This is a genomic window from Tritonibacter multivorans, from assembly GCF_001458415.1.
GTDB lineage: Bacteria > Pseudomonadota > Alphaproteobacteria > Rhodobacterales > Rhodobacteraceae > Epibacterium > Epibacterium multivorans.
Map to the genome: position 1 here is coordinate 1 of NZ_CYSD01000033.1, position 55,140 is coordinate 55,140.

The following is a 55,140-nucleotide window of genomic DNA, read 5'->3' on the forward strand; positions in this document are numbered from 1 at the left end:
CGTGCTTTCGGCACAGGTCTGCGCACTTCGCGCCTGCCTCATGCTCCGCCAGGATGCCAATAATCTGCTCGTCCGTGAATCTCGTTCGCTTCATTGTCCGTCCTCAGGTTGGGCCGGACTCTAATCGCAGGTGGAGGAAAAATCCCGTGGCAGGTCAGAAGGCGACCGGGCTTTTCCAGCCCAATGCTGAGTGTCGGCGGCGCGGATTGTAGAAGCCGTTGATGTACTTGAAGATGGCTACCTCGGCTTCTCTGCGCGTCTGCCATGACCGTCTCCAAATCAGCTCAGCTTTGATCGTTTTCAAGAACGTCTCAACGGCCGAGTTGTCATAGCAATTACCCTTGCCGCTCATCGATACGTGGAACCCGTGCTGGCGCAGGATCTTCTGATAGTCATGTGAACAGTATTGCGACCCGCGATCCGTGTGATGGATGCAGCCCTGAGGCGGTTGCCGTAATGCGATGGCCATCTTCAAAGCCCGGATCGCGAGATCACGCTTCATTCGGTTGCTCACCGCCCAACCAATGACACGCCGGGAGTGCAGATCAAGGATCACAGCAAGATAAAGCCATCCCTCACGCGTCCACACGTAGCTGATATCGCCCGCCCATTTCTGATTGGGCGCACTCGCATGGAAGTCCCGGTTCAGCAGATTAGGGGCAATGTTGAACGCATGGTTGCTGTCAGTGGTCACCTTGTATTTCTTGGAGCGTTCGACACGGATACCATTCTCGCGCATCAATCGACCGACGCGGCCCCTCTCGGCAGAATGCTTTGCATTCGCCTGCCGGGCAATGGATGGCCGATATTCAAACCGAGCTCTTTCAACTCCTCCGTCATTCTTAGCCTGCCATAGCTGCCCAAGCTGAGGCGAGATTGTTCCTTGATGTGTGCCAGAACACCCATGTCGGTTCGCTGCCGTTGGCTGGCCGGGCGGCTGCGATAGGAACGTAAGCCTCGCTCGCTGACATCCAGTACCTGGCAAAGCCGGTTGGTCGGGTAATCGCAGCCATGCTCTTCGATGAACCGAAACCTCATGGCTTTTGGCTCGCGAAGAAGGCTGTGGCCTTTTTTAGAATATCCCTCTCCTCCTTAAGAATGCGGTTCTCGCGTCGAAGCCGTTCATTCTCACGAGCAAGATCCAGATCTTTGTCGGACACCACATCGGTGTCCCGATGCGCGGTGACCCATTTGTTCAATGTCGATAAGCCAACACCCAAATCTGAGGCCACTTGTTTGCGTGTCAGCCCACTCGTGAGCGCGATCCGCACCGCGTCAGCCCGGAACTCATCCGTCCGTTTCAATCCCATAGTTCGTCTCCTTTGTTGCAATAAATGCTATCAAAGGAGCGGCATCAAACCGTGACAGGTCCATTTGTCATCTTTTCTAAGACCGCCACTGTAACACCTCGCTGGTACAGGCTTGTTCAGAACGCCCTTGTTTTAAAGGGTTTTCTGCGAAATCAACATGTTATGGAGATTTGGTGGAGCCTAGGGGAGTCGAACCCCTGACCTCTTGCATGCCATGCAAGCGCTCTCCCAACTGAGCTAAGGCCCCTTCCAGGTCCGCGTGGCTGTAAAGCCTTGCGGTGTGAGGAGCGATTTAAGGCAGGGGCGCGCGGGCTGCAAGCGGAAAATGCAGGAAGCTGCGTTTTTTTACCTGGTGCTCTGCCACTTGGGCCGGAAGGGGGCAGCGCGCTGTGGAGGGGCGAAAAATGGCAAACAGCCACGCAAGTGAGGTTGCACACGGCAGGCTGGGTCAAAGGAGATCCGGCGGGGCGTTTGAGCAGGGTAAGTTCCAGCAGGGGGCGTTCCAGCAAAAGAAAAGGGGGCCAGCGCAAGGCGGCCCCCTCATTCCGGTCGGAACCCGGTCCGGATCGCTCCGGAAACGCGGGCACGACGATTAGGACTCGTCGTCCTCGGATGCCACATCGGCAATCTCGTCCAGCGAGACATTGTCCTCGTCGTCATCGTCATCCAGGACATCATCGCCCAGATCCATGTCAACGGCATCATCATCATCGTCCAGAACCACGTCTTCGCCGTCGAGGTTCTGTTTGGCTTTCAGGTTCGCTGCATCTTCGGCATCTGCCTCGATCATGCGAGTCTTGGTGGTGTCAACTTCGACGATCTCGCCCGTGTAGGGGCTAACGATCGGATCTTTGTTCAGGTCATAAAAGCGTTTGCCGGTGGTCGGGCAGACGCGTTTCATACCCCATTCTTCCTTGGGCATGGTGGTCCCCTTGAATATAGCTTTGTATAGCGTGAGTCGTATCGACGATTCAGGTGCCTTGCCATATGAAGAAACCACTGTCAAAGCCTTATGCGCAAGGGGCTGCCCATGTCTGACTATCACTTGCCCGGAGAGCCACCGGTGCCGCTGATTCTGCGGCGCTCTGCCCGGGCGCGGCGAATTTCGCTGCGGATTTCCTCGCTCGACGGTCGGGTGACCCTGACATTGCCCGGTCGCGTGCCGGAAGCCGAAGCCCTGGCCTTTGCCGAAGAGAAGGCGGACTGGATCCGGTCGCATCTTGCCAATCACGCGGGGCTTGCGCCGGTGCGGATTGGGGGGGGCGTGCCGATCGAGGGGCAGGAGGTTGAAATCCTGCCTGGACAAGGCCGTGCCGTGCGCCGGGAAGAGGGGCGGGTGTGGGTGCCGCCAAACGGCGCGCCCAAACGGCTGGAGCGGTATTTGCGCGAACTGGCGCGCGATCGGCTGGTTGCAGCGTCGGATTTTTATGCTGAACGGTTGGGGCGCTCGTACAGTCGGATCTCGCTGCGGGACACGCGGTCGCGCTGGGGCTCCTGTTCGGCGCAGGGGGCGCTGATGTATTCGTGGCGGCTGATCCTGGCCCCGCCTGCGGTGCTGCGCTATGTGGCCGCGCATGAGGTCGCGCATCTGGCCGAAATGAACCACTCGCAGGCGTTCTGGGATCAGGTTACACGGATCCACGGCCCCTATGAGGACGCCCGTCGCTGGTTGCGTACAGAAGGAAATGCACTGCATCGCTATCGGTTTGACGTGGCGGACGACGCTTAGGGCGCGATTGCCCTGCGGGGGATTGATCTTTTGGCAATTTGTGATCACATGTCAGCCTATGGAAAAGATTGCCTCCCTGCCGCGGGCTCACGCCGAAACTTCTGCGTCTGCTCATGAACGTGTCTATCGAACGCTTCGCACGCGGATCATGCATGGAGAGCTGGCGCCGGGAGAGGCGCTGACCCTGCGCGGGATCGGTAAGGAATTTGGGGTTTCCATGACGCCTGCGCGCGAGGCCGTGCGCAGGCTGGTTGCGGAAGGGGCATTGTTTCTGTCCAGTTCGGGCCGCGTGTCCACGCCAGAGCTGACCAATGAGCGCATCGAAGAGCTGGCGGCCCTGCGGGCCCTGATCGAGGTCGAGCTGGCCTCTCGAGCGCTGCCACGGGCGCATATGGCGCTGATTGACCGGCTTCAGACCATCAACGGTGTCGTAGCGGAGATGATCTCCAAACGGGATGCCGTCGGATATATCCGCACCAATCTGGAATTTCACCGCACGCTGTATCTGCGGGCGCAGGCACCCGCGATGCTGGCCATGGCAGAAACGGTCTGGCTGCAGCTGGGGCCGACCATGCGGTCGCTCTATGGGCGTCTGGGCCGCACAGAGCCGCCGCATAATCACAAGCTGATCATTGCGGCGCTCAAGGCCGGGGACGAGCCGGGGCTGCGCCTTGCGCTGCGTTCAGATGTGACCCAGGGGCTGCGCCTGCTTGCGACCTAAAGCAGGGGCCCCTAATTCCGCAGATTAAGCGCTTCTTCTGAAACGGTCAGAATCGGTTGCAGCCAGCCGCTGTCTTCCATGCGTTTGCTGAACACCTTTGCGCCTTCCACGGTGTAGTGCCCGTAATCGGGAAAGTACTTTTCAAGCTGCCCGTTGGATGTAAAGCAACGCTGTTCAGCGCGCGAGCAGACGAAATCCATGCGGTCCAGGACCAGCACCTGCGGGTAGAGTGTCTGGATCCGTGCGATTTCGGCATTGGCCGCTGTCACCCGCTGGTCCTGTTTGCCGCTTTCGAACAGCGCGTAGTGGTCGCGGTCCGAACGTTCCGAAATCTCGGGGCCATTGGTGAGACCCTCGCTCATGGCTTCGTGTAGCAGTTTGTCGAAATGGGTCCATTTGCCGCCAAGATAGATTGGGAACTCAAAGACGTTCTTTAGCAAAATCACCGTTTTTCCATCAGACAGGATCTGTTCGACCAAGGGCTGGAGATTGTTGATGTCATTGCCACCCACAATTTTGTAGCGACTGGCGATCATCACCACTTCGGCCATCTGGTAGTTTGTATTGGCAAACAGACGGTGGTCCTTGGTGAGGTTGGAAATCTGCGCATTGAAGCGCCCGACTTGCAAATGGTGCGCGGCCGTGGGGCTGAGGTGGAGGAGGTTGAACACATCCTTGGAGTGGGAATTGCCAACCAGCAACAGGCGCAGTCTGCTGTCCTGTTCGTCAAACCATTTGCGGTCGTTGTTGCCCTTGCTGCAGTCGCCGACGCATTCCAGCCCCTTTGCATAAGACCGCAGCATGGCCCAGGATTGTTCTTGCAGGCGCTTGTTGTTGTTTTCAAAGCGCAGAAGATTGGCTTCTTTGTCGAGCAGATTGTAGCGCCCATTCCCATAGGGCAGGGCGGCATTGAAATTCACAAACAACCCAACCGCAAGAAAGGCCGCCAGCCCGCCACTGCTGAGGACAAACACACGGTTCTGAGACGCCGTGCTGTGGCGCAGGGGTGTTTCAATGAACTTCCATGACGCCCAGGCCAACAAAAGGGTCAGGGCGATCAGTGCGACCATCACCTGCCACGGGGGTTCGTGCAGGGCGTTGTGGCGCGCGAAGGAAAACAGCGGCTGATGCCAGAGATAGGCACTGTAGGAAATCAGACCAATACCGACCATGGCCCGCAGGCTCAGCAGCTTTTGGACAAATGTGCCGGGGCGGGCGAATAGGATGATCAGTGCCGTCCCAACAGTGGGCAGCAAGGTTGTGAGACCGGGGGTTGGCGTAAATTTGGAGAAGGTAAAAACCGAGTAGCCAATCATGCCAAGCCCCAACGCGCTGAGCGTGTTCTGAGCAAGCACAGGCAGGGCCAACACGTTTCCACGCAGATACAGCGCACAAAAGCTGCCGATGAGCAGCTCCCAAGCGCGGGTGGGCAGCAGGTAGAACGCACCCGAGGTGTCGCGCGGCAACAGCCAGAGCGCGCCGATCAGGCTGAGGGTGAACAAGACCCCCAAACTAAACACCACAAAACGTTGCCCTTTCGGAAACAGCAGCATCAGAAGGGGCGGGAAGAAAATGTAGAACTGCTCTTCGACGGCGAGGCTCCAGGTGTGGAGCAGAGGTTTCAGTTCGGCCGCGGTATCGAAGTAATCACTCTCGAGCCAGAAATAGATATTGGAGGAGAATGTGGCTGTGGCAACGATGCTGCGGGCAAAGTCTTTGAAGTCATGTTTCAAGAGAAACATCCACGCCATCACCAGCGACACAAGGCAAACCACAAACAGCGCAGGCAGAATACGCCGCGCGCGCCTCTCGTAGAACTTGAGGATCGAAAACTTTCCTTGCGCCAGCTCGTCTACAATGATCGTGGTGATCAGATAGCCACTGATAACAAAGAAAACATCCACGCCGACGAAGCCGCCGCCGAAGGCCGTAAAACCAGCATGGAAAAGAATCACGGGAAGTACAGCGACGGACCGCAGCCCATCGATTTCGGAACGATACTTCACAGAAAAAACCTCAACTCACTAAACAAACTCACAAAATCTGCACGATCGCAGGCGGTCCGCCGTCAGCCCAAAAACACAAGCCGACGCGCATCACAAACACAGCGTAACACAAAGTTGCGATTGAAACACCCAAGCGGCGCTTCTTGCGGCGGGCGGCGCACAAAAAAGGGAGGCAAAACTGCCTCCCCTTTGCATTCGCTTGGCGACTTGTGCCGCTTAGGCCGCCAGACCTTTGGAGCCAAGGTCGAGGAAACGCTGGCGGCGGTCCTTGATCAGGGCTTCGGCGTCTTTGCCTTTCATTTCGCTCAGCATCTCGGTGATGGCCGCGCGTACAACGCTGTAGGTTGCGGGGATGTCGCGGTGTGCGCCGCCCATCGGCTCGGGGATCACGCGGTCGGCGACGCCCAGCTGTTCCAGATCCTGCGCGGTCAGGCGCAGCGCTTCGGCCGCTTCGCGCATTTTCTCGGCGTCTTTCCACAGGATCGAGGCACAGCCCTCGGGAGAGATCACCGAATAGACGGAATGTTCCAGCATCGCCACACGGTTGGCGGTGGCAAAGGCCACAGCGCCACCAGAGCCACCTTCGCCGATGATCACGGAAATCAGCGGTACACCGATCTTCAGGCACATTTCAGTCGAACGGGCGATGGCCTCGGACTGGCCGCGCTCTTCTGCGCCTTTGCCCGGATAGGCACCGGCGGTGTCGACCAGGGTGATGACCGGCAGGCCAAAGCGGCCGGCCATTTCCATCAGGCGGATCGCCTTGCGGTAGCCTTCGGGGCGGGCCATGCCAAAGTTGTGGTCGATGCGCGATTTGGTGTCATGGCCTTTCTCGTGGCCAATCACCATCACGGGCTGGTCGCCAAAGCGGGCCAGACCGCCCATCACCGCGAGGTCATCGGCAAAGTTCCGGTCACCGGCCAGCGGCGTGTATTCGGTGAACAGTTCTTTGATGTAGTCGCGGCAATGTGGACGGTTGGGGTGACGCGCCACTTGGCATTTCCGCCAGGGCGTCAGGTCTTTGTAGAGATCCTGAAGAAGCTGAGCCGCCTTGGCGTCCAGCGCGCTGGCCTCGGCTTCGACATCCATTTCTTCGTTGGACCGGGCGAGGGCGCGCAGCTCTTCTGCTTTGCCTTCGATTTCGGCCAGGGGTTTCTCGAAATCCAGATACTGGGTCATGCTGTCCCTACTCGTCGCGTTTAACCGCTATATGACCTTAGGTCGCATCAGATGCAACAGTTGGCCGACCAGAGGCAGTTTTGCGCAGGTCTTCAGTTCCGCAAGATCTGGTAAGCGAGGGCATGTCAGAACGGTTTCAGGAACCGAAAGAGGGGAACATGGCACAGAGTTACGAGGCCCGGATGCTGCGGGTGATTGATCACATTCACCACGCGCCGGTGGACCAGTTGTCATTGGATGATCTGGCGGATGTCGCGGCGATGTCGCGGTTTCACTTTCACCGGGTGTTTGTCGCCCTGCGCGGCGAAACCGCAGCGCAGGCTGTGCGGCGGATCCGCCTGTTTCAGGCTGCGGCGCAACTGGTGCAGAGCGACAGCAGCATTGAGGCAATTTCGGCCCGGTCTGGCTATGCCAATGTGCCCGCCTTTGCCCGCGCCTTTCGGGCGCAATACGGGCTGCCCCCCGGTCGGTTTCGCGAACAGGGGCTTCTTCGCCCCATGCCTGCGACCCTGAAAAAAGGAGAGACCAAAATGTTTAACGTTGAAATCAAAGACCTGCCCAACCGCCGACTGGCGAGCCTGCCGCATAAAGGCGATTATAATTCCATCGGCCACGCGTTTGAACGCATTGCCATGATCTGCAGCACCCGCGGGCTCTGGCCGCAGGTCCAAGGGATGCTGGGCATCTACTACGATGACCCGGACGCGGTGGCGGCCGAGGACCTGCGCTCTGCGGCTGCGGTGATTGTCCAGCCCGACACGCCCGTCGAAGATCCGCTGACAGAAAGCGCGGTTCAGGGCGGCCGGTCCGCTGTGCTGACGTTCAAGGGCCCCTACGCCGGTCTGCGCGAGGCCTATCTGTATCTTTATGGCGATTGGTTGGCGCAGTCCGGCGCAGAGCCGCGGGACGAGCCCCCCTATGAGGTGTATCTGAATGACCCGTCTGACACCGCGCCCGAGGATCTGCTGACGGAGATCTGTGTGCCGCTGAAGTGACGCTTTACTTTAGCAAAATGGCGGCCAGAAGCGAGGCAACAAGCAGGGCCGCCATGGACCAGTTGAACAGGCGCAGCCGGGTGGGATTGGTCAGAAACTTGCGAATCTGCAAGCCAAGCACCGTCCATGTGGTGGTGGAGAGGCATCCCATCATCACATAGGTCCCACAGACCCAGAGGATCGCGCCAAGGCTGCGGTCGGTGGCATAAAGCGTGATCGCCCCCAGCGCCATCGCCCAGGCCTTTGGGTTGACCCATTGGAATGCGGTTGCCTGTAGAAACGTCAGAGGCGCGCCGCCGGTTTGGCCTTCGCCCGGTGCCGCGGCATTGGCCAGCTTCCACGCCAGCCACAGCATATAGGCCACGCTGGCCACAGTCATCACCACCGCCAGCTGCGGGATCAGATCAAACAGCTGCATCACGCCCAAGCCCACTGGCAGGATCATCAGCGGAAAGCCCAGGCCCACGCCCAGCATATGCGGGATCGTGCGGCGGAAGCCGAAGTTCGCACCAGAGGCCATGAGCATCAGATTGTTCGGGCCCGGTGAGATCACCGTGCCAAAGGCAAAGCCTGCAAGGGCGAGGAAAAGTTCGTAGGTCATGGCGGGATTTTTCCCCCAAAAGCGCCAAATGAAATTGTGTTTTTCACGGGTTTTGGTCTATTTTCACAACTTATGGCGAAGATGGATCAAATAAACCAACAGATATTGCAGGAACTGTCCCGCGATGGGCGGATCTCGAACCTTGAGCTGGCAGAGCGCGTGGGGCTGTCGCCTTCGGCCTGTCTGCGCCGGGTTCAGGAGCTGGAAAAATCGGGGGTGATCACCGGCTACCGCGCGGTGCTGGACCGGCAGGCTATGGGCGCGGGGTTTGTGGCCTATATCGGTGTTGGGCTTGGGGACCACAGCAAAGAAGCGCAAGAGGCGTTCGAGCGCGCCATGGCGGCGGCGCCCGAAGTGGTGGAATGCCACAATATTACCGGCACCATTGAATATCTGCTGCGCGTCGAAAGCGCTGATCTGCCCAGCTACAAACAGTTCCACACCAATGTTCTGGGCACCTCGCCGCATGTGACGGCGATCACCACCTATGTGGTGATGGGCTCGCCCAAGGATCAGCGCGCCTGAGGGACAATTTGGCAGTTACTGGGCGGCGGTGCGGGCAATGGTTGCAAAAATCTGGTCCAGCTCTTTGCAGATCACGTCCAGCTCCGGTCCGGCTTCGGCCAAATAGGGGGCAAAGACCGTCGATGGCAGCTTATAACTCAGATCGGCAGAGCCATCGGCGTTTTCGGTGACATAGAACCGGATCGGGGCTTCGATCATTGCAGGCGTCGACAGGTCGAGCACGCGCACGGCATAGACATTGTTGAACACGCCAATGACCCGGTTGCCGGGGATGCGGACACCGCGCCCACGGGCGACCTCGGTTGGGCCGGCCTCGGTCACGATGCCAAATTTATTGGCCTTCACTGCCGCCTTCAGATCGCCGATCAGCTGGGCGTAGGATTTGCTGGTTTTCCGATAAGACCAGCCGGGGCGCGAAGACATTTCGTCCACCTGGACCGACCCGTTTTCGGCAAAAACCGGGGGCGCAATGGCGGGCGAAAGGAAGAAAAGTGCAAGCGGTAGGGCAGTCAGCAGTCGCATGGGAACCTCCGTCATGAGCTTTTGCGATCATTTTACCGGAGGTTGAGGGCGCAGGGGTGCAAATTATTGTGATCACACCCCTGCTTTATTGGTAATTTGCCTATGGTTTAACCGTTCTGGGCAATCAGTTCGGCTTGGGCGACGATCACTTCGGCCTGTTTGATCGAAGCAATGTCGACCAGACGGCCTTTGTAGACGGTGGCGCCTTCGCCGTTTGCCTTGGCTTGTTCCATTGCCGCAAGAATCTCGCGTGCCTCGGTGACGGCGTCTTCAGAAGGGGTGAAGACCTCATTGGCCAGCGCGATCTGTTTCGGGTGGATCGCCCATTTGCCGACCATGCCCAGCGTGGCAGAGCGTTTCGCCTGCGCGATATAGCCGTCGTCATCAGAGAAGTCGCCAAAGGGCCCATCGACGGGCAGGATACCGTGGGTGCGGCAGGCGGCGACAATGGCGGCCTGCGCCCAGTGCCAGGGGTCGGACCAGTGTTTCGCGCCCTCGCGCAGCATATAGTAATTTTCCTGCGTGCCGCCGATGCCGGTGGTCTGCATCCCCATGGAGGCGGCGAAATCCGCAGCCCCCAGCGACATCGCCTGCAAGCGCGGGCTGCTGGCAGCAATGGCTTCCACATGGGCGATGCCCGCGGCCGATTCGATAATGACCTCGAAGGACACCGGTTTGGTGCGGCCCTTCGCGGCCTCGATCGCGGTGACCAGCGCGTCGACCGCATAGACGTCTTCGGCGCAGCCCACTTTGGGGATCATGATCTGGTCAATCCGGTCGCCAGCTTGCTCCAGCAGATCCACTACATCGCGGTACCAATAGGGGGTATCCAGCCCGTTGATGCGCACGGACATATATTTGTTGCCCCAATCCACAGTGTTCAGGGCCTCGATCACATTGGCGCGGGCGGTGTCCTTGTCGGAGGGGGCAACCGAATCCTCTAGGTCGAGGTTGATCACATCCGCAGCCGAGGCCGCCATCTTCGGGAACAGTTTGGTGTTGGAGCCCGGGCCAAACAGCTGGCAGCGGTTGGGGCGTGCAGGGGCGGCGGGCTGGATCCGAAAGCTCATGTGTCTTGTTCTCCGGGTTCATAAATTGCGTCAATCTTGCCCGAATGGTTATTTCCTTGCGTGCCGCTTCGCAAGGATCTTTTTGCAGTTGCAGCAAATGCACCGCAGCGTCGTTTCGGAGATTCGCATGCTGCGCTGCGTCATTACTTGCTTAAAACTTAATCGATGCGGGAGGAAATTCGATGAATTGTTCAAAATGGGGATGAAATCCCGAAAATTTCGCAATCGAGCTGGAGTTTGAGATCATCTTGCACCGCGTCACCTCCAAAGTCGTTGGGAAACTGCATCTTTTAGATAAAGACGAAAGGGCCAGGCCATGATCGAAACTCCTTACCTGCTGTTCTTGGGCGACGTGCCCGATATGCTGGCTGCCAAAGTGGCCATCGGCATCCGCGACTGGCGTCCGGAAAACGCCGTGGGGCAGATCTCTCTGCCGGGCTGCGGCGCGGATCTGGGCCTGACCGAAATGACCCTGGCCGAGGCACAGGAAGCAGGCGCCAAAACCCTGGTCATTGGTGTGGCCAACCGTGGCGGCATGATTTCCCAAGCGTGGAAAGAGCTGCTGGTTCAGGCGCTGGAGATGGGCTTTGACATTGCTTCTGGCCTGCACAACCTGCTGCGCGATGAAAACGATCTGGTGGCGGCTGCACAGACCCACGGTTGCACCCTGCATGATGTGCGCATCCCGACCGTGGCCTATCCGATTGCCAACGGCAAACCCCGCACCGGGAAACGCTGCCTTGCGGTCGGCACCGACTGTTCGGTGGGCAAGATGTACACCGCGATGGCAATGGATGCGGAAATGCAGAAGCGTGGGATGAAATCCACCTTCCGCGCCACCGGCCAGACCGGCATCCTGATCACCGGTGGCGGCGTGCCGCTGGATGCGGTGATTGCCGACTTTATGGCCGGCTCCATCGAATATCTGACCCCGGACAATGATCCGGATCACTGGGACCTGATCGAAGGTCAGGGGTCGCTGTTCCATGTGTCCTATTCTGGTGTGACCATGGCGCTGGTTCATGGCGGCGCGCCGGATGCGCTGATCCTGTGCCACGAGCCGACCCGCACCCATATGCGCGGCCTGCCGGACTATTCCGTGCCGTCGCTGCAGGAGCTTGCGGACACCGCGCTGCCGCTGGCGCTGCGCGCGAACCCGGCCTGTAAGATTGTTGGTATCTCGGTCAACACCCAGCACCTGAGCGAAGAGGAGGCGGTTGCCTACCTCGCCAAGGTTGAAGAAGACATGGGCCTGCCGGCCGTGGATCCCTACCGCCACAGCGCCGCGCGCCTGGTCGATGCGCTGGACGCAATCTGAGGTTTAACTTCGCCGGATGGCGCCTGTGGCGCGCTGCGGGAGCCTCCGGCGGGGATATTTTTAAAAAGATGAAGTCAGGGCGCTGATCTTTGGGCCGACCGTCAGGGTTGGGCCGGGGTCTTGTGCTTTGGCGGGCCTGCCGTCAGGGTTGGGCGTGAATAAACGAGCGGAGGGCTCTTTCATGAAGCTGAGCGTGCAAGGTGATGTCTTTAAACTGGCGCAGGTCTTCACCATTTCCCGCGGCTCGCGCACCGAAGCCAAAGTGCTGACGGTCAAGGTGGCGCAGGATGGGCATGTGGGCTGGGGCGAATGCGTGCCTTACGCGCGTTACAATGAAACGCTCGAGAGTGTGACGGCGGAAATCGAAGGTCTGCCCGAAAGCTTCACCCGCGCTGAACTGCAGGATCTGCTGCCTGCGGGTGCGGCGCGCAATGCCGTGGATTGTGCGCTCTGGGATTTGGAGGCGAAACAGGCGGGCAAACGCGCCTGGGATCTGGCCGGGCTGCCTGCGCCGGGGCCAGAAATCACCGCCTATACGCTGTCGCTGGACACGCCGGAAAACATGCAGGCGCAGGCCGCAAAGAATGCCTTCCGCCCGCTGTTGAAGATCAAGCTTGGCACCCCCGACGATATGCCCCGGCTGGAGGCTGTACGCGCCGGTGCGCCAGAGTCGAAAATCATTGTTGACGCCAATGAGGGATGGTCCGCTGAGGTCTATGCCGATCTGGCCCCGCATCTGGTGCGACTGGGCGTGGCGCTGGTTGAACAGCCGCTGCCCGCTGGCGATGATGATGCGTTGATCGGGATGGAGCGCCCGGTGCCGGTCTGCGCCGACGAGAGTTGCCATGACCGCGCCAGCCTAGCGGATCTCAAAGGCAAATATGACGTCATCAACATCAAACTGGACAAAACCGGTGGCCTGACTGAGGCCCTGAAGCTGCGCGATGCAGCGCTGGCCGAGGGCTTCGAGGTGATGGTGGGCTGTATGGTCGGATCGTCACTGGCGATGGCCCCTGCGACACTGGTGGCGCAGGGTGCGGTTGTGACAGACCTTGACGGGCCGCTGCTTCTGGCCGAAGACCGGGACCAACCGTTGACTTTTGACGCCGCAGGGGTGCACCCGCCCGTTGCCGCGCTGTGGGGCTGAGGAGAAGAACATGACCCGTACCGTTTACGTGAATGGCGAATACCTGCCAGAGACAGAGGCCAAGGTCTCGATCTTTGATCGTGGGTTTTTGTTTGCGGATGCTGTCTACGAGGTGACCTCGGTGCTGGATGGCAAGCTGATCGATTTTGAAGGCCACGCCGTGCGTCTGGAGCGTTCGCTGAACGAGCTGGAGATGAAATCCCCCTGCACCAAAGACGAACTGCTGGAGATCCACCGCAAGCTGGTTGAGCTGAACGGCATCGAAGAAGGTCTGGTTTACCTGCAGGTGTCCCGTGGGTCGGATGGCGACCGTGATTTTGTCTTCCCCGGCGAAGACACCGAACCGTCGCTGGTGCTGTTCACCCAGAACAAGCCCGGTCTGGCCAACAGCCCGGCGGCGCAAAAAGGCGCCAAGGTCATCTCGATCGAGGATATCCGCTGGGGGCGTCGTGACATCAAAACCGTGCAGCTGCTGTATCCGTCCATGGGCAAGATGATGGCCAAGAAAGCGGGGTGTGATGATGCCTGGATGATCCAGGATGGCTATGTGACCGAGGGCACCTCGAACAACGCCTATTACGTCAAGGATGGCAAGATCATCACCCGCCCGCTGTCCAATGACATCCTGCATGGCATCACCCGCAAGGCGGTTCTGCGTCTGGCGGAAGAAGCACAGATGCAGATCGAAGAACGCCTGTTCACCATTGATGAGGCCAAAGAGGCTGATGAGGCCTTCACCACCTCGGCCTCGGCCTTTGTGATGCCGGTTGTGGAAATCGATGGCGCAACTTTGGGCGATGGCACACCGGGGCCGATCGCCAAGCGTCTGCGCGAGATTTATCTGGAAGAGAGCCGCAACAGCGCGATCTGATCGCCGTGGGGCCCAGACAGTCAAAAGGCCGCCCTTGGGGCGGCCTTTCTTTATGTTCTCGTGAGTGAGCTTTTGCGCCGTTTGGCGAAGCGGGATGTAAAATGCACCTCCCGTGTGTCGGCGGCCGACGGAGCGTTTCGCAGGCTCTCTCGGGCTTCCATTAAGGCCTGACGTGCCTCGCGAAAGTTATTGTCACGAGCGCATTCTATGGCGTAATCCACCAATTTACTAAGCGCCCGGCGTTCCCGGTCTGAGCCCATGTCGTCCTCCCCTGCCACCTGCGTTTGAAGGTCACGCCGATCCCCCTTCCGGGCTTTCGGAATTCGGGTCTGATTTGCTATGCTGTTCGTATGTGCAGCGTTCGCCATTCGTGCCCTCCTAAACGTTGTGTTAATTTTGCGGACAGCTCGGTTCTTAAGCAATCGACGGAGAGAATTAACCTATGAACAAGATCGATATTTCAAACATTTCCGGGCAGAGCATGCGTGTGTTCCTGGCGGTTTATGACGAAATATCAGTAAGTAAGGCGGCTTTACGTTTGGGGCAGAGCCAGTCTTCGGTCAGCCATACATTAGAGAAACTGCGTGGAATAATGGGGGCAGAGTTATTCCAAAAATCCGGCAGAGGGATCGTGCCGACCGCTTTGGCGACACGGGTGGCTCCGGTCCTGCGCCAGATTGTGGCGGATCTGGAAAGTTTGGGGGAAAGCGACGATTATGATCCGGCCGAGGACAAGTCGCCAGTCATCATTGCCCTGAACGGCAGCGCCATGGCGGTGATGTCGTCACGGTTGCGCGAAACCCTGTGGGAGACGGTGCCGTTTCGGGAAATCTGCCTGCGCGAACTGGGGTCGCGCGATAATCTGGAGGATTGTCTGCAACGTCAGGAGGCGGATCTGGCCATTGTGCCACGCCTCAATACCTATCCGCAGACACTGCAGCATTCCGCGCTCTATAAGGATCGGTCGGTGATTTACTACGACCCAAGCCAACGTGGGCCGGTGACCACCATCGAGGACTATGGCAGCGCCCGCCATGCGGTGCTGGATTTTGGTGGCCGCACCAAAAGCAATGTTGAACAGCAACTGGCGCAATGGGCGATCAACCGCGAAGTTTGCCTGCGGGTGCAAAATGTCTGGCTGATGGCTGAAGCCCTGACAGGGTCGGATATGATCACCACATTGCCCGAAACCCTTAGCCGTGGGCCGCTGTCGCACCTGGAGACCTGCGAGCCGCCCTTTGTGAAGGCGCCTTTCACCTTCGATCTGACCTGGCATATCCGCCAGGAGAATTCGGCCCGCAATCTGTGGCTGCGCCGCATGGTGCAGCGCAGCGTCGAAGGGCTATTGGCCGCCGCTTCAAAGTGATCAGGGTTTGTCCGAGACGTTTTCTTTGAAAGCGGTCTCAAACGCGGCCTGCTGTTTGGGGCTGGCGTCGGTCTGATAGTTGGCCTTCCACTCTGCCATGGTCATCCCATAGAACAGCTCGCGGGCCTCATCCTTGCCCATCTCGATGCCTTTTTCATTGGCCGCTTCTTGATACCAGCGGCTCAGGCAGTTGCGGCAGAACCCGGCGAGGTTCATCATATCGATGTTCTGCACATCGGTGCGGTCCTGCATCAGGTGCTGTTGCAGACGGCGGAAGGCGGCGGCTTCGAGTTCGATGCGGGTTTGGTCGTCCATGGGATCCTCTTGTCGGCTCGTGGCTGTGTTGGTTTTCTGTGATGTAGGGCTGGGCCCGAGTTTTGTCAGCCCTCGGCTGTCTCGGTGGCCGCAAGTGCCTGCGGGAGCAGATCTGCGAGATGATGGGCCCATTGGACTTGTTGCGCGGCTGTGGTGATCAAGTCATTGCGCAGCTCCACCAGCGTGTTGGGGCGCCCCTGTTTGGTGCCATGGCGGTCGATGGCATCGCCGGGCAGGTAGCCTGTGTAGGGTTCATTGTCGCCCACGGTCAGGTCGCCCGGCGCGGCCAGCATATCAATCAGGGCAGGGGACAGGCGTTCGCCATCGGGATACAGAATGCCGATCTCCCAGGGACGGGGCGGGCGACCGCGCAGTTGCGGGGTGAAGGAATGGATGGCCACGATAATGGTGTCGTCGCGCCGCGCCGCCAGCTCTGCCACTGTATCGTGATAGGGGCGGTGGCAGCGGTTCAGGCGCATGTCCAGCTCTGCCTCGTCGGCGTGGCGGTTTGCCGGAATGATGGTGCCGTCGTATAGTTTCATCAGCAGCGTCGGGTCATCTTCGCCGCGATTGGGGTCAATCACCAGCCGCGAAAAGTTCGAGGCCACAACCGGCGCGCCCAACGCATCCCCCAGCGCCCGCGCCACGCCATAGGCGCCGGGATCATAGGCAATGTGGCGTTCCATGTCCTCGGCTGGAAGGCCAAGGTCACCGCCATTGACAAAGGGCGGGATGTAATTGGTGGCGTGATCGCAGGTAATAAGCCAGCGACTGTCCAATTCGGTTCCGTGTGTGAAAAAAGCTGTGTATGTCATTGCCGTGTCATCAATCATTGATCGACCTATAGGGGAGTTGCGGCGAATTTGGAATTGCGCCATAAGACCCCCGAAGAAATGTTTGCGTTAACATCCGTCATGTAGGATACCAGACGCGACCTAGCCGCACAGCCATTATTCTGATCCGTTCCGGAGGAAATCGAGCCCATGAAACGCACCCGTAGTGTCAAAATCGTCGCCACACTTGGCCCGGCCTCCGAAACATACGAGACCATTCGCGCCCTGCACGAAGCGGGCGCTGACGTGTTCCGCCTGAACATGTCGCATGGCTCTCATGAAGAGATCGCAAAAAAGCACGAGATCATCCGCAAGGTCGAAGAAGACCTCGACAGCCCGATCGGCATTCTGGCCGACCTTCAGGGCCCGAAGCTGCGCGTTGGTGTGTTCGCCAATGGGTCCGAGGAGCTGGTTGAAGGCGCGAAGTTCCGCCTTGATCTGGACAAAACCGAAGGCGACCTGAACCGCGTTTGCCTGCCGCACCCGGAAATCTTCCAGGCGCTGGAGCCGGGCGCATCGCTGCTGGTCAACGACGGCAAAATCCGCCTCAAGGTCGAAGATTGTTCTTCGGAGCACGCAAACTGCATTGTCACCACCGGTGGCACCATTTCCAACCGCAAGGGTGTGAACGTGCCCGACGTGATGCTGCCGCTGGCGGCGCTGTCGGAAAAAGACCGCGCGGATCTGGAATTTGTCTGCTCCCTCGGGGTGGACTGGCTGGCGCTGTCCTTTGTGCAGCGTGCCAAAGACGTGTTTGAAGCCCGCCAGCTGGCAGATGGCCGCGCTGCGGTTCTGTCCAAGATCGAAAAGCCGCAGGCGGTTGAGAACTTTGACGAGATCCTTGATGCCTCTGATGGCATTATGGTTGCCCGTGGGGATCTGGGTGTGGAACTGCCGGTGGCCGCTGTGCCGCCGATCCAGAAGCGCCTGATCCGCAAGTCCCGTGCAGCGGCGAAGCCGGTGATCGTGGCCACCCAGATGCTGGAGAGCATGATTGAGAGCCCGATGCCGACCCGCGCCGAAGTGTCGGACGTGGCAACCGCGATCTATGAGGGCACTGATGCGATCATGCTGTCTGCGGAATCTGCGGCCGGTCAGTACCCGATCGAAGCGGTCAACACGATGAACCGTGTGGCCATCGAAGTCGAAGGCGACCCGACCTACCGCGATGTGATTGTGGCGTCCCGTCAGGCGATGGGCGACAGCCTGGCCGACGGTATTGTGGCTGCAGCCCGCGAAATCGCGGAAAAGACCGACATCAAGGCCATCTGCTGCTTTACCCAGTCCGGCACCACCGCGCTCTTGACCTCGCGCGAGCGTCCGTTTGTGCCGATCCTGGCGCTGACCCCGCTGCGCGACACTGCACGCCGTCTGGCGCTGAGCTGGGGCTGCTACTGTGTTGAAACCGCCAAAGTGGACCGGTTCAAAGGCGCGGTTGTCTCGGCGGCGCGTGCAGCCCGTTCCGGTGGCTTTGCCTCGGAAACCGATCAGGTCGTTGTCACGGCAGGTGTGCCGTTCAACGTGCCGGGCACGACCAACATCCTGCGCATTGCGCCTTGTGATGAGCGTTTGATTTACAACACCGACCCGGAATAAGGTCGTTCCAACAACGACTCTTAGGGGCAGTCCTTGATCGAAAGTGACTATCTATTGGTGGCGGGGTTTGTTCTGGCTTGGCTGGGGCTCCCCGCACTTGTTGCGGCCTATGCCAACCGGCACAGGCCGCATTTTGCTGTGGTCTTGATGCTTGCGGGCGCGGGCTGTATTGCCTATGCCGCCCACAGCCGCGAAGGTGGCTATGATATGGCAGAGCTGCCGGTGGTATTTTTCCGGGTCTTGGGCCAGCTTTTCTAGACGAATCTCTTGCACATTTTGCTGTCCTTCGGTAAAGGGCTGCTCTGTTCGCGCGTCCGGCCGAAGTGGCATGCCGTGTCGCGTGCAATTGCGATCCTCAATAATCGCTGCAGCGAACACCAAAAAAAGGAGACCGAAATGCCCAAAATGAAGACAAAGTCGAGCGCCAAGAAGCGCTTCAAGGTGACTGCGACCGGTAAGGTCAAAGCTGCTCAGGCCGGCAAACAGCACGGTATGATCAAACGCACCAAGAAATTCATCCGCGACGCCCGCGGCACCACCACCCTGTCCGCACCGGACGCAAAGATCGTTAAGGGCTACATGCCCTACGCCCGCTAAGAGGAGATCTGAGATATGTCCCGCGTTAAAGGTGGTACCACAACTCACGCCCGTCACAAGAAGGTCATCAAGGCAGCCAAAGGTTACTACGGCCGCCGCAAGAACACCTTCAAAGTTGCCCGTCAGGCCGTCGACAAGGCGAACCAATATGCAACTCGCGACCGTAAGAACCGCAAGCGCAATTTCCGCGCACTGTGGATCCAGCGTATCAACGCTGCTGTGCGCGCACACGACGAAGCCCTGACCTACTCTCGCTTCATCAACGGCCTGAACCTGGCCGGTATCGAAGTGGACCGTAAGGTTCTGGCCGACCTGGCCGTGCACGAGCCCGAAGCATTCGGCGCGATCGTCCGTCAGGCACAGGACGCGCTGGCTGCCTAAGCCTCCGCTGACTGCGAAAAAAGAAAACCCGTCGAGCAATCGGCGGGTTTTTTTGTTGGTTAAAGGCGCATGGGTGCGAACGGTGCCGGGGGCATTGCGGTGGTCGAAAGGGCACGGAGGTCGCTCATGGTTAATTTTTCGTAAACAATTCCCTAAAATTGCCCCAATTGAGTCCTTTGCTACGACCTGAGCAAATCAGGTGAGCACAATGGCCCGCATAAGCGAACTGCACTATTCCAATGCCTACGCAAACTCCTCTGGCGTGTCAGAGTTCTTGGAGGTTGCATTGCGTCCACGCGACGATGCGGCGGATTTTGTGGTGTCGTTTTACAATCAGGACGGCTCGGTTGGTCTTGAGGTTCCGCTGACCCATCCAGACGTCATTGTCACGCCCGATCTCGACAATGATGAAATGGTCTATGTGATCTCGGCCGATCATTTCAACATGTTCCTGACCGACCCCGATGGCAGCGGTTCCAACAACTACGAAGCGTTTGCGCTGACCAATACCGAAACCGGTGAGGTGATCGATTTCTACGATATCGGCGGTGGCACCCAGGAAATCACGGCGCTGGATGGGGCGGCGGCGGGGGAAACCTCGGTCAATCTGCCGGTACTGACCGGCCCGCAAAGCACCACCACCACCCTGCAGTTCAACCAGCCCAATCCTGATGATCTGGTGCATGCGGCCGTGAACGCCGGTGATTCCGGTCTGGCCTGTTTTGTGGCGGGCACGCTGATGGATACGCCTGATGGCCCCCGCCGGGTCGAGGATCTGCGCCCCGGCGATCTGGTCCTGACCGAAGATGCGGGCGCACAGCCGATCATCTGGGCCGGGCAGCGCACCGTCGCAGGGCAGGGGAAGTTCGCCCCGATCACGATCTCCAAGGGCACCTTGGGGGCAGAACGGGACCTGCAGGTCTCTCCGCAGCACCGGCTATTGATCGCGGGCTGGATGGCAGAGCTGTACTTTGGCGAAGACGAGGTGCTTGCTCCGGCCAAGGCGCTGGTCAATGGCGACACGATCTATCGCGCGCCTTGCGACGCGGTCACCTATGTCCATGTGATGTTTGAACAGCACCAGCTGGTCACAACGGCGGGGCTGATTTCGGAAAGCTTCCTGCCGGGCCCGCAGGGGCTGAACGGCTGGCCCTGCGAGATGAGCGAAGAGCTGTTCGCGCTGTTCCCGGAGCTGCGCTATTCGCCGGATGCCTGTGGCATGGCGGCGCGGCGCATCTGTCGTGCATCAGAAGCGGCGGTTCTCGATATTTACTGAACGGCTTACTGCCGCAGGTCTGGCGTCTGATTCCCGGCTGTCTTGTCGCGGCGGCTGCCCCGCGCCAGCAGGCTGATGCCAAACATCGCGCCAATCGGGATCAGCGACCAGGGGCCGGACTGGCTCATCAGGTTGATGCACAGCAGGAAAATCGACAATACCCAGATTTGGATCGGCACGGATTTGAAGGTCTTGCGCCCCACCATCTCGGTGCCATGGCGCAGCCCATAGAGCATCCCAAACACAAGAACCGGCCAGGCGGGCCAGAAGCTGCCACCGCTGCCAATGTTCATGATCACCGCAACGCCAACGCCGCCCGCAACCCAGGGCAGGCGTTTGTCCATGACCCGTGCCGGTAGATCCGCTGCGGTCTGGGCCGAGGCAGAGGCGGAGTCAAAATCATCCTCCCAGACCTGTGACACCTTGCTGCGCGGACGCGGCACATCGACCTTTGGGCGCAGGCTGTCCATCCGCGCAGTGGCTTCCGCGCCATAAGTGATGCGAAAGACTTCAATTTCTTCGGGCAGGTTCTTGGCGCGGCGTTCACCGAGGTAGTCAAAGCCGATGTTGAACTTGTTCTTCACCTGATCATAGACCTGCCGCGAAATCAGAATGCCGCCGGGGTCTGCCATGGCCTGCAGCCGCGCAGCAAGGTTCACGCCTTCGCCGATCAGATCCGCGCCATCGCAGATCACATCGCCCAGATGCACGCCAATGCGGAAGCGCAGGCTGTTTTCAGCCTCGCCCAGTTCCTGCTGCACGTCCAGCGCGCAGCGCACGGCTTCGACCACTGAAGGGAAATCCGCAATCAGCCCGTCACCTGCGGTATTGGCCACCCGGCCGCCGCGCTGTTCGATCAGTTTGAAAAACACCTTCTGCGCGGCCTTGAGGGCGGCATAGGTGCCATCCTCATCCGCCTCCATCGCCGCCGAGAAACGTTCGGCGTCAGCGGCCAGAATGGTTGTCAGCTTGCGGGTAACGGCGGCATTCATGAAATCTGCTCCAGCGGCAGGAGGGCATATGGTTTGATGCCAATGTGGGCAGCGCTGGCGCGTCTTGCAAGTTCCCTTTTGCGCGAAATCGGGGATTTGCGGCAACCTGCGGGTCTTTGGTCGCAACGAAGGCCCGCCCGTCCCCTTGCTTTCGCGCGGTTCTGTGGTAGCAGGGCAGGAAAGCGAAACTTGAGGGGCCGTCATGGACGATCTTAAGGCAAAATACCTGGCGCAGATCGCCGACGCACAGGATGAAAACGCGCTGGAGGCCGTGCGCCTCGCGGCTGTGGGTAAAAAAGGCGAAGTGGCGCTGAAAATGCGCGAGCTGGGCAAGATGACACCCGAGGAACGCCAGGTGGCGGGCCCGGCGCTGAATGCCCTGAAGGACGAGATCAACACCGCGCTGGTCGCCAAGAAGGCCGCTCTGGCGGATGCCGCGCTGGACGAACGTCTGCGGTCGGAATGGCTGGATGTCACCCTGCCCACGCGTCCGCGTCGGGCGGGCACCCTGCACCCGATCGCGCAGGCCAGCGAAGAGCTGACCGCGATTTTCGCACAGCTGGGCTTTTCCGTGCAGGAAGGCCCGCGCGTGGACACCGACTGGTATAACTTTGACGCGCTGAACATCCCCGGCCACCACCCCGCGCGGGCCGAGATGGACACCTTCTACATGCACCGTGCGACAGGCGACGACCGTCCGCCGCATGTGCTGCGCACGCATACCAGCCCCGTTCAGATCCGCTCGATGGAGAAACTGGGCGCGCCGCTGCGTATTATCTGTCCCGGCGGCGTCTACCGCGCCGACTACGACCAGACTCACACGCCGATGTTCCACCAGGTCGAGGGCCTCGCGCTCGACAAGGACATCTCCATGGCGAACCTGAAATGGGTGCTGGAAGAGTTCGTGAAATCCTTCTTCGAGGTCGACAATGTGGAACTGCGCTTCCGCGCGTCGCACTTCCCCTTCACCGAACCCTCCGCCGAGGTCGACATTCGCTGCTCGTGGAAAGACGGCACGCTGAAGATCGGCGAGGGCGACGACTGGATGGAGATCCTCGGCTCTGGCATGGTGCACCCCAAGGTCATCGCCGCTGGTGGCATCGACCCGGAGGTCTATCAGGGCTTTGCCTTTGGCATCGGCATCGACCGTCTGGCGATGCTGAAATACGGCATCCCCGACCTGCGCGCCTTCTTCGAGTCGGACCTGCGCTGGCTGCGTCACTACGGCTTCCAATGCCTCGACGTGCCGACGCTGCATGGTGGTCTGAGCCGTTAATATGTATCTCTTCGGCTTCTACCTTGCACGCTACGTGGATTGGTGTGAGGCCGTTTCAAAAGCTGCGCCGCGCTGGAAAATCTTTCTGGCAGGCGCAGCTTTTTTTGTTTTTGCGATAGGGTTGATGTTCTTTGCCCCAGCCGTGATTGGCGGCCCTGTCCTTGTTTGTGGCGGCGTGCCTGTCAGCGTTTTTTTCGGCATTGATCAACGCATTCAGAGACAGCGCGTGTTGCGGCAACAAGAAACTCAAGCACAACTGAGGAAGACGAGGAAACTCCTCAAGGGGTTTCGAAAGTAATCGTCAGGCGGCTTGCGGCTTTGCGTACGTCGGCCCATCCATTGTTTTGCCTTCGGCGCTGGCGCGTTGTCGTTTCTGTTCAGTTATTCCCCGGTCGATAGACCGGGCAGCGCCCGACCCTCCCCCCGGGAGGGCGCTTTCGCACCCACCCAGGGTCGGGCGCTGCCCTCCGTTTTCGTCAGCATTTGTCGCGTCTTGACGGTTTCCCCTAGGGCGGCTTAGGGCATCCTTCGGCAAAAGACCGAAGGAGCCGCCCCCATGACCACCATTCTCATTGTCGAAGGCAACACCCCCGATCTGGTGGTCAAAGGCCATTCTGGCTCCTACGGCTTCCTGCGGGCCTTTGCGGATTTCGCGCCCGAGGTCGAGCTGCGGCTGGTGTCTCCTTACGCGGCGGATCTGTCGTCCGCGCAGCTCGGGGGCGTTGATGGGGTGATCTTTACCGGGGCCGGTACGCCCTTTGGGGTGGATGCGCCCGAAGCAGCGCCCCTACGCGCAGCGATGGAGCTGGTGTTCACCACAGGGCTGCCCGTCTGGGGGTCGTGCAATGGCATGCAGCTGGGCGCCTATGTGCTGGGCGGCACCGTCGGTGATTGCCCCAATGGCCGCGAGATTGGCGTGGCGCAGAACCTGCAGATCACTAAGGCCGGGCAGGGGCATCCGATGATGGAAGGGCGTGCAACCGGGTTCTCTGTGCCCTGCATTCACCGTCACGAGGTCACCTCGCTGGGGCCGGACACCGTGCTGATGGCCTTCAACGCGCACACGCAGATCCAGACCATCGCCTGCCAATCCGGCACGGTGGATTTCTGGGGCGCGCAGTATCACCCGGAACTGAGCCTTGCGGATATTGGTGTCTATGCTGCGGGCGATGCCTTTGGCGACAATGACACCTTGCTGCGCGATCTGCAGACCGGCGATTCTGATGCGGCGGCGGCCGCGCGTCTGGGGACTGACCCTGCGCAACTGGCTGCACGAACACTGGAACTGCAGAACTGGCTGGGGCATGTGCGCCGCAAAGCTGCGGTTTAAGCCTCGCGCCCCCGCGCCACCCTTGCGCCTGTGCGAAATCTTTGTCATTGCCTCTGGCAACCATTGATTTTGCCAAAGGGCGCTGAGACATGAAATTCACCCTCTCCTGGCTGAAGGACCACCTCGACACGAATGCATCGGTCGAGGAAATCACCGAAACCCTCACCGACCTCGGTCTCGAGGTGGAAGAGGTCGTGAACCCGGCCGACAAGCTCAAGACCTTTACCCTCGCCAAGATCGAAGAGGCCGAGCAGCACCCCGATGCCGACCGCCTGCGCGTCTGCAAGGTGAGCACGGATGAGGGCGAAAAGCAGATCGTCTGCGGTGCGCCCAATGCGCGTGCTGGCATCACCGTGGTGCTGGCAAAGCCTGGCGATTATGTGCCCGGTCTGGACTTCACCCTCTCTGTCGGCAAGATCCGCGGCGTGGAAAGCCACGGCATGATGGCGTCCTGGAAAGAGCTGGAGCTGGGCGAAGACCACGACGGTATTATCGAACTGCCCTCGGGCGCGGTGGGCGACAAGCTGGTGGATTGGCTGGCGGAAAACGACCCCGCCAAAGTTGACCCGATGATCGAGATCGCAATCACCCCAAACCGCCCCGATGCGCTGGGCGTCTATGGCATTGCCCGCGATCTGGCGGCGCGCGGTCTTGGCACGCTGAAAACCACCGACTACAAACCGGTCGAGGGTCAGTTTGCCTCCCCCATCAAAGTCACCATTGACGAAGACACGCTGGACGGCTGCCCGCTGTTCACCGGTCGTGTGATCCGTGGTGTGAAAAACGGCCCCAGCCCGAAATGGCTGCAGGACCGTCTGACTGCGATTGGCCTGCGTCCGATCTCGGCGCTGGTGGATATCACCAACTTCTTCACCTTTGACCAGAACCGCCCGCTGCACGTCTTTGACGTGGCCAAGGTCGCGGGCGACCTGCGTGTGCACCGCGCCGCCGGTGGCGAGACACTGCAGGGTCTGGACGAAAAAGAATACACATTCTCTGCCGGTCAGATCGTGATCTCGGATGACAACGGTGTGGAAAGCATCGCGGGCATTATGGGCGGCGAAGAAACCGGCTGCACCGACGAAACCGTGGATGTCTTCCTCGAAAGCGCCTTCTGGGATCACGTGCAGATCGCAACCACGGGCCGCGCGCTGAAGGTCAACACCGATGCCCGCTACCGGTTCGAACGCGGTGTGGATCCGGAATACACCTATGAGGGTCTGGAGCGTGCGACGCAAATGATCCTTGATCTCTGTGGTGGTGAAGCGTCCGAGGTCGTGGCCGCGGGTGACGTGCCCAGCCATGCCCGCGCCTACAAACTGAACCCAGAGCGCGTTCAGTCCCTCGTGGGTATGGAAATCCCCGAATCCGAACAGCGCCAGACCCTGACCCGTCTGGGCTTCCGTCTGGAAGGCAACCTGGCCCATGTGCCGTCCTGGCGTCCTGACGTGCAGGGCGAGGCCGATCTGGTCGAAGAGGTCGCGCGTATTGCGTCCCTGACCAAACTGCAGGGCAAACCGCTGCCGCGCCTGACCGATGGCATCCCCGCCGCCGTGATGAGCCCGATGCAGCGTCGCCTGCAGATGGCCCGCCGCACCACCGCTGCGCTGGGCTATAACGAGGTCATCAGCTACACCTTCATCGACCAGAAAGCCGCTGCGCTGTTTGGTGGCGGTGATGATGCGACCATGCTGGCCAACCCGATTTCCTCGGAAATGTCGCACCTGCGTCCCGACCTGCTGCCGGGTCTGCTGCAGGCCGCAGCCCGCAATCAGGCGCGCGGTCAGTCCGATCTGGCCTTGTTCGAGGTCGGACCGGCCTTCACCGGTGGGGAACCGGGCGAAGAACGCATCCAGATCTCGGGCCTTTTGGTCAACCGCAATGGCCCCAAGGACGTGCATGGCGCCTCGCGCGCGATGGATGTCTATGACGCGAAATCCGATGTAGAGGCTGTCCTCGCCGCGATTGGCGCGCCGGCCAAGGTGCAGATCCTGCGCGAAGGCGATGCTTGGTGGCACCCGGGCCGTCACGGCCGCATCTGTCTGGGTCCGAAAAAGACCCTTGGCGTCTTTGGCGAACTGCACCCCAAAGTTCTGAGCGAGCTGGGCATCAAAGGCACCGCCGTGGCCTTCACCATCTACCCCGAAGAAATCCCGCTGCCGCGCAAATCCGGCGCAAGCCGCGGCGCGCTGGCGATTTCTGACCTGCAAGCGGTGGAGCGTGACTTTGCCTTTGTTGTCGACGCAGGTGTAGAGGCGCTGACGCTGGTCAATGCCGCCGCCGGTGCCGACAAAGCGCTGATCGAAGACGTGCGCGTCTTTGACGAGTTCATCGGCGGCTCGCTGGGCGAGGACAAGAAATCGCTGGCAATCACCGTGCGTCTGCAGCCCAAGGACAAAACCCTGACGGAAAAAGACATCGAGGCGGTCAGCGACAAGATCGTGGCCAAGGTGACCAAAGCCACCGGTGGTGAGCTGCGCGGCTAACCTGATCTCACCTATGATAATTGAAGAAACGCGCCTCATCCGAGGTGCGTTTTTTTTGGTTTATCACGCCGCGATTTTCTGTGGAGAGCAGTCTTTGCAATCGTATGATACCACGGGAACGCCGCAAGGATACACATCGGTCAAACACAGCACTGATTCTAAAGATGCAGGGTAGATGCCGTTCTGTAAGCCGCTAATTCTGCGTGAGAAACCTATTTTTAATGGGTGTTTTGTTATCTCTGAGATGTTGTGAATCGTTCCGAATTTTCCACTTTTTTGACCGCCATCAGCCTAAAAGAAATTTGAAACCTCATGTCTCATACTCCTAGACAAGATCGCCGGGTGTCACGGTTCCATGTCACGCCCGAGAGCGAAGACGCCGGTCTGTTTAAGAATGGCATGACACAGGTAGATCTGGTTCTGGTTCCCATTTTTGGAAAGACAGCGCGCGGCGATATCACCGTTCGTGGCTATGTCGATGACACCAAAGAGGTGTCAGTCGTGTTTGCCGGGCGTCGCAAATCGGATTTCTCGGGGCTGAAACAAGAGCTGCGTCTGATGCTGACGCAGGCCAATTTCTCGGCTGCGCAACGGCGCGAAGACCCGCCACCGCTCAAGACCATTCGGCTGCCCGTCCAAATCGAAGGCAGCTGGCGGCAAAGGTTTGAACGGGATGCCTCCGGGGATGAGCGCCGGACGTTGCAGTTCCTTGCAGCCCGCTGGGCGTATCTGGATCGCACAGGCGCGAGCGTTACCGCCGGAAAACGGGCTGTTCAGCCCTCGGCTAAAAACTTGGCCAGCTTCTGACAGGTCGACTGCGACGGGGGGCACGGCGCATGGGCCGCTTGCTTGGCAGGCCTTGGGGGGGGGGCATGTGTCTGCAATGGCCTATGCCTGCCAATGGTTTCAGGTTAGGTCTGGCGCAGACATGGCAGAACACAGGAGGCCGCAATGACACTGAAAATCTATCTTTCCGGTGAAATCCACACCGACTGGCGGGAACAGATTACCGACGGCGCGGCGGGTCTTGATGTGACCTTTGACAGCCCGGTCACCGACCATGATGCCTCGGATGATTGTGGCGTGGCCATCATGGGGGCTGAAGACAAAAAATTCTGGCACGACCACAAAGGCGCCAAGCTGAACGCCATCCGCACCCGCCGTGGCATTGAGGGCGCGGATCTTGTCGTTGTCCGCTTTGGCGAGAAATACAAACAGTGGAACGCGGCGTTTGACGCAGGCTACGCGGCCGCACTGGGCAAATCGGTTATTGTCCTCAGCCCGCCCGAACATCAGCACGCCTTGAAAGAGGTGCACGCCGCCGCACTCGCTGTGACAGAGACACCGCAGCAGGTGGTCGAGATCCTGCGCTATGTGCTGAAGGGGCAATTGCCGGGCTAAGCGCGCGGTTGCCAAGACAGACAAAAACGCCCCGGTCCGAAAGGAGCCGGGGCGTTGTTTTTTGCGAAAGGGTGGCGATTAGCCAGCTTTCTGAATTTCCACGGAATGCGGGTAGGGGATCGAAATACCTTCGGCGTCAAAGGCTTCTTTTACGCCTTGGGTCATCGCGAACTTCAGTTCCCAGTAATCCGCCGCGTCGCACCAGATGCGGGTGGTCAGATCAACAGAGCTGTCACCAAGGTTGGTCACACGCACCCAGGGTTCCGGATCCTGTTTGACGCGCGCGTCGGCGTTGGCCAGCTTCAGGATGATGGCTTTGGCTTTCTCGATGTCGTCGCCGTAGTCGATGCCAAACACCATATCCACGCGACGGGTGTCATGGGCCGAGAAGTTGGTGATGATCGACCCCCAGGCCTGACCGTTGGGCACAATGATCTGAACATTGTCGGCGGTTGCCAGTTCGGTCACAAACAGGTTCACGTCCTTCACGGTGCCCGCAGTGCCGCCGATGTCGACAAACTGACCCAGTTTATAGGGGCGGAACAGGATCAGCATGAAACCGGCAGCAATGTCGCTCAGCGTGCCCTGCAGCGCCAGACCAATGGCCAGCGTGGCTGCGCCCAGCATTGCAACAAGGCTGGTGGCCTCAATGCCAAAAATACCCAGAACCGCAACCAGCACGATCGCCAGCAGCACCCAGCGCACAACCGATGCTGCAAAGTTGCCAATCGTATTGTCGATGTGTTCAGAGGCGTTTACGCGCTTGCGCACCACGCTGGAAATCCAACCTGCTGCGATCCAACCTACGACCAATACGGCCAGTGCCTTTGCGCCGTTCAATACCAGCGGCATATAGGCGTTTGCCTGTTCTACGACTTGTTCCATCTTTTTCCTGTCCAAAATAAGAGGGAAGGTGCAGAACGCGCCTTCCCCCACATGCCCAAATTTGCGGGCGGGTTATCGTTTCAGCGAATCGCGGATTTCCAGCAGGACATCCAGTTCGCTCGGGCCTGCGGGGTCTTCCGCGACCTCTTCCGCGGGGCTTTCCATCGCGGATTTCACCTTGTTCACATAGCGAACCAGCATGAACACCACGAAGGCAACGATCAGGAAGTTGATCACCGCCATAAAAAACGCCCCATAGGCAAAGACCGCAGCGCCGGCCTCGCGGGCGGCCTCTAGCGATCCGTAGGAGCCATCGCCCGACAGGACGACAAAATTGTTGGTGAAATCCAGACCGCCTGTGAACAGCCCGATGATCGGGTTCAGCAGGTCATCGACCATGGATTTCACAATTGCGGTGAACGCGGCCCCAATAATGATGCCCACCGCCATATCCATCACATTGCCCTTGGCAATGAATTCCTTGAACTCGTTAAACATGTAACTCTCCCACAACATAAGATGCCGGTGAGGGTACGTGTGCTCTGAGGTTCTGTAAATTTTTAAATAACCTCTTTCAACCAGCGCGTTAGGGGAAAAAACAAACGCCTCCCTCACCTTGCGGTGAGAGAGGCGCAAAGCCACCAAAAAGGATAGCGGCCTATTCTTTAGGTTATTGCACCAGAGCTTTGGCCGAAACAACCTCAATGCCAAGCGCCTTGCCGACCGCGTCATAGGTCAGCTGACCCGCGTGCACGTTCAGGCCGTTCAGCAGATGCGGATCGTCTGCGCAGGCCTGTTTCCAGCCCTTGTCGGCCAGCGCCAGCAGGAAGGGCAGGGTGGCATTGCCAAGCGCCTGTGTCGACGTGCGCGCAACCGCACCCGGCATGTTGGCCACACAGTAGTGCATGATGCCATCGACCTCATAGATCGGTTCTGCGTGGGTGGTGGCGCGAGAGGTTTCAAAGCAGCCGCCCTGGTCAATGGCGACGTCAACCAGCGCTGCGCCCGGCTTCATCTCTGCCAGATCTGCGCGGGACACCAGCTTCGGCGCTGCGGCACCCGGGATCAGAACCGCACCGATGACCATATCGGCTTCGCGGACCAGCTCTGCGGTGGCACCAGCGGTTGCATAGCGGTTTTTGAAGTCACGGCCGAAGACATCGTCGAGATACTTCAGGCGGGTCAGCGAACGGTCCAGAACGGTCACATCGGCGCCCATGCCTGCGGCGACTTTGGCGGCGTGGGTGCCCACAACACCGCCGCCGATCACAACAACCTTCGCCGGAGCCACGCCGGGAACGCCGCCCATCAGGACGCCACGGCCGCCATTGGCTTTCTGCAGGGTCCATGCGCCCATCTGCGGCGCCAGACGGCCAGCCACTTCGGACATCGGCGCCAGCAGGGGCAGGCCACCATTGTTGTCTGTCACGGTTTCATAGGCAATCGCGGTGCACCCGGACTCCAGCAGGTCCTTGGTCTGCTCGGGGTCGGGGGCAAGGTGCAGATAGGTGAACAGCAGCTGGCCTTCGCGCAGCATCTTGCGTTCAATCGCTTGGGGCTCTTTGACCTTTACGATCATGTCGGCGGTGGCAAAAATCTCTGCGGCGGTGTCCAGAATGGTGGCACCGGCGGCGCGGTAATCTTCGTCGGTGAAGCCCGCACCCAGGCCTGCGCCGGCTTGAATGACAACCTCGTGGCCGCGATTTACGGCTTCACGGGCGGCGTCCGGCATCATGCCGACGCGGAATTCTTGCGGTTTGATTTCTGTTGGGCATCCGATTTTCATGACTTGCTCCCCGAGCTTAAGTGTCTTTAGGTAAACTGTGACACGGTCTTCGCAAAATTTGCTGCTTTATTGGGCACATCGAAAAGATGGCTTTCGAAGAATTTCCTGCTATAAGCGCCCAAAGCGCAAGAAAGGGGCCGTCAAATGGAGCTGGACCAGTTAGATCGTCGCATCCTTGGGGTGTTGCAGAAGAAGGGCCGCATCTCGAACGCGGAGCTGAGCGAAACCGTCAACCTGTCCGCTTCGGCCTGCCATCGCCGGGTGCAGCGTCTGGAGGAGGAGGGCTTTATTCGCGACTATGTGGCCCTGCTGGATGCGCGGAAAATGAAGGTGCCAACGACCGTCTTCGTCGAAATCACCCTCTCGGGGCAAGCCGACGAGGTTCTGGATGCCTTTGAGAAAGCTGTGGCGCGTATTCCGGACGTTCTGGAATGTCATCTGATGGCGGGCACAGCGGACTATATTCTGAAGGTTGTGGCTGAAAACACCGAGGATTTCGCCCGGATCCACCGCCAGCACCTGTCCCGTCTGCCCGGCGTCGCCCAAATGCAGAGTTCCTTTGCCTTGCGGACCGTGTTTAAAACCACAGCACTGCCTATTCCCTGATCGCGGCGTCGAGGACGGGGGTAATTTATACCGAAGGGCTTGCGAAGCGGCAAAAAATCACGTTCCCTTTTGACTTGTCCCCATGATAGCGACTCTCCGTATCCGGGTGTCTGTATCGAAAGAACCCGGAATTGGTGCTGAAAAATGCCGCTTTCGCCGGGCGTTGACACCAAAGGATCACATCCTGACGTTATCTGGGCAGAAGCAGCGACTAGAAGGAGAACCGCCGTGAGTGACAGCGACATCGAAAATTATTCATTCGACTGGCTGGAGGCGGAGCTTCAGGACACGCTGGACGAGGATTTCGAGATCGAATTTGCCGAGCCCATGCTGTCGATGGAGCTTCGCAAGATCTACCGGGCGCAGCACCCCGAGATGCTGGACCGGAAGGTCTATTTTCAGAACCTGCTGCGTCTGCAGGCTGAATTGATCAAGGTTCAGGACTGGGTGCAGCACACCGGTGCCAAGGTCTGTATTCTGTTTGAGGGCCGCGACAGTGCGGGCAAAGGGGGCGTGATCAAACGCATCACCCAGCGCCTGAACCCCCGTGTGGCCCGCGTTGTGGCTCTGCCTGCGCCCTCGCGCCGGGAACAGAGCCAGTGGTATTTCCAACGCTACGTGCCGCATTTGCCGGCGGCGGGTGAAATCGTGCTGTTTGACCGGTCCTGGTACAACCGCGCCGGTGTTGAACGGGTGATGGATTTCGCCACACCGGATCAGGTCGAACAATTCTTTAAAGACGTTCCCGAATTTGAACGCATGCTGGTGCGCTCGGGTATTATTCTGCTGAAATACTGGTTCTCGATCACCGACGAAGAACAGCAGCTGCGATTCATGATGCGCATCCATGACCCGATGAAGCAGTGGAAACTGTCGCCGATGGATCTGGAGTCGCGCATCCGTTGGGAGCAGTACACCAAAGCCAAGGAAGAGATGTTCGAACGCACAAATATCCCCGAAGCGCCCTGGTTCATTGTGGAAGGCAATGACAAAAAGCGCGAGCGGTTGAACTGTATCGAACACCTGCTGACCAAGATCCCGTACGAAGACGTGCCCAGCGAAAAGGTCAGCCTGCCGGATCGGGAGTATAACCCGGATTATGAACGGCGGTACTTGCCGGACGAGCTCTACGTGCCAAAGATCTACTAACCAGAAAAGCCCGGCCAAGAGCCGGGCTTTTCTGTTCGGGGCGGGGGAAGTCAGACCCCGGTCGGGGCCGTGTTATGCAAATACGATATCGTCGGCCAAAGCTGACAGATTGTTTAGACCTTCCAGAAACAACACATCGCCGCCTCCGAAATTCAGTTCGAGCCCGTCAGATGTAACGAGACCGAAGGTGTCGATCACTTGGTCAGCATTGCCGCTTCCCGCCAGATCGCGGGTCAGCGACAGGATGTCTTCACCTAGGCGGAAATCCTCAATCACGTCGCTATCGAACCCTTCATCGAAGACAAAAGTATCCGCCAAGGTGCCGCCGCGGAGCGTATCATTGCCGGTTCCACCTTCCAGAACATCGACGCCCTGATTGCCCTGCAAAAGGTCATTGCCGGAACCGCCATTCAGTGTGTCATCTCCGGTGCCACCAAATAGTTGGTCATTGTTGCTGCCGCCGGACAGACGGTCCGAGCCAAAGTTGCCGTAGAGCGTATCGTTGCCGCCATTGCCGTCAATGGTGTCCCAGGCGGAACCGCCTGACAGCCAATCATGACCATTTCCGCCATTGATTTCGTCGTCGCCTTCAGAGCCATAGATGCTGTCATTCCCATCGCCTCCATTCAGGCTGTCCCAGCCCGAGCGACCATAGATCGTATCACTGCCAGAGCCGCCGTCGACGTAATCAGCGCCGTCACCGCCAGAGATAAAGTCATTGCCGCTTTCGCCAAACAGACGATCGCGTGCGGAGTTGCCAAATATCCGGTCATCGCCGGTGCCACCTCGCATGGTGTCATTGCCAGTGCCGCCGTTCATTTCGTCGTCGCCACCGCGACCTTTGACCGTGTCATGACCGTGCCCACCGGACAGTTCATCGGCGTCGCTGCTGCCGTTTAAGGTATCATTGCCGGCACCCGCGATAAGGCTACCGCGGCTGGTCAATTCCAGGTCATCATCGCCTGCGGTTCCGTTTGTTACAGGCACAGAAGATCCGCCCGAGCCCGGATCTAGAGTAACGTCCGCTGTGGTGCGGGCGAAATTCTGCGTCACCATCAGGGAATCATAGGTGAAGGCGCCATGGGTGAAATCCCCGTTTTCCAGACCAATGCCAATGTACTGGAAATCAGGGTTCAGAATATTCGCGCGATGGCCCGGGCTGTTCATCAGCGCATTGTGAAGGTCCACGACATCATCGCTCAGACCCGCTGCGCCACGGGTGCTTTGCCAGGCAACGTTTTCGGCGCTGGCCCAGCGGCCAGAAAACTCAAAACCTGCGTCTTCCATACGCTCATGGGGCGATGAGTCATCCTCTCCGGTGTGAGAGAAGATGTCTTCTTCCAGCATCCATTCGCTGTGCTCTTCGGCGGCTTTGTTCAGATCTTGTTCAAGCTGAAGGGCGTTGAGGCCCCGGCTGGTGCGTTCTGCGTTGATCAGCGACAGCATTTGCAGCTCAAGCTCATTGGCGATGCTCATGCGAGCGTACCTCCTTGTCAGTCATTCCTACGCCCGATGGGGTGCCCCAAAGGTGCAGATTGTGTCCCGCTAACACGGTGTTGCGAGAGAGAGCAGCCAAGGAAAAGCTAGGTGCGAAAAGTGACCAAATTTTGCTGATTTGACGAATTGCGCTCGGCAAAAAACCGCAGTTTACTTCGATTTTTATGAATTTAGGCCCCTCAAGCGCCTTTTTGCTTATGCCTGTTGCGGTTTTTTGGAAACCGCCTCCGTACAGGAAAGGCCGTCAGAGGGGGAGGGAATCATTCCGTCAAAAAGAAACCCCCGCGGCCGAAGCTGCGGGGGTTCTTTATTCTCAACAGTATCCAGAAGAAGCCGGACACGAGCGGGATCTTAGAGCAGACCCTCGCGCTGAGCCTTCTTACGCGCCAGTTTACGGGCACGGCGGATCGCTTCAGCTTTCTCGCGCGCTTTTTTCTCGGACGGCTTTTCGAAATGTTGCTTGAGCTTCATTTCGCGGAAGACGCCTTCGCGCTGCAGCTTTTTCTTCAGGGCACGGAGCGCCTGGTCGACGTTATTGTCGCGAACACTAACCTGCATGTGGTTGTCACCACCTTTCTAGATTTGAGTTGCATGGAAATTGCAGGAAGTGGCCGTATAGCAAGGCCGCTCTAAATTGTCTAGTACTGGCGTCAGAGCCAGAAGCAACCAGGCCCAAACAGGGCAGGAGAGGGTGAAAATGGGCGAACAGACACAGGAAATCCGCGATCAACTCTTGGATGCGGCGCTGCTGCATGTGGTTTTCGATGGCTGGAGCGAGACCAGCTTTAAGGCAGCCGTGGATGATTCGGGGATCGATCCGGCCTTGGCCATGGCGCTGTTTCCCCGCGGCGCGCTGGATCTGGCACTTGCCTATCACAAACGCGGCGATGAGGTCATGAAGACCCGTCTGGCAGCCACCGACCTGACCCAGATGCGGTTTCGGGACCGGGTGGCCTTGGCTGTGCGCTACCGGCTTGAGGCCGCCGAGGACAAAGAAGCCGTGCGCCGGGGCGCCACGCTTTTTGCGCTGCCGACACATGCGGCAGAGGGGGCAAAACTGGTCTGGGGCACGGCGGATGCCATTTGGAACGCGCTGGGCGATACCTCTGAGGACGCCAATTGGTACAGCAAACGTGCGACCCTTTCGGGCGTCTATTCCGCAACGGTTCTGTTCTGGCTTGGCGATGACAGCGCCGATCATCAGGCGACTTGGGATTTCCTTGACCGTCGCATCGACAATGTGATGCAGATTGAAACGCTCAAAGCCAGCGCCCAGAAGAACCCGCTTCTGAAACCCTTCCTTGCGGGGCCGAATTTTCTGGCCTCTCTGGTGCGCAAACCAACAAGCGTGGATGACTTGCCGGGCCGCTGGACACAAAGCGGTATGGGAACGGGCGGCATGGGAGCGGGCGGAATGGGGCCGGACTCCGCTGCGGAATAACCGTATTCCCTGCTTGGCGGGGTTGGGGGCTGGGTGCTAGGCCTGTGGGAAACCATCAGGAGGACCCAAGATGCCCCAGACCCTGCCCGACATTATGCAGGCCGTTGAGATTTCCGAATTCGGCGCACCCGAGGTCCTGAAGCCCGTGTCGCGTCCCGTGCCCTCTGCGGGGGCAGGGCAGGTTGTGATCCGGGTGGCCTATGCGGGTGTGAACCGCCCCGATGCCCTCCAGCGTGCTGGCGGTTATATGCCACCAAAGGGCGCAAGCGATCTGCCGGGGCTGGAGGCCTCGGGCGAGATTGCAGCGATCGGGGCCGGGGTTACGGGCCTTGAGGTCGGCGACAAGGTTTGCGCGCTGTTGCCCGGTGGCGGTTATGCGGAATATGTCATGACACCGGCGGCCCATTGCCTGCCGATCCCAGAAGGGGTCACCCTGAAAGAGGCCGCCTGCCTGCCCGAAACCTGCTTCACCGTCTGGTCCAATGTTGTGACCCGTGGCGGGCTGAAAGCGGGGGAGCGGTTCCTGGTCCACGGCGGGTCATCGGGTATTGGCACAACTGCGATCCAGCTGGCCAAGGCGCTGGGCGCGCGGGTCTTTGCCACCGCCGGATCCGAGGAAAAATGCGCCGCCTGTCGGGCGCTTGGCGCAGAAGTTGCGATCAATTACCGCGAGGATGACTTTGTCGAGGTGCTGCGCGCTGAAGGTGGGGCGGATCTGATCCTTGATATGGTCGGGGGCGATTACCTGCCGCGCAATGTGAAAGCCTTGGCGGACGATGGCCGTCTGGTACAGATTGCCTTTCTGCAGGGGCCCAAGGTCGCGCTGAACTTTGCCCATGTGATGATGCGGCGGCTGACGATTACGGGATCGACCCTGCGACCGCAGAGCGATCTGGCCAAGGCGGCGATTGCGCAAGATCTGTCAGAGGCCGTCTGGCCGCTGGTCGCAGCCGGTAAGCTGCGCCCGGTGATGGACAGCAGCTTCCCCTTGGCAAAAGCGGCAGAGGCCCATGCGCGTATGGAAAGCTCGGCTCATATTGGCAAGATTGTTCTGGAGGTGGCAGGCGAGCTCTGACCTCTGTGGCCGCAGGCCACACCGGCCAAGGTCGGTGGCGCCGCGCGCTTGGGGGCCGGGCAAACCTGCCCAGCCCCCAAGCGCGCGGCGCGCGCCCAGCCGCAACGGGTGCGGTGTTTCCTGCTGTCAGACAACGGCGCGCCGGTAGAGGTGCCAAGTGGCATGACCCAGCAGGGGCACCACGATGACAAGCCCCAGAAACATCGGGATTGACCCCACAACCAGCAGGCTGCCCACCATGGCGCCCCATGTCAGCGACAGGCGGCGGTTTTTGCGCAGCATCTCCATGGATGTGGACACTGCGATTGGCAGCCCAACCGGGCGATCCAGAAGCAGGGGGAACGACACGATGCTGACCGCCAATGCCGCCAGCGCAAAGCCTGCGCCCACAAGCGTGCCCGCAATCGTCATCACCCAGCCCATCGGCGTGGTGAGCGCGGCCGTAAACAGCGCCAGCGCGCTCTCTGGCATCTCTGGGCCCAGTGTCAGCACATAGATGAACTGCGCCGCCAGCATCCAGCCAACAAACAGCCCGCCCAGATAGAGGCCAAGCAGCAGAATCGGCCCAAAAGCCGGGGACCGCAGCACCGAAAACGCCGCCATCCAGCGCATCTCTTCCCCGGCTTCGCGACGGCGCGACATCTCGTAAAGGCCAATCGCGGCCACCGGTCCGATCAGGGCAAAGCCCATAATCATCGGAAACAGCAGCGGAATCATCTCGAGCCGAAAGCCAAGGCTGACCATCGCCACGCCAATCAGCGGGTAGATGAACACCAGAAACATGGCATCAGATCGGGCCGCGGTGAAATCCGACCATCCAGCGGTCAGCGCGGCGCGCAGGTCCTCCATGGTGATCTTGCGCACCTCGGGATGGGCTGCGCTGTCGCTGCGTATTTCCTCAACGGTTTCAGCAGCATGGCTGCCCGCGCGACCAAGGCTTTGCATGGCCCAGCTGACCGGGTTGCCAATGGTGCGGTCGCGGCCCTCTGCGTCCGGGTGCGGGGTGCCATTGGTGCCCCCTCCCGCTGTTCCAATGTCGGATGTGATGTCTGTCATGGCAGGCCTCCTCTCCTGAGCCGATGAACGGCGCCTGAGGGGCGGGGGAGAAAGGCTGCTAGTGTAAGATTTGGTTCAGTCGGCAGGACCTGTCCCGGCGCCTCACAAGTGCGCTTAGGATGAGCTTACCATAAAATGGCGCTCAATGCGGGTCACAACTGCCGGGCGCGGGCCTCACGTTTCAGCGAGGCCCGGCTGGCTCGGCTCAGCGCACGGGCGTGAACCGGGCGTCTTTCATGCGGCAGTCCTTGATCACATCACGGCCGCAGGGCACGGGCTCCAGATCACGGCTGAGGCAGACGCGCGCTTCCTGAATAAAGCCGTCGCGACAGGTGATGGTCAGGCTGTCTTTGGACCATGTGGGGTTTTCTTTCAAAAACGCTTCTTCCACCAGCGACGCAGGCAGACGCACCTCGCGGGGGATCTTGCGGAAGATCGCAGGCCGGTTCACCCGGGTGTAAGCCTCTCGCATCAGGGCATAATACTGCCCGCCTGTCAGGCCGGTGCAGGTGCCGTGTTTCTTCCACTGGTGCCAGGCCAGACCAGCGGTGCCCATAATGTCGGCCATCTCATTGCTCATCCGGCGCGTCGGTGGCCCGTGGGGCGTGCGACAATAGCTGGGCCAACCCTGATGGAACTGCGGCCACAGCCCGTGCAGCGTCCAGCCGTGGTCATGACGCGCATCGCATTGGTCCGACCCTTTGGCATCGCCTTCGATTTCGCACCAATTGGGCGACCAGCTGAGCGCCAGAACATAGTAATCAAATTCGCCCGCCCGTTCGCCGTCGGCCCGTGCGCTGGGCGCAAGGGTTGCGCCAATAAGGGCAAACAGCCCCAGAAATGTGAAGAAAAGCCCCCGCATTCGCCTCTTTCCTTATGAAAACAAGGCGACTATATAGAAACCAAGTTCCCCGACAACGGAAACCCGCCCGAGGATTGCCACGGGCCGCCTGTTTCAGGCGACAGGAGAGGTTTATCTGCCGCTCAGGATACGTCGGGGGCAGACGTGTTTATGAAGGAGAAGACACATGGCAAAACCGTTGATGGCCAAGGCGACCGCCGTGTGGCTGGTGGACAATACCACGATCAGCTTCAAGCAGATCGCAGATTTTGTTGGCATGCACGAACTGGAAATCCAGGGCATTGCTGACGGCGACGTTGCAGTTGGCGTGAAGGGCTTTGACCCGATTGCCAACAACCAGCTGACTCAGGATGAAATCGATTCGGCAGAGAACAACCCGCTTCACAAGCTGAAGCTGAAGTTCAACCCGGCCGCCGCAGGCGAAGAAAAACGCCGTGGCCCGCGCTACACCCCGCTGTCCAAGCGCCAGGACCGTCCGAACTCGATCCTGTGGCTGGTGAAGTTCCACCCGGAACTGGCCGATGCCCAGATCGCGAAACTGGTGGGCACCACCAAGCCGACCATTCAGTCGATCCGCGAGCGCACCCATTGGAACATCGCCAATATGGAACCGATCGACCCGGTTGCGCTGGGCCTGTGCCGCCAGTCCGAACTGGACTCTGCTGTGCAGAAAGCCGCTGCTGCCAAGGCTGCAGAAGGTGGCGTGATGAGCGACGACGAACGCCGCAAGCTGGTCTCCACCGAGCAGTCGCTGGAGATGGACGCAGAGCCGAAGATCCCCTCCGCCATTGAAGGTCTGGAGACCTTTACCCTCGGCGGCACCGATGAGCCCAAGGAAGAAGAGCCGCTGCCGGATGCCGACAGCTTCTTCAACCTCCCGAACTCGGACGAGGACGAAGATGAAGACGAGGGTGGCATCGACCCGCGCTTCTGATCCGTTTTCAAATTATCAAATTCCAAAGCCATGCCGCCTCGGCATGGCTTTTTTTATTGCACCCACGCGCCATTCTAAAAGCTTGCGCCATGGTTAACAGAAGGTTAACCCTTGCACGGTGCTGCCAATATTAGGTGGCGTATTTATTTGTTTTTATTGGAGATTACTATGACGGCTTTGGACGTTATTGGCGAAGGCTTTGACGAGGATCTTGAATTCTTTGATCTGGAAGGCGAGGTGCGCCCCCACGTCGTGTCTGTGACCCCCAGCAATGGCACCAGCGATGTTTCAAATGACGTTGTGCTCGAGTTTGTCTTTAGCGAAGAGGTGTTTGCAAACCGCACTGGCGTGATTCTTATGGTGAATCAAGACACATTCGAAGGGTTCTGGATCAAGGCCGACGACACGCATCTTGTACAGATCGAAGGCAATACCGTAACCATCACCCCGGCTGAGCACCTTCAACCGGGCGTGCAATATTCCATCGAGGGGTTTGAGCGTGCGTTTCTGACTGCCGACGGTGGGACGTTCCTTGATGTTGGTGGCGAAGAAGCTTCGCCGTTTTACTTTACGGTGTCCGAAGACGCGGCGGATTCGCAACCGCAATATCTCGGCAGCGCAGCGGCAGACCTGCTGCGGGGCGGCAGCGCCGATGACATCCTGCGTGGCAGCCGCGGAGATGATATTTTGTCCGGTGGCGAAGGCAATGACAGTCTCTATGGCTCCAGAGGGGACGACGAGCTGCTCGGCGGCGTTGGCGCGGACTACCTGCAGGGTGCGACCGGCGATGACTTCCTGTTGGGAGGTGAAGGCGATGATACGCTTGGTGGCGGCACCGATAACGACCTGCTGGATGGGGGCACAGGCGCGGACCGCCTGATCGGTGGCGACGGGTCTGATTTCCTGGTCGGCGGAGAAGGCAATGATTTCCTGAACGGCGGCACCGGCAATGACAACCTACTGGGCGGCGCGGATGATGATCGCCTGCAGGGCGGTGTTGGCTATGACGTTCTGGAGGGCGGCACTGGCAACGACACGCTGGTGGGCGGCGCCGACGGGGATCTGTTTGTTTTCCGCAGCGATTTCGGTCCGTATGATGGTCCCTACATTGACGATGTGGAAGAGTGTTTCATTTCTGGCGGCCACGATGTGATTGCGGACTTCAACAGCGAAGAAGGCGATCTCATTCAGATTCTGGTCGATGATGTGTACAACTTCGAAACCGTGATGGAGACCGCAGAGCAGCAGGGTCGCAATGTGCTGTTTGATTTGGGCGAAAGTGGCACCCTGATGGTGCAGAACATCCAGATCGAAGACCTCAGCAGCTCTGATTTCAATTTTGGTTATGCCACGTGATTACTGGTTACCAAAAAACCAGAAAGGGCCGCATTCTCGCGGCCCTTTTTTGTATCAGCCCTTGCCCTGTGGCGGTGCCAATAGTAGGCATTCCGGCAACCTGATGCGTGCAAGGAGGCTGTTTCCTATGGATGATCCGAAAACACTGGTGTCTACCGACTGGCTGGCGGCTCATCTGAAGGATCCTGACCTGCGCATTCTGGATGCGTCGTGGTATCTGCCCGCGATGGGGCGCGATGCGAAGGCCGAGTATAATGCCGCGCATATCCCTGGCGCGCGTTTCTTTGATATCGATGACATTTCTGACCACCGTTCCGATCTGCCGCATATGGCGCCGCCGGTTGAAAAATTCATGTCCCGCCTGCGGGCGATGGGTGTCGGCGACGGCCATCAGGTTGTGATCTATGATGGGGCCGGTATTTTCTCTGCAGCGCGTGTGTGGTGGTTGTTCCGCCTGATGGGCCAGATGAATGTGGCCGTGCTGGACGGTGGTCTGCCCAAATGGACCGCTGAGGCGCGCGAGGTGGAAGATTTGCCGCCTGTGATCCGCGACCGCCACATGACCGTGCGGGTGCAAAACCATATGGTCCGCGACGTGACACAGGTGTCTTCTGCGGCCAAGCTGGGCGACCATGAAATCATTGACGCCCGCGCCGGCGAACGCTTCCGTGGCGAGGCCCCCGAACCCCGCGAAGGCATGCGGGCCGGTCATATTCCGGGCTCCAAGAACGTGCCGTTTACATCGCTTTTGAACGGCGATGGCACCATGAAATCCCCCGAGGACACCCGCGCGATCTTTGAGGCCGCCGGCGTGGACCTTTCAAAACCGGCTATTACCAGCTGCGGCTCTGGCGTCACCGCCGCAGTGCTGAGCCTCGCCCTGGAGCGCATGGGCAAACATGACCATGCGCTTTATGACGGGTCTTGGTCCGAATGGGGCGCCTTTCCTACACTTCCCGTTGCGACCGGAGAGAGTTGAGCAATGTTCGAGAACCTGAAACCCCAGCCCGCCGACAAAATCCTGGCGTTGATGCAGATGTTCCGCGAAGACCCGCGCGAACAGAAGATCGACCTTGGCGTTGGTGTCTATAAAAATGCCGAGGGCGTGACCCCGGTGATGCGCGCTGTGAAGGCCGCAGAGAAACAGCTGTGGGAAGCGGAGACGACCAAGGCCTACACCGGTCTGGCCGGTGATCCGGCTTACGGCGACGCGATGATCAACCTGATCCTCGGATCTTCCGTGGCGCGCGATACGATCGCCGCTGTGGCCACCCCCGGCGGCACCGGTGCGGTGCGTCAGGCGTTTGAACTGATCAAAATGGCCAACCCCGGCGCACGTGTGTTCGTGTCTGACCCGACCTGGCCGAACCACCTGTCGATCCTGAAGTATGTCGGCATTGAAACCGTGACCTACCGCTACTTCGACCGCGAGACCCGTGGTGTGAACTTTGACGGCATGATGGAAGACCTGAAGGGCGCGCAGAAAGGCGATGTGGTCCTGCTGCACGGCTGCTGCCACAACCCGACCGGCGCCAACCTGAACCTGACCCAGTGGCAGGAGGTTGTGGATCTGCTGAACGCTCAGGGCCTGATCCCGATGATCGACATTGCCTATCAGGGCTTTGGTGATGGTCTGGAAGAAGACGCCGCTGGCGTGCGTCTGGTGGCGTCCAGCTGCCCCGAGACCCTGATTGCGGCGTCCTGCTCCAAGAACTTCGGCATCTACCGCGAACGCACCGGCCTGTTGATGGCGGTGGCGAACGATGCCTCTGGTCAGGCGCTGAACCAGAAGACGCTGGCGTTCCTGAACCGCCAGAACTACTCCTTCCCGCCGGATCACGGCGCGCGTCTGGTCACCATGATCCTGAACGACGACGCCCTGCGCGCCGACTGGGCCGCAGAGCTGGAAGAGGTCCGTCTGGGCATGCTGGGCCTGCGTCAGAGCCTTGCCGATGAGCTGCAGCGCCTGACCGGTTCTGACCGTTTCGGCTTTATCGCGCAGCACCGCGGTATGTTCTCGCTTCTGGGCACCACGCCCGAGCTGGTCGAGAAAATGCGTGTGGATGCAGGTATCTACATGGTAGGCGACAGCCGCTTGAACATCGCAGGCCTGAACGCTCAGACCGTGCCGATCCTCGCCAAAGCGATTGTTGACGCGGGCGTCTAAGCCATTGGCACCCAACAGATCAAGGGCCGCATCCATGGGGTGCGGCCCTTTTTTTGTCTTTAAAACCCAAAGTGGTCGGCAATGGCGTCGATCACCTGCGCATGCACCGCGGCACGATCGGTGCCCTCGGGGTCGGTGCAGACCGGGTCATCCTGTTCTTCGGCCAAAATCGCCTCGCCCATGGGCTTGCAGCGGGGCAGGGCGGTGAAGTGGCTGGCGGGGTCTATCACCACGCGCGCCGCCTCTGGCAGCTTGGCCCACAGATCACTGCCCCGCGCCGACAGATCGGTGGCCTGCAACCGGTCGGCCGCGTTGCCCAAGGTCAGCAGCAGCGCAGGCACCGCCAGATCATCCGCCATCTCTTGGGTGATGCCATAGGTGAGGCCGGGGTCAATCGCCGCGACGGATGTGACTTCGGGCAGCCGCCAGTCCGCCTGCCATTTCTCTTGATCCACATCCCGCAGGTCCACACCCGCGCGCACCAGATCATTGCAATGGGTCGATTTGCCCTCCGCCTGATCACAATAGAGCGCATAGGCCGCCCCATCCCCGCGCAGGCCGCCAAGGCTCAGTGCGGTCCAGCCACCATAGGAAAACCCCGTGGCATGAACACGGGTCAGGTCCATATGCGGGGCGAAGGTTGCGTCCCCTTGCAGCGCGTCCAGCGCGACGGCCATATCCTGCGCGCGGGTCCAGTGGTCCATGCCTTTGACCATGTCGAAATCACCAAAACTGGTGTTGGGGTGATCCACACCGACCACAATGGCACCCCGCGCCGCCAGCCCTTCGCCCAGCCAGGTTAGCGACCGGGTCAGCCCGCCCAGACCATGCGACATCAGCACAACCGGCTGCTGCCCCGCAGCAGGGGCGGCGTCCTGCCACATCTGATGGCCATAGAAGACGGCGTTTTCTGCCACTGTGCTCTGCTGGCCGCTGTCTTCCGCAGCCGGGTAAAACAGGGTGACGCGCATATCGCGGCTGTGATGCGGGGCCTCGACCATAAGGCTGCGGGTGCCGATCGGGTCTGCCTGCGCGGCGCAAAAGCCAAGGCTGGCCAGCGTGGCGGCGATGCCGGTGATACGGGAAAAAATATGCGGCGACATAGGGTGTGTTCCTTTCAGGGTCGTCTGCGTTGACCCCGTGGTGGCAAATTGGTCGCGCGCCCGCGTCCTCGAACCGGTTTAAGGTCGCCTGCGGCCGGATCTTGCACCAAATTGACCGGATATTGCACCTTTGCACGCCTGATAAAGAGCGAGAGCCCCTGAATGCCTGTCCTGCCGATCCCTTTGATCTTTTCCCTGATTCTGCTGGTGCTTTTGTCGCGCGCCCTGCTGCGGCGCACGCTGGGCCTCTGGTTGGGGCTGCTCTTGGCGGGATGTGCCCTGCAAAGCGCGCTGGTCGCTTTGGTCCACCACTATGGGTTTGGGGCTCTGCGCCCGGTCATGCCCGTCAGTGCAGCCTGTCTGCCGCCGCTGGCCTGGCTTGCCTTTGTGGTCACCACGCAGCGCCCCCCAAGGCGCGGGGATCTGTGGCATGGGGCCGGGCCGCTGGCGAGTGCGGGGCTGCTTGCCCTGTGGCCCTCTGCACTGGACCCTTCGCTGATCTTGTTGTTTCTCGCCTATGGGGGCGCGATCGGCCTGCGGCTTGCCAAGGGGCGCGACAGCCTGACCCGGCTGGGGCTGGCCAGTGGGGATCTGCCCTGGCAGCTCTGGGGGCTTGTGGCCACGGTTCTGATAGGGGCTGGGATCAGCGACATCTGGGTCTGGGTGGATTTCGTCCGCTGGCAGGGGGCGCATGTGCCTCTGATCGTGGGGGTGTTCAGTGCCCTGAACCTATTGGTGCTGGGCGCTGTGGCGCTGGCGCCTGTGGTCTCGGAAGGGGAGGCAGGCGTGGCGGGGGAGCAGCCCCTGCTGCCGACGTCAGAGGAGGCGGGAAAAGACATCGGTCCCGATGCGCTTCAGCTCTTTGCAACGCTCGAGGCGCGGATGCAGCAGGAAGAGCTGTATCTTGACCCGGATCTGTCGCTGCAGCGTCTGGCGCGCAGGCTGGCGGTGCCGGTGAAACGGCTCTCGGCGGCGGTGAACGCCAGCACCGACGAGAATGTGTCCCGCTATGTGAACGCCTATCGGGTGGCGCGTGCGGCAGAGCTTCTGTCACAGGGCAGCAATGTGACCGAGGCGATGTTTGCGTCGGGCTTTAATACGAAGTCGAACTTCAACAGAGAGTTCCGCCGGATCAAAGGTAAGACCCCCAGTCAGTGGCGTCAGGCCCCGCGCACCTGACCGCCGGACAGCGGGGGCGCTCCCGCGGCTGAAGGGGCCTTGCGGCCCATTCCAGCCTTGGGCATGGCGCCGGGCTGCCGCCCGGCGCGGCACCGTTTGTGGCACAGAAAAGGATCCGGAAACGTCCTCTACGCCAGCCTCTTTCGAGACCGCGCGCGGCCGCAGGCCGCGCGCCTGGCCCAACGGGAGGAGATCATCTGTGATGATCGTACGACGGGCGGGAGTGCCTGCGAAACTGGCGCGCGGTTGCGGCGCAGCGATTGCACAAAGGAAAACGCGGCCCCCTTTCAGGCGCCGCGTCATGTCTTGCATCAAAGATCAGGGCTTAGCCTGCTTTGAACTCCGGGTAGGCTTCCATGCCCAGCTCCGCCATGTCGAGACCGTTGATCTCGTCTTCCTCGGACACACGGATGCCCATGGTGGCCTTCAGGATGAACCACAGCACACCGGAGGTTACGATGGTGAAGATACCGACCACGATGATGCCATAGAGCTGAATGCCCAAAGTCGTACCATCAGGGTTCAGCTCAGACTGGTAGTTGGAGAGGCAAACCGCGATGGTGCCCCAGATACCAGCCATCAGGTGAACCGGGATCGCGCCAACAACGTCGTCGATCTTCAGCTTGTCCAGCATCGGAACTGCAAAGACCACGATCACACCACCGATTGCACCGATCAGGGTCGCCATGCCCAGCGACGGGGTCAGCGGCTCAGCCGTGATGGACACGAGGCCCGCCAGTGCGCCGTTCAGGATCATGGTCAGGTCCGGCTTTTTGAACAGGATCTGGGTCAGGATCAGGGCTGCAACTGCGCCACCTGCAGCGGCTGCGTTGGTGTTGGAGAAGATGCGGGATACGTCGGCCACGTCACCCACAGAGCCCATCGCCAGCTGCGAGCCGCCGTTGAAGCCAAACCAGCCCATCCACAGGATGAATGTGCCCAGAGTTGCCAGCGCCAGGTTGGAACCGGGCATCGGAACGGTGCGGCCGTCTTTGTACTTGCCGATCCGCGGGCCGAGGATGATGGCACCGGTCAGAGCGGCCCAGCCACCCACAGAGTGCACAACGGTGGAGCCTGCGAAGTCCAGGAAGCCAGCCGCGTCCAGGAAGCCGCCGCCCCATTTCCAGGACGCCTGCAGCGGGTAGATGACGGAGGTCAGCACGATGGTAAAGATCAGGAACGGCCACAGCTTGATGCGCTCGGCCAGGGTGCCAGACACGATCGATGCGGTTGCCGCACAGAACATCAGCTGGAAGAAGAAGTCAGACCCGGTGGAGGCATAGCCATAGTCGTCGGCTGCGTCAGCGGTGATGCCAACTTCTTCCAGAACGCCGGGGCCCCAGACGCCGGACAGAACACCTTCGATGTTCCAGGTGCCCAGCGGGTACATCAGGTTGTAGCCGATGGCCCAGTAGAAGATCGCGGCCAGCGAGAACAGGGAGACGTTTTTGGTCAGCTGCATGGTCACGTTCTTGGAACGCACCAGGCCCGCTTCCAGCATGGCAAAACCAGCGGCCATCCAGAAGACGATAATACCACCGATCAGGAACAGCAGGGTGTTGAAGATAAAGACAGAGTCAGTGGAGGGGTTCACACCCGGCACCACTTCGGCGCTGGCAAGACCCGGCAGGGCCGCCATCGCCGCTGTGGCGAGGGAGAGCTTTAGTTTGGTCATTATTTTCACGTCCTTTAAGGAATGAGCGCCGCTTTTACAGGGCGTCTGCGTTAGTTTCGCCGGTGCGCACGCGCACGGCCTGTGCCACGTCCAGCACGAAAATCTTGCCGTCGCCGATCTTGCCGGTGCGGGCGGTCTTGGTGATGGTCTCGACAACCTGGTCGGCCAAATCATCCGCGACCACGATCTCCAGCTTCACTTTGGGAACGAAGTTCACTTCGTATTCCGCGCCGCGATAGATCTCGGTGTGGCCGGCTTGTGCGCCAAAACCTTTGATTTCAGTGACCATCAGTCCCGATACGCCGATGTCGGTCAGCGCCTCGCGGACCTCCTCCAGCTTGAAGGGTTTGACGGCTGCAATGATGAGTTTCATTTCAACACCCTTTCTCGGGCTCCCCGCCCGCTGTTGCAGGTGCAGAAGAGCCGGGACCCCGAGTCGTGGGAACGTTACACTGGGGGAAAGGCGCCCGTTTTCTGGGCGATGGCTCAATAAAACAGCCAAACTAAATGCGCATGATTAAAAAACAGGCATGTAAAAAAGGGAAACCGGCGAGAAACCGCCTCTCAACAAAGCAAAGCAGCTCAGGTATCCTGTCCCGGACAGCCATTGGTTAACCCGCCGGACAGATCCCGGTCAGGTCATTGAAGCACAGCTTCGTGACAATAATGTGCGGGACCCCAAAGGCAGGGGATGCAGTCAGCAGCCCCGATTTACGTCAGGCAGAGGCGCGCGCCGATTGGCGTGCAGAAAAGACAGGACAGAGCATGGCAACCGGCAACAACAAAGGCGGAGGGCGCAGACCTCTCGTGGCGGACCGTCGCTATTCTTCAAGCGCTGCAAAGCCGGGCCCCAAAAAGAAAGCCGCAAAACCCAAGACAGCCAAACCCGCGACGCGCGCAGCGTCAGGCAAGGTGTCGGGCAAGGTGTCGGGCAAGGCGCGCCGCGCCCAAAGCCGCCCGACCAAACCGCGTGGCCTTCTGGGGTGGCTTTTGCTTCCGTTCCGTTGGGCATTTCGCCTGCTCTGGGCAGCGACCTGGCGGGTGGGTCTTGTGGCGGGCCTTGTTCTGGCCGGTGCAATCTATCTGCAATATGCGCAGCTGCCGGAACTGGCGGCGCTGCTGGACGGGCGCAATCGCGGCTCTGTAACGCTGGTGGACCACGAAGGCGAAATCTTTGCCTGGCGCGGGGATCAGTTTGGCGGTGTGGTCACGGCCGACACGGTGTCGCCGCATCTGAAAAACGCCTTTGTCGCCACCGAAGACAAACGCTTCTATCGTCACTTTGGCCTGTCGCCACGCGGCATTGCCTCGGCTGTGCGCATCAACCTCAGCGAAGGGCGCGGCCCGCTGTCGGGGCATGGGGGCTCTACCATCACCCAGCAGACCGCCAAGCTGATGTGTCTGGGCGTGGAATATGACCCGCAGCGCTGGAAGTCCGAGGCCGCTTACGAGGCCGACTGTCGCCGCGGTAATGTCTGGCGCAAAGCCAAAGAGGCCATTTATGCGCTGGCGATGGAGGTCAAATACACCAAGGACGAGATCCTCTCGATCTATATGAACCGCGCCTATATGGGCGGCGGCGCCTATGGGGTCGAAGCGGCGGCTCAGCGCTACTTTGGCAAAAGCGCCAATCAGGTGAATGCGTCGGAGGCCGCGATGATGGCCGGTCTTCTGACCGCGCCCACAACTTTGGCCCCCACCAATAACCTGCAACGCTCGCGCGATCGCGCCGCCACTGTGCTGCGCCTGATGGAAGAACAGGGCTATCTGACCTCAGAACAGCGCCGCCTGGCCTCTGCCGCGCCAGCCTCGCTCAGCGCGCAGGCCACCGCCCGCGCGGGTGGCTATTTCGCCGATTGGGTCATGGACAAAATCCCGGCGTTTCTTGGCGATGAAACCACTGAGGATGTGGTCATTCGCACTACGTTGGACAGACGCCTGCAAAAGGCCGCCGAGGATGCGCTGGTGCATGTGTTTGAAAACAAGGTGCGCAAAGGCTCCAAAGCGCAGGCCGCCATTGTCGTGATGAGCGCCGATGGCGCCGTGCGTGCGATGGTCGGCGGGCGCAATCTGCGGGCCTCTGGCCTGTTTAACCGTGCCACCCAAGCCAAACGGCAGACCGGATCGGCCTTCAAACCCTTTGTCTATGCCACCGCGCTGGAACTGGGCTATTCCCCGCTCGACCGGGTGCTGGACGCCGAATACTGTCTCAAGGTGCCCGGCTCGGGCAATTGGTGCCCGAAGAATTACACCCACAAGTTCTATGGCGAGGTCACAATGGCCCGCGCGCTGAAGGATTCCCTCAATGTGCCGGCCGTCAAAGTCTCCGAGGCCGTGGGCCGCGATAAGGTGCGTCTGGTGGCCGAACAATTCGGCATCGAAAGCGATCTGGCCGCAGGGCCTGCGCTCGCGCTTGGCGCGTCCGAGGCCTCCCTTCTGGAAATGACCGGCGCCTATGCAGGCATTCTGAACGGGGGCTCGTCGGTAACGCCTTACGGTGTGAATGTGCTCAGCCTTGTGGGCGAAGGTGAGCCGCTGATCGGCAAGAGCGGCGGCATGGGGGAACGGGTGATCCGCGATGATGCGGCGCGTGAACTGGTGTGGATGATGAGCCAGGTGATCGACAATGGCACCGGCACCCGCGCGCAGATCCCGGGCTGGGAGGCAGCGGGCAAGTCGGGCACGACCTCGGCTGCCAAAGACGCGTGGTTTATTGGCTTTACCGCAGATTACGTGGCGGGCGTCTGGATGGGCTATGACGACAACACCCCACTGACCGGTGTCACCGGTGGTGGTCTTCCGGCTGAGATCTGGAAAGAAACCATGGTGCGCGTCCACGACGGTCTGACCCCACGCCCGCTGCCCGCATTGGCCCCGGCCCCGGTTGCCGCGCCAGAGCCTGCGCCGCAGCCGCGCCGCGAGAGACCAAACCTTGGCCAGCGGATCGAACGCGAGGTGGAACGCACCCTCGATGGGCTTTTGCGGGATATCTTCGGCAATTGAGCCAAGCCGGCATGGCACGGGATGGGACGCCTTGCGTTGCCGGATGGGCGGTTTTGGCCTAAGCTTTCCCTCAGAACGTAAATGGCTGGCCGAAGCGCTGGCTCAGGGGCAGGCGCAGGAGCAGAGTTGAGGCTTTAGCTTTGAAGGGGGCCGCCATGTCGACCGATCCAAACATCTCATCTGCGGGGGCTGTGTTGCCTGCGGTGCGCACCACGGCGCGCGCTGTGATATGGCAGGGCGAAAAGGTATTGGTGCAAGTCAAGCAGACGCCCGAGGGGGGGATCTATCTAACCCTGCCCGGGGGACGACTGGAACCGGGTGAGACACTGGCCGCAGCCACCGCCCGAGAGGTGTTCGAAGAGGTCGGGGCTGAGGTCGAAGTGATCAGCCTTTTGCATGTGGCCGAACTTTACAAAGCCCGTCCCGAAGGGGTCCGTCATCAGGTCGAACATCTGTTTGATTGCAAACTGCGCGCGCCCTACAGCCCGCATATGGGCACCGATCCGGACAATAAACAGATCAACGTCCGCTGGGCCGATCCGGTGGCCGAAGCTGACCTGTTCGATCCCCCCTATGGCGCTGTTCTGGTCGAGGCCCGTGGCACGCTCTACCTCGGCGTTGTGCAGGATCAGAGCTAACCGCAGAACAGGCAGGCAGCGGCTCCCGCCCGTCGCCTGTGCATTGGAAATGCAAAAGGCTCCCGTTGGGCATGGCCGCGCGCGCCCGAAGGGCGCGCGCGGCCGGTCGCTTCGGGCCGCAGGGCCCGAAGCGAAACACCTCTGGCGCCATGTATTGGATTAATCTGACGTGGGTTTTACTGCGTCCGGGTATGCGGCCTGAAAGGCCGGCAGTGCTGTGCAGGCGGCCTCGACTGCGCGGCACCGCGCCAACCCGTTCAGATCCACCTCCCAGCGGCGCGCATTATAGAGCTGTGGTATCAGGCACAGATCCGCAAGGCTTGGCTGCGCGCCCGTGCAATAGGGCTGCTGTTTCCACCGTGCGAGAAGCGCCTCAAAGGCCAAAAGGCCCGGGCGGATGAAATGCTGCATCCAACCCTGCATGTCCAATGCACCCTCGCTCAACCCGGTGCCAAATCGCGCGACCGACAGGTTGCAGACCGGGTGCAAATCCACGGCAATCGCCTGCGCCAGCGCCTCTTGATGGGCCGCCTCGACAGGGTCGCCCGGGATCAACCCCAGTCCACGGGTCGCATCCAGATAGCGCAGAACGGCCAGAGACTGCGTAAACCGCTGCCCATCAATCTCCAGCACGGGCACGAGGCCTTGCGGGTTGCGGGCCAGATGGTCCTCTCCGCGCTGGTCGCCGACCACCAGATCAACGACGCGGCTCTCATAGGCGATGCCCGCAAGGTTCAGGGCAATCCGCACCCGGTAGCTCGCCGAAGACCGCCAATAGTCATAGAGAACCGCATCCGCCATCCTTCAGCCCCGCGCAAACGGGTCGCTGCGCGCCGGCAGCAGGGTGCCACTGCAGTCGCCAAAGCCGACCGAGAACCCCTTGCCCTTGGCTGTGCCCTTCAGCACCAGCCTGTCGCCATCTTCAACAAAGCTGCGCGTCGCGCCGTCCTCCAGCTCCAGCGGCTCTTTGCCCCCCCAGCTGAGTTCCAAGAGCGAGCCGCGATTGCCTTTCTCCGGGCCAGAGATCGTGCCCGAGCCCAGAAGGTCGCCCACATTCATCGGACAGCCAGATGTGGCGTGATGGGCCAGCTGCTGGGCCGAAGAATAATACATCTCTTTATAGTTGGTGCGGGCAATTACGCTTTCAGACCCGCCTTCAGGCGTCAGCCCGACCTCCAGCTCAATATCATAGAGCATCGGCCCGCAGTCCTTCAGATGGTCCAACAGCTCGACCTCGCGCGCAGGGGTGTCACAGCGGAACGGCTCCAGCGCTGCTTTGGTGACGATCCAGGGGCTGATCGAGGTCGCGGTCGCCTTGGCCTGAAACGGACCCAGCGGCTGGTATTCCCAGGCCTGAATGTCGCGCGCGGACCAGTCGTTCAGCAGCACATAGCCAAAGATCGCATCGTCAGCCGCCTGCACGCTCAAGGGCCCATCGGAGGCCATGCCAACAATCGCGCCCATCTCCAGTTCAATATCAAACCGCGCCGACGGGGCCCAACGCGGCGCGGCGTCATTCGGCCCCTTCAGCTGCCCCCAAGGGCGCTGAACATCGGTGCCCGACACCACCACGGACGACGCGCGGCCATTATAGCCAATGGGGATATGCAGCCAGTTCGGCGGCAGCGCGTTCTCGGCGCCCCGGAACATTGTGCCCACATTGGTGGCATGGTGACGGCCCGCATAGAAATCGGTGTATTCCGAAACCTGAAACGGCATATGCATCTCTGCGTCCGCCTGCGGCACAAGAAACAGCTCCACTTTAGCGCGCTCATTGGCCCCGTCTTCCAAAAGCGCCACAAGACGCGCACGCAGGGCGGTCCAGACAGCGGGGCCTTCCTCCATCAACGGGTTCCACATCGGCGCGTCAAACAGCGGCTCTTCCCCTAGATCAACCAGACCGGCGGCCTCGGCTGCGGTGACATCCAGGATCATATCCCCGATCGCCACACCGCAGTGCGGCTCCTCCAGATCCGCGGTCGAGAACACGCCATAGGGCAGGTTGTTCAGCGGAAAGGGATGGGCGGCGGAATTGGCCGATGCCACCCAGGATTTCATCAATGACATAGTCTTTGTCCTTTCATGCAGCGCGGCGTAGCGCGCCAACTGCCCCGGCCACACAGGTCCGGGCCTTTCATCTTTTTCCAAATATCCCGGGGGAATTGGCCGCAGGCCAAGGGGGCAGCGCCCCTCCCCAAGGCAGGGTCATTTCAACCCCGGCTCCCCATCGAATTTCTTCTCTATATCGCTCCAGCAGTCGATATAGTCATCCTGCAAAGGGGCGTCTCGACCCGCGAATTCCGTCAGATGCTGGGGAAAACGGGTCTCGAACATAAACGACATGGTGTTTTCCAGCTTTTCCGGCCCAAGGTTCGAATTAGACGCGCCTTCAAAGGCCGTCTTATCAGGCCCATGTGGCAGCATCATATTGTGCAGGCTGATGCCGCCGGGGATGAAACCTTTTGGCTTGGCGTCATACTGGCCGTAGATATTGCCCATCAGCTCGCTCATGATGTTCTTGTGATACCAGGGCGGGCGGAAGGTGTTTTCCGCCACCATCCAGCGCTCCCGGAACAGGACAAAGTCGATATTGGCCACTCCCGGCACGCCCGACGGCGCGGTCAGCACGGTGAAAATCGACGGGTCCGGGTGGTCAAACAGCACCGCGCCCACTGGGCAATAGGTGCGCAGATCATATTTGCAGGGGGCGTAGTTGCCGTGCCAGGCCACCACGTCCAGCGGGCTGTGGCCGATCTGGGTCTCGTGGAACTGACCACACCATTTTATGGTCACGGTCGATGGCACCTCGCGGTCCTCAAAGGCCGCCACCGGCGTTTTGAAATCCCGCGGATTGGCCATGCAATTTGCGCCAATCGGACCGCGCCCGGGCAGCTCAAACTTCTGGCCGTAGTTTTCGCAGACAAAACCCCGCGCCGGCCCCTCCAGCACCTCCACCCGGTACAGCAGCCCGCGCGGCAGAATGGCGATCTCTTTCGGTTCCAGATCGATGATCCCCAGTTCCGTGCAGAACCGCAGACGCCCTTCCTGCGGCACCACCAAAAGTTCAGAGTCGGCCGAGAAGAAATAGCTGTCCACCATACTTTGGTTGACCAGATAGATATGGGTCGCCATGCCCACTTGCGTGTTCACATCCCCTGCCGTGGTCATGGACCGCATCCCCGTCAGCCAGGTCAGGGGCGCGTCGGTGTGGGGCATTGGGTCCCAGCGATACTGACCCAACGAGGTCACATCCGCAGGCATATGCGGGGCGCTTTTCCAATAGGGCAGATCGATCCGTTCATATCGGTGCGAATGTTTTACGCTGGGGCGAATACGATAACACCAGGACCGCTCCGGGCGTTCGGCGGTAAAGGCGGTGCCTGACAGCTGTTCGCCATAAAGGCCATAGTTGCATTTCTGGGGGCTGTTCATCCCCTCCGGCAGGGCACCGGGCAGGGCCTCGGTTTCAAAGTCATTGCCAAACCCAGGCATGTAGCCCGCATGCGGCCCCGCCTGTGTCGGGGCTTGGATCATCTGATGCGGCGCGGTGGGGCGATTCATCGCAGGTCTCCTCTGGCAACGGCGTCCGAGTCCTTGGCTAATAGTTGTTTTTGTAACTAACAATGGTTGATTTTGTAACTACTGGGGTGCCACAATGGTCGCATGACCCAAAATGCCCCCCTCACTCCCGATGTTCACCTCGATCCCGATGCGGACTTCGACGTGCAGGACTTCCTGCCCTTTCTACTCAGCCGCGCCGCAGAATTGTCCAGCCTCGATTTCCAGACGCTCTATAAGGGGCGCTACGGCATGCTGCGCGCGGAATGGCGGGTGATGTTCCATCTTGGCGTGTACGGCACGCTGACCGCAAAAGAGATCGGCAAACGCGCCAGCCTGCATAAAACCAAAGTCTCGCGCGCGGTGGCCAAACTGGCCGAGCGCCGCTGGATCACCCGGGCCCGCGATGAGCAGGACAGACGCGCGGAACATCTGGAGCTCACCACGGCGGGCCAGAAGGTCTATGAGGATCTCAAGGCTCATGCGGCAGCCCATGACCGCAAACTGGCGGCAAACTTCGAGAAAAAGGAAATAGAGCTGCTGCGTCGCATGCTGCGCCAGTTGGCAAGCTAAGGCAGAGTACCTAGATTTACCGGAACCTTTTGACTGGATGCTCCAAATGAACGACCTCTTGCCCCTGTCCCATGCGTCCGCGCTCAAAACCTGGTTGATCGATCAGGGGCTCAAAGGCACCGACCGCACGGATATGCTGCGCGAGTTTTGCGAACGTCTGGTCAATGCGGGCATTCCATTGCTTCGGATGCAGCTGGGGCAGCGGGCCTTTCACCCGGAATTTGGTGGCATTGGCTTTACCTGGACCCGCGCGGATGGGCTGCGTCACGAGTATTTCGAGAACCCCGAACGCACCATCGACGAATGGCGTGACAGCCCGTTCTACCATCTGATCAACAACGCCAAGGTGGACATGGCCGAGGATCTGCTGGCGCCAAAGGGGCGGGATTATCCCATTTTTGAAGAGCTGCGCGCCATGGGCGGCACCGGCTATTTTGCCAATTGGCAGCCTGTTGGACCGCTCAGCCGCGAAGAATGTGAGCCGGAAAACTTTAACTCTGAAGGTGTTGTGGCGTCTTGGACCTGTGATGGCGGCGACGGCATGCGTGCGGAGTATCAGGATCTGATCCGCGCCTGTTTTGAGACCCTTGTCGTGGTTCTGTCGACCTCAGGGAACCGTCAGATGGGCAGTGATCTTCTGAAGGTCTATCTGGGGCGGGACGCGGGCGAACGCGTGCTGTCCGGAGAGATCCGCCGCGGCTCTACGCAGGACATCGATGCGGTTGTGTTTCTCTTTGATCTCAATGGCTTTACT

The 55,140-nt window shown here is 60.1% G+C and carries 55 protein-coding genes, 1 tRNA gene and 1 pseudogene (1 of these 57 only partly in view); 32 read left to right on the top strand and 25 right to left on the bottom strand.

Annotated features, from left to right (window positions below; genetic code table 11):
* From TRM7557_RS10100 to TRM7557_RS10125, 4 genes and pseudogenes are all read right to left on the bottom strand, one after another.
* Window positions 1-94, bottom strand: a 94-nt coding sequence (locus TRM7557_RS10100) for a transposase (protein ID WP_131727550.1), incomplete at its 3' end; no start/stop codon positions are given.
* A 60-nt stretch (window positions 95-154) separates the two neighbouring features.
* Window positions 155-1,310, bottom strand: a pseudogene (locus TRM7557_RS10105) (IS3 family transposase).
* Between the two features lie 171 nt (window positions 1,311-1,481).
* Window positions 1,482-1,557 (bottom strand) — tRNA-Ala (locus TRM7557_RS10115).
* Between the two features lie 345 nt (window positions 1,558-1,902).
* Window positions 1,903-2,232: a TIGR02300 family protein gene (locus TRM7557_RS10125; RefSeq protein WP_058290108.1), complete on the bottom strand. Its 330-nt coding sequence runs from the start codon at window positions 2,230-2,232 to the stop codon at window positions 1,903-1,905.
* 108 nt (window positions 2,233-2,340) lie between these two features.
* Here TRM7557_RS10125 and TRM7557_RS10130 point away from each other — a divergent pair, with 108 nt between their 5' ends.
* Window positions 2,341-3,039 carry a M48 family metallopeptidase gene (locus TRM7557_RS10130; protein WP_058290230.1) on the top strand — a complete coding sequence of 233 codons (699 nt, stop codon included), beginning with the start codon at window positions 2,341-2,343 and terminating at the stop codon, window positions 3,037-3,039.
* A 58-nt stretch (window positions 3,040-3,097) separates the two neighbouring features.
* The gene (locus tag TRM7557_RS10135) at window positions 3,098-3,760 is read left to right on the top strand and encodes a GntR family transcriptional regulator (protein WP_058290231.1); all 663 of its coding nucleotides are present in this window, start codon (window positions 3,098-3,100) and stop codon (window positions 3,758-3,760) included.
* 11 nt (window positions 3,761-3,771) lie between these two features.
* On the opposite strand, the gene TRM7557_RS19615 is transcribed toward TRM7557_RS10135, so the two are convergent.
* Together TRM7557_RS19615 and TRM7557_RS10145 are read right to left on the bottom strand one after the other, a co-directional pair.
* A complete protein-coding gene (locus tag TRM7557_RS19615; protein ID WP_074942043.1) occupies window positions 3,772-5,766 on the bottom strand; it encodes an acyltransferase family protein in 1,995 nt (664 codons plus the stop codon).
* A 216-nt stretch (window positions 5,767-5,982) separates the two neighbouring features.
* Complete coding sequence (locus tag TRM7557_RS10145; protein ID WP_058290109.1) at window positions 5,983-6,945, bottom strand: acetyl-CoA carboxylase carboxyltransferase subunit alpha; 963 nt, start codon at window positions 6,943-6,945, stop codon at window positions 5,983-5,985.
* A 158-nt stretch (window positions 6,946-7,103) separates the two neighbouring features.
* Here TRM7557_RS10145 and TRM7557_RS10150 point away from each other — a divergent pair, with 158 nt between their 5' ends.
* Window positions 7,104-7,940: an AraC family transcriptional regulator gene (locus TRM7557_RS10150; RefSeq protein WP_058290232.1), complete on the top strand. Its 837-nt coding sequence runs from the start codon at window positions 7,104-7,106 to the stop codon at window positions 7,938-7,940.
* A gap of 4 nt (window positions 7,941-7,944) precedes the next feature.
* Here TRM7557_RS10150 and TRM7557_RS10155 read toward each other — a convergent pair whose 3' ends face one another.
* A complete protein-coding gene (locus tag TRM7557_RS10155; RefSeq protein ID WP_058290110.1) occupies window positions 7,945-8,541 on the bottom strand; it encodes a LysE family translocator in 597 nt (198 codons plus the stop codon).
* A gap of 72 nt (window positions 8,542-8,613) precedes the next feature.
* On the opposite strand from TRM7557_RS10155, the gene TRM7557_RS10160 reads away from it, so the two are divergent.
* Complete coding sequence (locus TRM7557_RS10160; protein ID WP_058290233.1) at window positions 8,614-9,066, top strand: Lrp/AsnC family transcriptional regulator; 453 nt, start codon at window positions 8,614-8,616, stop codon at window positions 9,064-9,066.
* 15 nt (window positions 9,067-9,081) lie between these two features.
* Here the strand turns inward: TRM7557_RS10160 and TRM7557_RS10165 are convergent, their stop codons facing one another.
* Window positions 9,082-9,588: a DUF302 domain-containing protein gene (locus TRM7557_RS10165; RefSeq protein ID WP_074942050.1), complete on the bottom strand. Its 507-nt coding sequence runs from the start codon at window positions 9,586-9,588 to the stop codon at window positions 9,082-9,084.
* 107 nt (window positions 9,589-9,695) lie between these two features.
* Window positions 9,696-10,658, bottom strand: coding sequence for an L-malyl-CoA/beta-methylmalyl-CoA lyase (locus TRM7557_RS10170; RefSeq protein ID WP_058290111.1), 963 nt, complete (start codon window positions 10,656-10,658; stop codon window positions 9,696-9,698).
* A gap of 316 nt (window positions 10,659-10,974) precedes the next feature.
* Here TRM7557_RS10170 and dgcN point away from each other — a divergent pair, with 316 nt between their 5' ends.
* The 4 genes from dgcN to TRM7557_RS10195 all read left to right on the top strand — a co-directional run bounded on the left by dgcN (window position 10,975) and on the right by TRM7557_RS10195 (window position 15,360).
* Complete coding sequence (gene dgcN, locus TRM7557_RS10175) at window positions 10,975-11,976, top strand: N-acetyltransferase DgcN (protein WP_058290112.1); 1,002 nt, start codon at window positions 10,975-10,977, stop codon at window positions 11,974-11,976.
* Between the two features lie 181 nt (window positions 11,977-12,157).
* The gene (gene dgcA, locus TRM7557_RS10180; RefSeq protein ID WP_058290113.1) at window positions 12,158-13,123 is read left to right on the top strand and encodes an N-acetyl-D-Glu racemase DgcA; all 966 of its coding nucleotides are present in this window, start codon (window positions 12,158-12,160) and stop codon (window positions 13,121-13,123) included.
* A gap of 10 nt (window positions 13,124-13,133) precedes the next feature.
* On the top strand, window positions 13,134-13,994 hold the full coding sequence (locus TRM7557_RS10185; RefSeq protein ID WP_058290114.1) for a D-amino-acid transaminase: 861 nt from the start codon (window positions 13,134-13,136) through the stop codon (window positions 13,992-13,994).
* A gap of 442 nt (window positions 13,995-14,436) precedes the next feature.
* A complete protein-coding gene (locus tag TRM7557_RS10195; RefSeq protein ID WP_074942041.1) occupies window positions 14,437-15,360 on the top strand; it encodes a LysR family transcriptional regulator in 924 nt (307 codons plus the stop codon).
* Here the strand turns inward: TRM7557_RS10195 and TRM7557_RS10200 are convergent, their stop codons facing one another.
* Window positions 15,361-15,675: a DUF1244 domain-containing protein gene (locus tag TRM7557_RS10200; protein WP_058290117.1), complete on the bottom strand. Its 315-nt coding sequence runs from the start codon at window positions 15,673-15,675 to the stop codon at window positions 15,361-15,363.
* 65 nt (window positions 15,676-15,740) lie between these two features.
* The gene (locus tag TRM7557_RS10205; RefSeq protein WP_058290235.1) at window positions 15,741-16,490 is read right to left on the bottom strand and encodes an N-formylglutamate amidohydrolase; all 750 of its coding nucleotides are present in this window, start codon (window positions 16,488-16,490) and stop codon (window positions 15,741-15,743) included.
* A 168-nt stretch (window positions 16,491-16,658) separates the two neighbouring features.
* On the opposite strand from TRM7557_RS10205, the gene pyk reads away from it, so the two are divergent.
* From pyk to TRM7557_RS10230, 5 genes are all read left to right on the top strand, one after another.
* Window positions 16,659-18,104: a pyruvate kinase gene (gene pyk, locus TRM7557_RS10210; RefSeq protein ID WP_058290118.1), complete on the top strand. Its 1,446-nt coding sequence runs from the start codon at window positions 16,659-16,661 to the stop codon at window positions 18,102-18,104.
* Window positions 18,105-18,137: 33 nt separating this feature from the next.
* Window positions 18,138-18,362 carry a hypothetical protein gene (locus tag TRM7557_RS10215; RefSeq protein ID WP_235811455.1) on the top strand — a complete coding sequence of 75 codons (225 nt, stop codon included), beginning with the start codon at window positions 18,138-18,140 and terminating at the stop codon, window positions 18,360-18,362.
* Window positions 18,363-18,500: 138 nt separating this feature from the next.
* Window positions 18,501-18,701, top strand: coding sequence for a 50S ribosomal protein L35 (rpmI, locus tag TRM7557_RS10220; RefSeq protein WP_058290119.1), 201 nt, complete (start codon window positions 18,501-18,503; stop codon window positions 18,699-18,701).
* Between the two features lie 15 nt (window positions 18,702-18,716).
* Window positions 18,717-19,082, top strand: coding sequence for a 50S ribosomal protein L20 (rplT, locus tag TRM7557_RS10225; protein WP_058290120.1), 366 nt, complete (start codon window positions 18,717-18,719; stop codon window positions 19,080-19,082).
* Between the two features lie 208 nt (window positions 19,083-19,290).
* Window positions 19,291-20,358 (top strand): Hint domain-containing protein, encoded by a 1,068-nt coding sequence (locus TRM7557_RS10230; protein WP_058290121.1) that lies wholly within the window; start codon window positions 19,291-19,293, stop codon window positions 20,356-20,358.
* A gap of 5 nt (window positions 20,359-20,363) precedes the next feature.
* Here TRM7557_RS10230 and TRM7557_RS10235 read toward each other — a convergent pair whose 3' ends face one another.
* On the bottom strand, window positions 20,364-21,350 hold the full coding sequence (locus TRM7557_RS10235) for an adenylate/guanylate cyclase domain-containing protein (protein ID WP_058290122.1): 987 nt from the start codon (window positions 21,348-21,350) through the stop codon (window positions 20,364-20,366).
* A gap of 202 nt (window positions 21,351-21,552) precedes the next feature.
* Here TRM7557_RS10235 and pheS point away from each other — a divergent pair, with 202 nt between their 5' ends.
* The 6 genes from pheS to TRM7557_RS10265 all read left to right on the top strand — a co-directional run bounded on the left by pheS (window position 21,553) and on the right by TRM7557_RS10265 (window position 27,843).
* Window positions 21,553-22,626 (top strand): phenylalanine--tRNA ligase subunit alpha, encoded by a 1,074-nt coding sequence (gene pheS / locus TRM7557_RS10240; RefSeq protein WP_058290123.1) that lies wholly within the window; start codon window positions 21,553-21,555, stop codon window positions 22,624-22,626.
* A 1-nt stretch (window position 22,627) separates the two neighbouring features.
* Window positions 22,628-22,924 (top strand): hypothetical protein, encoded by a 297-nt coding sequence (locus TRM7557_RS19875; protein ID WP_131727551.1) that lies wholly within the window; start codon window positions 22,628-22,630, stop codon window positions 22,922-22,924.
* 258 nt (window positions 22,925-23,182) lie between these two features.
* A complete protein-coding gene (locus tag TRM7557_RS10250; RefSeq protein WP_058290125.1) occupies window positions 23,183-23,956 on the top strand; it encodes a glutamine amidotransferase-related protein in 774 nt (257 codons plus the stop codon).
* Window positions 23,957-24,045: 89 nt separating this feature from the next.
* A complete protein-coding gene (gene pheT, locus TRM7557_RS10255; protein ID WP_058290126.1) occupies window positions 24,046-26,442 on the top strand; it encodes a phenylalanine--tRNA ligase subunit beta in 2,397 nt (798 codons plus the stop codon).
* Between the two features lie 312 nt (window positions 26,443-26,754).
* Entirely contained in the window at window positions 26,755-27,249 is a 495-nt protein-coding gene (locus TRM7557_RS10260) for a hypothetical protein (protein WP_058290127.1), read from the top strand.
* 144 nt (window positions 27,250-27,393) lie between these two features.
* Window positions 27,394-27,843 (top strand): YtoQ family protein, encoded by a 450-nt coding sequence (locus tag TRM7557_RS10265; protein ID WP_058290128.1) that lies wholly within the window; start codon window positions 27,394-27,396, stop codon window positions 27,841-27,843.
* Window positions 27,844-27,921: 78 nt separating this feature from the next.
* Here TRM7557_RS10265 and TRM7557_RS10270 read toward each other — a convergent pair whose 3' ends face one another.
* The 3 genes from TRM7557_RS10270 to ald all read right to left on the bottom strand — a co-directional run bounded on the left by TRM7557_RS10270 (window position 27,922) and on the right by ald (window position 30,514).
* Window positions 27,922-28,728 carry a mechanosensitive ion channel family protein gene (locus TRM7557_RS10270; protein WP_058290129.1) on the bottom strand — a complete coding sequence of 269 codons (807 nt, stop codon included), beginning with the start codon at window positions 28,726-28,728 and terminating at the stop codon, window positions 27,922-27,924.
* Between the two features lie 72 nt (window positions 28,729-28,800).
* A complete protein-coding gene (mscL, locus tag TRM7557_RS10275; protein WP_058290130.1) occupies window positions 28,801-29,226 on the bottom strand; it encodes a large conductance mechanosensitive channel protein MscL in 426 nt (141 codons plus the stop codon).
* 172 nt (window positions 29,227-29,398) lie between these two features.
* Window positions 29,399-30,514, bottom strand: coding sequence for an alanine dehydrogenase (gene ald / locus TRM7557_RS10280; protein WP_058290131.1), 1,116 nt, complete (start codon window positions 30,512-30,514; stop codon window positions 29,399-29,401).
* Window positions 30,515-30,658: 144 nt separating this feature from the next.
* On the opposite strand from ald, the gene TRM7557_RS10285 reads away from it, so the two are divergent.
* The gene (locus TRM7557_RS10285) at window positions 30,659-31,120 is read left to right on the top strand and encodes an Lrp/AsnC family transcriptional regulator (RefSeq protein WP_058290132.1); all 462 of its coding nucleotides are present in this window, start codon (window positions 30,659-30,661) and stop codon (window positions 31,118-31,120) included.
* A gap of 228 nt (window positions 31,121-31,348) precedes the next feature.
* Window positions 31,349-32,269: a polyphosphate kinase 2 gene (gene ppk2 / locus TRM7557_RS10290; RefSeq protein ID WP_058290133.1), complete on the top strand. Its 921-nt coding sequence runs from the start codon at window positions 31,349-31,351 to the stop codon at window positions 32,267-32,269.
* A 72-nt stretch (window positions 32,270-32,341) separates the two neighbouring features.
* Here ppk2 and TRM7557_RS10295 read toward each other — a convergent pair whose 3' ends face one another.
* Together TRM7557_RS10295 and rpsU are read right to left on the bottom strand one after the other, a co-directional pair.
* A complete protein-coding gene (locus TRM7557_RS10295) occupies window positions 32,342-33,745 on the bottom strand; it encodes a CAP domain-containing protein (RefSeq protein WP_058290134.1) in 1,404 nt (467 codons plus the stop codon).
* Between the two features lie 372 nt (window positions 33,746-34,117).
* The gene (gene rpsU / locus TRM7557_RS10300) at window positions 34,118-34,324 is read right to left on the bottom strand and encodes a 30S ribosomal protein S21 (RefSeq protein ID WP_005614280.1); all 207 of its coding nucleotides are present in this window, start codon (window positions 34,322-34,324) and stop codon (window positions 34,118-34,120) included.
* 139 nt (window positions 34,325-34,463) lie between these two features.
* Here rpsU and TRM7557_RS10305 point away from each other — a divergent pair, with 139 nt between their 5' ends.
* Both TRM7557_RS10305 and TRM7557_RS10310 read left to right on the top strand, forming a co-directional pair.
* The gene (locus TRM7557_RS10305; protein ID WP_082626592.1) at window positions 34,464-35,207 is read left to right on the top strand and encodes a COQ9 family protein; all 744 of its coding nucleotides are present in this window, start codon (window positions 34,464-34,466) and stop codon (window positions 35,205-35,207) included.
* Between the two features lie 70 nt (window positions 35,208-35,277).
* Window positions 35,278-36,282 carry an NAD(P)H-quinone oxidoreductase gene (locus TRM7557_RS10310; protein WP_110590843.1) on the top strand — a complete coding sequence of 335 codons (1,005 nt, stop codon included), beginning with the start codon at window positions 35,278-35,280 and terminating at the stop codon, window positions 36,280-36,282.
* A gap of 126 nt (window positions 36,283-36,408) precedes the next feature.
* Here TRM7557_RS10310 and TRM7557_RS10315 read toward each other — a convergent pair whose 3' ends face one another.
* Together TRM7557_RS10315 and TRM7557_RS10320 are read right to left on the bottom strand one after the other, a co-directional pair.
* Entirely contained in the window at window positions 36,409-37,227 is an 819-nt protein-coding gene (locus tag TRM7557_RS10315; RefSeq protein ID WP_058290238.1) for a DUF2189 domain-containing protein, read from the bottom strand.
* Between the two features lie 316 nt (window positions 37,228-37,543).
* Window positions 37,544-38,200 carry a ribonuclease T2 family protein gene (locus TRM7557_RS10320; RefSeq protein WP_058290135.1) on the bottom strand — a complete coding sequence of 219 codons (657 nt, stop codon included), beginning with the start codon at window positions 38,198-38,200 and terminating at the stop codon, window positions 37,544-37,546.
* A gap of 166 nt (window positions 38,201-38,366) precedes the next feature.
* Here TRM7557_RS10320 and TRM7557_RS10325 point away from each other — a divergent pair, with 166 nt between their 5' ends.
* From TRM7557_RS10325 to TRM7557_RS10340, 4 genes are all read left to right on the top strand, one after another.
* Window positions 38,367-39,134: a DUF1013 domain-containing protein gene (locus TRM7557_RS10325; protein ID WP_058290136.1), complete on the top strand. Its 768-nt coding sequence runs from the start codon at window positions 38,367-38,369 to the stop codon at window positions 39,132-39,134.
* A gap of 168 nt (window positions 39,135-39,302) precedes the next feature.
* Complete coding sequence (locus TRM7557_RS10330) at window positions 39,303-40,490, top strand: Ig-like domain-containing protein (protein ID WP_058290137.1); 1,188 nt, start codon at window positions 39,303-39,305, stop codon at window positions 40,488-40,490.
* A gap of 127 nt (window positions 40,491-40,617) precedes the next feature.
* A complete protein-coding gene (sseA, locus tag TRM7557_RS10335) occupies window positions 40,618-41,469 on the top strand; it encodes a 3-mercaptopyruvate sulfurtransferase (RefSeq protein ID WP_058290138.1) in 852 nt (283 codons plus the stop codon).
* Window positions 41,470-41,472: 3 nt separating this feature from the next.
* The gene (locus TRM7557_RS10340; protein ID WP_058290139.1) at window positions 41,473-42,657 is read left to right on the top strand and encodes an amino acid aminotransferase; all 1,185 of its coding nucleotides are present in this window, start codon (window positions 41,473-41,475) and stop codon (window positions 42,655-42,657) included.
* A 59-nt stretch (window positions 42,658-42,716) separates the two neighbouring features.
* Here the strand turns inward: TRM7557_RS10340 and TRM7557_RS10345 are convergent, their stop codons facing one another.
* Complete coding sequence (locus TRM7557_RS10345) at window positions 42,717-43,760, bottom strand: alpha/beta hydrolase family protein (RefSeq protein WP_058290140.1); 1,044 nt, start codon at window positions 43,758-43,760, stop codon at window positions 42,717-42,719.
* Between the two features lie 162 nt (window positions 43,761-43,922).
* On the opposite strand from TRM7557_RS10345, the gene TRM7557_RS10350 reads away from it, so the two are divergent.
* Window positions 43,923-44,939 carry a helix-turn-helix domain-containing protein gene (locus TRM7557_RS10350; protein ID WP_058290141.1) on the top strand — a complete coding sequence of 339 codons (1,017 nt, stop codon included), beginning with the start codon at window positions 43,923-43,925 and terminating at the stop codon, window positions 44,937-44,939.
* A gap of 325 nt (window positions 44,940-45,264) precedes the next feature.
* Here the strand turns inward: TRM7557_RS10350 and TRM7557_RS10355 are convergent, their stop codons facing one another.
* Entirely contained in the window at window positions 45,265-46,614 is a 1,350-nt protein-coding gene (locus TRM7557_RS10355) for an ammonium transporter (protein WP_058290142.1), read from the bottom strand.
* Between the two features lie 34 nt (window positions 46,615-46,648).
* On the bottom strand, window positions 46,649-46,987 hold the full coding sequence (locus TRM7557_RS10360) for a P-II family nitrogen regulator (protein ID WP_058290143.1): 339 nt from the start codon (window positions 46,985-46,987) through the stop codon (window positions 46,649-46,651).
* 392 nt (window positions 46,988-47,379) lie between these two features.
* Here TRM7557_RS10360 and TRM7557_RS10365 point away from each other — a divergent pair, with 392 nt between their 5' ends.
* A complete protein-coding gene (locus TRM7557_RS10365) occupies window positions 47,380-49,617 on the top strand; it encodes a transglycosylase domain-containing protein (RefSeq protein ID WP_058290144.1) in 2,238 nt (745 codons plus the stop codon).
* 155 nt (window positions 49,618-49,772) lie between these two features.
* A complete protein-coding gene (locus TRM7557_RS10370; RefSeq protein WP_058290145.1) occupies window positions 49,773-50,255 on the top strand; it encodes an NUDIX domain-containing protein in 483 nt (160 codons plus the stop codon).
* A 159-nt stretch (window positions 50,256-50,414) separates the two neighbouring features.
* Here TRM7557_RS10370 and maiA read toward each other — a convergent pair whose 3' ends face one another.
* From maiA to hmgA, 3 genes are all read right to left on the bottom strand, one after another.
* Entirely contained in the window at window positions 50,415-51,056 is a 642-nt protein-coding gene (maiA, locus tag TRM7557_RS10375; RefSeq protein ID WP_058290146.1) for a maleylacetoacetate isomerase, read from the bottom strand.
* A 3-nt stretch (window positions 51,057-51,059) separates the two neighbouring features.
* Entirely contained in the window at window positions 51,060-52,322 is a 1,263-nt protein-coding gene (gene fahA / locus TRM7557_RS10380) for a fumarylacetoacetase (protein ID WP_058290147.1), read from the bottom strand.
* Between the two features lie 138 nt (window positions 52,323-52,460).
* The gene (hmgA, locus tag TRM7557_RS10385; RefSeq protein ID WP_058290148.1) at window positions 52,461-53,816 is read right to left on the bottom strand and encodes a homogentisate 1,2-dioxygenase; all 1,356 of its coding nucleotides are present in this window, start codon (window positions 53,814-53,816) and stop codon (window positions 52,461-52,463) included.
* Window positions 53,817-53,918: 102 nt separating this feature from the next.
* On the opposite strand from hmgA, the gene TRM7557_RS10390 reads away from it, so the two are divergent.
* Complete coding sequence (locus TRM7557_RS10390; RefSeq protein WP_058290149.1) at window positions 53,919-54,386, top strand: MarR family winged helix-turn-helix transcriptional regulator; 468 nt, start codon at window positions 53,919-53,921, stop codon at window positions 54,384-54,386.
* A 46-nt stretch (window positions 54,387-54,432) separates the two neighbouring features.
* A protein-coding gene (locus tag TRM7557_RS10395; RefSeq protein WP_058290150.1) for an adenylate/guanylate cyclase domain-containing protein crosses the window boundary here: on the top strand, window positions 54,433-55,140 show its 5' portion. 552 nt of this gene lie beyond the right edge of the window; 708 of the gene's 1,260 nt are visible here — the first part of the coding sequence; the start codon lies at window positions 54,433-54,435; its stop codon lies off the right edge, out of view.

Coding starts and splice junctions, on each gene's coding strand:
- TRM7557_RS10125 (WP_058290108.1), bottom strand. CDS start 2,232: ATGCCCAAGGAAGAATGGGGTATGAAACGCGTCTGCCCGACCACCGGC.
- TRM7557_RS10130 (WP_058290230.1), top strand. CDS start 2,341: ATGTCTGACTATCACTTGCCCGGAGAGCCACCGGTGCCGCTGATTCTG.
- TRM7557_RS10135 (WP_058290231.1), top strand. CDS start 3,098: ATGGAAAAGATTGCCTCCCTGCCGCGGGCTCACGCCGAAACTTCTGCG.
- TRM7557_RS10145 (WP_058290109.1), bottom strand. CDS start 6,945: ATGACCCAGTATCTGGATTTCGAGAAACCCCTGGCCGAAATCGAAGGC.
- TRM7557_RS10150 (WP_058290232.1), top strand. CDS start 7,104: ATGGCACAGAGTTACGAGGCCCGGATGCTGCGGGTGATTGATCACATT.
- TRM7557_RS10155 (WP_058290110.1), bottom strand. CDS start 8,541: ATGACCTACGAACTTTTCCTCGCCCTTGCAGGCTTTGCCTTTGGCACG.
- TRM7557_RS10160 (WP_058290233.1), top strand. CDS start 8,614: ATGGCGAAGATGGATCAAATAAACCAACAGATATTGCAGGAACTGTCC.
- TRM7557_RS10165 (WP_074942050.1), bottom strand. CDS start 9,588: ATGCGACTGCTGACTGCCCTACCGCTTGCACTTTTCTTCCTTTCGCCC.
- TRM7557_RS10170 (WP_058290111.1), bottom strand. CDS start 10,658: ATGAGCTTTCGGATCCAGCCCGCCGCCCCTGCACGCCCCAACCGCTGC.
- dgcN (WP_058290112.1), top strand. CDS start 10,975: ATGATCGAAACTCCTTACCTGCTGTTCTTGGGCGACGTGCCCGATATG.
- dgcA (WP_058290113.1), top strand. CDS start 12,158: ATGAAGCTGAGCGTGCAAGGTGATGTCTTTAAACTGGCGCAGGTCTTC.
- TRM7557_RS10185 (WP_058290114.1), top strand. CDS start 13,134: ATGACCCGTACCGTTTACGTGAATGGCGAATACCTGCCAGAGACAGAG.
- TRM7557_RS10195 (WP_074942041.1), top strand. CDS start 14,437: ATGAACAAGATCGATATTTCAAACATTTCCGGGCAGAGCATGCGTGTG.
- TRM7557_RS10200 (WP_058290117.1), bottom strand. CDS start 15,675: ATGGACGACCAAACCCGCATCGAACTCGAAGCCGCCGCCTTCCGCCGT.
- TRM7557_RS10205 (WP_058290235.1), bottom strand. CDS start 16,490: ATGACATACACAGCTTTTTTCACACACGGAACCGAATTGGACAGTCGC.
- pyk (WP_058290118.1), top strand. CDS start 16,659: ATGAAACGCACCCGTAGTGTCAAAATCGTCGCCACACTTGGCCCGGCC.
- rpmI (WP_058290119.1), top strand. CDS start 18,501: ATGCCCAAAATGAAGACAAAGTCGAGCGCCAAGAAGCGCTTCAAGGTG.
- rplT (WP_058290120.1), top strand. CDS start 18,717: ATGTCCCGCGTTAAAGGTGGTACCACAACTCACGCCCGTCACAAGAAG.
- TRM7557_RS10230 (WP_058290121.1), top strand. CDS start 19,291: ATGGCCCGCATAAGCGAACTGCACTATTCCAATGCCTACGCAAACTCC.
- TRM7557_RS10235 (WP_058290122.1), bottom strand. CDS start 21,350: ATGAATGCCGCCGTTACCCGCAAGCTGACAACCATTCTGGCCGCTGAC.
- pheS (WP_058290123.1), top strand. CDS start 21,553: ATGGACGATCTTAAGGCAAAATACCTGGCGCAGATCGCCGACGCACAG.
- TRM7557_RS19875 (WP_131727551.1), top strand. CDS start 22,628: ATGTATCTCTTCGGCTTCTACCTTGCACGCTACGTGGATTGGTGTGAG.
- TRM7557_RS10250 (WP_058290125.1), top strand. CDS start 23,183: ATGACCACCATTCTCATTGTCGAAGGCAACACCCCCGATCTGGTGGTC.
- pheT (WP_058290126.1), top strand. CDS start 24,046: ATGAAATTCACCCTCTCCTGGCTGAAGGACCACCTCGACACGAATGCA.
- TRM7557_RS10260 (WP_058290127.1), top strand. CDS start 26,755: ATGTCTCATACTCCTAGACAAGATCGCCGGGTGTCACGGTTCCATGTC.
- TRM7557_RS10265 (WP_058290128.1), top strand. CDS start 27,394: ATGACACTGAAAATCTATCTTTCCGGTGAAATCCACACCGACTGGCGG.
- TRM7557_RS10270 (WP_058290129.1), bottom strand. CDS start 28,728: ATGGAACAAGTCGTAGAACAGGCAAACGCCTATATGCCGCTGGTATTG.
- mscL (WP_058290130.1), bottom strand. CDS start 29,226: ATGTTTAACGAGTTCAAGGAATTCATTGCCAAGGGCAATGTGATGGAT.
- ald (WP_058290131.1), bottom strand. CDS start 30,514: ATGAAAATCGGATGCCCAACAGAAATCAAACCGCAAGAATTCCGCGTC.
- TRM7557_RS10285 (WP_058290132.1), top strand. CDS start 30,659: ATGGAGCTGGACCAGTTAGATCGTCGCATCCTTGGGGTGTTGCAGAAG.
- TRM7557_RS10295 (WP_058290134.1), bottom strand. CDS start 33,745: ATGAGCATCGCCAATGAGCTTGAGCTGCAAATGCTGTCGCTGATCAAC.
- rpsU (WP_005614280.1), bottom strand. CDS start 34,324: ATGCAGGTTAGTGTTCGCGACAATAACGTCGACCAGGCGCTCCGTGCC.
- TRM7557_RS10305 (WP_082626592.1), top strand. CDS start 34,464: ATGGGCGAACAGACACAGGAAATCCGCGATCAACTCTTGGATGCGGCG.
- TRM7557_RS10310 (WP_110590843.1), top strand. CDS start 35,278: ATGCCCCAGACCCTGCCCGACATTATGCAGGCCGTTGAGATTTCCGAA.
- TRM7557_RS10315 (WP_058290238.1), bottom strand. CDS start 37,227: ATGCAAAGCCTTGGTCGCGCGGGCAGCCATGCTGCTGAAACCGTTGAG.
- TRM7557_RS10320 (WP_058290135.1), bottom strand. CDS start 38,200: ATGCGGGGGCTTTTCTTCACATTTCTGGGGCTGTTTGCCCTTATTGGC.
- TRM7557_RS10325 (WP_058290136.1), top strand. CDS start 38,367: ATGGCAAAACCGTTGATGGCCAAGGCGACCGCCGTGTGGCTGGTGGAC.
- TRM7557_RS10330 (WP_058290137.1), top strand. CDS start 39,303: ATGACGGCTTTGGACGTTATTGGCGAAGGCTTTGACGAGGATCTTGAA.
- sseA (WP_058290138.1), top strand. CDS start 40,618: ATGGATGATCCGAAAACACTGGTGTCTACCGACTGGCTGGCGGCTCAT.
- TRM7557_RS10340 (WP_058290139.1), top strand. CDS start 41,473: ATGTTCGAGAACCTGAAACCCCAGCCCGCCGACAAAATCCTGGCGTTG.
- TRM7557_RS10345 (WP_058290140.1), bottom strand. CDS start 43,760: ATGTCGCCGCATATTTTTTCCCGTATCACCGGCATCGCCGCCACGCTG.
- TRM7557_RS10350 (WP_058290141.1), top strand. CDS start 43,923: ATGCCTGTCCTGCCGATCCCTTTGATCTTTTCCCTGATTCTGCTGGTG.
- TRM7557_RS10355 (WP_058290142.1), bottom strand. CDS start 46,614: ATGACCAAACTAAAGCTCTCCCTCGCCACAGCGGCGATGGCGGCCCTG.
- TRM7557_RS10360 (WP_058290143.1), bottom strand. CDS start 46,987: ATGAAACTCATCATTGCAGCCGTCAAACCCTTCAAGCTGGAGGAGGTC.
- TRM7557_RS10365 (WP_058290144.1), top strand. CDS start 47,380: ATGGCAACCGGCAACAACAAAGGCGGAGGGCGCAGACCTCTCGTGGCG.
- TRM7557_RS10370 (WP_058290145.1), top strand. CDS start 49,773: ATGTCGACCGATCCAAACATCTCATCTGCGGGGGCTGTGTTGCCTGCG.
- maiA (WP_058290146.1), bottom strand. CDS start 51,056: ATGGCGGATGCGGTTCTCTATGACTATTGGCGGTCTTCGGCGAGCTAC.
- fahA (WP_058290147.1), bottom strand. CDS start 52,322: ATGTCATTGATGAAATCCTGGGTGGCATCGGCCAATTCCGCCGCCCAT.
- hmgA (WP_058290148.1), bottom strand. CDS start 53,816: ATGAATCGCCCCACCGCGCCGCATCAGATGATCCAAGCCCCGACACAG.
- TRM7557_RS10390 (WP_058290149.1), top strand. CDS start 53,919: ATGACCCAAAATGCCCCCCTCACTCCCGATGTTCACCTCGATCCCGAT.